Annotated in this window: 53 protein-coding genes and 3 tRNA genes (1 of these 56 cut by a window edge); 32 read left to right on the top strand and 24 right to left on the bottom strand. The window is 70.5% G+C overall.

Annotation, left to right across the window (positions count from 1 at the left end; translation table 11 throughout):
• From ACWGN5_RS05945 to rpmH, 7 genes are all read right to left on the bottom strand, one after another.
• Nucleotides 1-930, bottom strand: partial view of a ParA family protein gene (locus ACWGN5_RS05945; protein WP_453511616.1) — the 5' portion only. 147 nt of this gene lie to the left of the window's left edge; only the first 930 of its 1077 coding nucleotides appear in the window; the start codon lies at nucleotides 928-930; its stop codon lies beyond the left edge, outside the window.
• Nucleotides 931-1166: 236 nt separating this feature from the next.
• Nucleotides 1167-1883 carry a 16S rRNA (guanine(527)-N(7))-methyltransferase RsmG gene (gene rsmG, locus ACWGN5_RS05940; RefSeq protein WP_369145308.1) on the bottom strand — a complete coding sequence of 239 codons (717 nt, stop codon included), beginning with the start codon at nucleotides 1881-1883 and terminating at the stop codon, nucleotides 1167-1169.
• A 118-nt stretch (nucleotides 1884-2001) separates the two neighbouring features.
• Complete coding sequence (locus tag ACWGN5_RS05935) at nucleotides 2002-2514, bottom strand: Jag family protein (RefSeq protein ID WP_030685783.1); 513 nt, start codon at nucleotides 2512-2514, stop codon at nucleotides 2002-2004.
• A 30-nt stretch (nucleotides 2515-2544) separates the two neighbouring features.
• Nucleotides 2545-3852, bottom strand: a complete 1308-nt coding sequence (gene yidC, locus ACWGN5_RS05930) for a membrane protein insertase YidC (RefSeq protein ID WP_453511614.1) — start codon at nucleotides 3850-3852, stop codon at nucleotides 2545-2547.
• Nucleotides 3853-3855: 3 nt separating this feature from the next.
• Nucleotides 3856-4182, bottom strand: a complete 327-nt coding sequence (gene yidD / locus ACWGN5_RS05925; RefSeq protein ID WP_369145306.1) for a membrane protein insertion efficiency factor YidD — start codon at nucleotides 4180-4182, stop codon at nucleotides 3856-3858.
• Entirely contained in the window at nucleotides 4179-4550 is a 372-nt protein-coding gene (gene rnpA, locus ACWGN5_RS05920) for a ribonuclease P protein component (protein ID WP_078945981.1), read from the bottom strand. The genes yidD and rnpA overlap by 4 nt, the downstream gene beginning before the upstream one ends.
• A gap of 21 nt (nucleotides 4551-4571) precedes the next feature.
• Entirely contained in the window at nucleotides 4572-4709 is a 138-nt protein-coding gene (gene rpmH / locus ACWGN5_RS05915; protein WP_015659252.1) for a 50S ribosomal protein L34, read from the bottom strand.
• 397 nt (nucleotides 4710-5106) lie between these two features.
• On the opposite strand from rpmH, the gene dnaA reads away from it, so the two are divergent.
• From dnaA to ACWGN5_RS05855, 12 genes are all read left to right on the top strand, one after another.
• Nucleotides 5107-6900 carry a chromosomal replication initiator protein DnaA gene (gene dnaA / locus ACWGN5_RS05910; RefSeq protein ID WP_453511612.1) on the top strand — a complete coding sequence of 598 codons (1794 nt, stop codon included), beginning with the start codon at nucleotides 5107-5109 and terminating at the stop codon, nucleotides 6898-6900.
• Between the two features lie 828 nt (nucleotides 6901-7728).
• Entirely contained in the window at nucleotides 7729-8859 is a 1131-nt protein-coding gene (gene dnaN / locus ACWGN5_RS05905; RefSeq protein ID WP_041130169.1) for a DNA polymerase III subunit beta, read from the top strand.
• Nucleotides 8860-9045: 186 nt separating this feature from the next.
• Entirely contained in the window at nucleotides 9046-9924 is an 879-nt protein-coding gene (gene gnd, locus ACWGN5_RS05900) for a phosphogluconate dehydrogenase (NAD(+)-dependent, decarboxylating) (protein ID WP_453511611.1), read from the top strand.
• Nucleotides 9925-9983: 59 nt separating this feature from the next.
• Entirely contained in the window at nucleotides 9984-11105 is a 1122-nt protein-coding gene (gene recF / locus ACWGN5_RS05895) for a DNA replication/repair protein RecF (protein WP_453511610.1), read from the top strand.
• Nucleotides 11102-11656, top strand: a complete 555-nt coding sequence (locus ACWGN5_RS05890) for a DUF721 domain-containing protein (RefSeq protein ID WP_453511609.1) — start codon at nucleotides 11102-11104, stop codon at nucleotides 11654-11656. The genes recF and ACWGN5_RS05890 overlap by 4 nt, the downstream gene beginning before the upstream one ends.
• 402 nt (nucleotides 11657-12058) lie before the next feature.
• Nucleotides 12059-14089, top strand: coding sequence for a DNA topoisomerase (ATP-hydrolyzing) subunit B (gene gyrB / locus ACWGN5_RS05885; protein ID WP_453511607.1), 2031 nt, complete (start codon nucleotides 12059-12061; stop codon nucleotides 14087-14089).
• Nucleotides 14090-14130: 41 nt separating this feature from the next.
• Nucleotides 14131-16725 (top strand): DNA gyrase subunit A, encoded by a 2595-nt coding sequence (gene gyrA / locus ACWGN5_RS05880; RefSeq protein ID WP_453511606.1) that lies wholly within the window; start codon nucleotides 14131-14133, stop codon nucleotides 16723-16725.
• 106 nt (nucleotides 16726-16831) lie between these two features.
• Nucleotides 16832-17392 (top strand): DUF3566 domain-containing protein, encoded by a 561-nt coding sequence (locus tag ACWGN5_RS05875; protein WP_453511605.1) that lies wholly within the window; start codon nucleotides 16832-16834, stop codon nucleotides 17390-17392.
• 101 nt (nucleotides 17393-17493) lie between these two features.
• Nucleotides 17494-17567: transfer RNA gene (locus ACWGN5_RS05870), tRNA-Ile, on the top strand.
• 161 nt (nucleotides 17568-17728) lie between these two features.
• On the top strand, nucleotides 17729-17863 hold the full coding sequence (locus tag ACWGN5_RS05865; protein ID WP_003958712.1) for a DLW-39 family protein: 135 nt from the start codon (nucleotides 17729-17731) through the stop codon (nucleotides 17861-17863).
• Between the two features lie 155 nt (nucleotides 17864-18018).
• Entirely contained in the window at nucleotides 18019-19935 is a 1917-nt protein-coding gene (locus tag ACWGN5_RS05860) for a vWA domain-containing protein (RefSeq protein WP_453511603.1), read from the top strand.
• Nucleotides 19932-21242, top strand: coding sequence for a hypothetical protein (locus ACWGN5_RS05855; RefSeq protein WP_453511602.1), 1311 nt, complete (start codon nucleotides 19932-19934; stop codon nucleotides 21240-21242). Before ACWGN5_RS05860 ends, ACWGN5_RS05855 begins: the two co-directional genes overlap by 4 nt.
• Before the next feature lie 12 nt (nucleotides 21243-21254).
• Here the strand turns inward: ACWGN5_RS05855 and ACWGN5_RS05850 are convergent, their stop codons facing one another.
• Both ACWGN5_RS05850 and ACWGN5_RS05845 read right to left on the bottom strand, forming a co-directional pair.
• Nucleotides 21255-22613: a protein kinase domain-containing protein gene (locus ACWGN5_RS05850; protein ID WP_453511601.1), complete on the bottom strand. Its 1359-nt coding sequence runs from the start codon at nucleotides 22611-22613 to the stop codon at nucleotides 21255-21257.
• A 64-nt stretch (nucleotides 22614-22677) separates the two neighbouring features.
• A complete protein-coding gene (locus ACWGN5_RS05845; RefSeq protein WP_453511599.1) occupies nucleotides 22678-23226 on the bottom strand; it encodes a helix-turn-helix domain-containing protein in 549 nt (182 codons plus the stop codon).
• A 130-nt stretch (nucleotides 23227-23356) separates the two neighbouring features.
• Here ACWGN5_RS05845 and ACWGN5_RS05840 point away from each other — a divergent pair.
• A tRNA-Ala gene (locus ACWGN5_RS05840) sits at nucleotides 23357-23429 on the top strand.
• 276 nt (nucleotides 23430-23705) lie between these two features.
• Nucleotides 23706-24086: a DUF6344 domain-containing protein gene (locus ACWGN5_RS05835; protein WP_453511597.1), complete on the top strand. Its 381-nt coding sequence runs from the start codon at nucleotides 23706-23708 to the stop codon at nucleotides 24084-24086.
• A gap of 371 nt (nucleotides 24087-24457) precedes the next feature.
• Here the strand turns inward: ACWGN5_RS05835 and ACWGN5_RS05830 are convergent, their stop codons facing one another.
• Entirely contained in the window at nucleotides 24458-25153 is a 696-nt protein-coding gene (locus ACWGN5_RS05830; RefSeq protein WP_453511596.1) for a DUF5324 family protein, read from the bottom strand.
• A 183-nt stretch (nucleotides 25154-25336) separates the two neighbouring features.
• Between ACWGN5_RS05830 and ACWGN5_RS05825 the strand changes: the two genes are divergently transcribed.
• On the top strand, nucleotides 25337-25864 hold the full coding sequence (locus ACWGN5_RS05825) for a peptidylprolyl isomerase (protein ID WP_453511594.1): 528 nt from the start codon (nucleotides 25337-25339) through the stop codon (nucleotides 25862-25864).
• A 22-nt stretch (nucleotides 25865-25886) separates the two neighbouring features.
• Nucleotides 25887-26750 (top strand): rhomboid family intramembrane serine protease, encoded by an 864-nt coding sequence (locus ACWGN5_RS05820; protein ID WP_453511593.1) that lies wholly within the window; start codon nucleotides 25887-25889, stop codon nucleotides 26748-26750.
• Nucleotides 26751-27053: 303 nt separating this feature from the next.
• Here the strand turns inward: ACWGN5_RS05820 and crgA are convergent, their stop codons facing one another.
• On the bottom strand, nucleotides 27054-27308 hold the full coding sequence (crgA, locus tag ACWGN5_RS05815) for a cell division protein CrgA (protein ID WP_056565215.1): 255 nt from the start codon (nucleotides 27306-27308) through the stop codon (nucleotides 27054-27056).
• A 140-nt stretch (nucleotides 27309-27448) separates the two neighbouring features.
• On the opposite strand from crgA, the gene ACWGN5_RS05810 reads away from it, so the two are divergent.
• From ACWGN5_RS05810 to ACWGN5_RS05785, 6 genes are all read left to right on the top strand, one after another.
• A complete protein-coding gene (locus ACWGN5_RS05810) occupies nucleotides 27449-28216 on the top strand; it encodes a DUF881 domain-containing protein (protein WP_453511591.1) in 768 nt (255 codons plus the stop codon).
• Nucleotides 28217-28231: 15 nt separating this feature from the next.
• Nucleotides 28232-28903, top strand: coding sequence for a class E sortase (locus tag ACWGN5_RS05805; RefSeq protein WP_453511590.1), 672 nt, complete (start codon nucleotides 28232-28234; stop codon nucleotides 28901-28903).
• Nucleotides 28904-28967: 64 nt separating this feature from the next.
• The gene (locus ACWGN5_RS05800; RefSeq protein WP_015034837.1) at nucleotides 28968-29129 is read left to right on the top strand and encodes a hypothetical protein; all 162 of its coding nucleotides are present in this window, start codon (nucleotides 28968-28970) and stop codon (nucleotides 29127-29129) included.
• Nucleotides 29126-29764: an aminodeoxychorismate/anthranilate synthase component II gene (locus ACWGN5_RS05795; RefSeq protein WP_453511589.1), complete on the top strand. Its 639-nt coding sequence runs from the start codon at nucleotides 29126-29128 to the stop codon at nucleotides 29762-29764. The genes ACWGN5_RS05800 and ACWGN5_RS05795 overlap by 4 nt, the downstream gene beginning before the upstream one ends.
• On the top strand, nucleotides 29761-31038 hold the full coding sequence (locus tag ACWGN5_RS05790) for a class E sortase (protein WP_453511588.1): 1278 nt from the start codon (nucleotides 29761-29763) through the stop codon (nucleotides 31036-31038). Before ACWGN5_RS05795 ends, ACWGN5_RS05790 begins: the two co-directional genes overlap by 4 nt.
• Before the next feature lie 37 nt (nucleotides 31039-31075).
• On the top strand, nucleotides 31076-31753 hold the full coding sequence (locus tag ACWGN5_RS05785) for a class E sortase (RefSeq protein ID WP_453511587.1): 678 nt from the start codon (nucleotides 31076-31078) through the stop codon (nucleotides 31751-31753).
• A gap of 88 nt (nucleotides 31754-31841) precedes the next feature.
• Here ACWGN5_RS05785 and pknB read toward each other — a convergent pair whose 3' ends face one another.
• From pknB to ACWGN5_RS05755, 6 genes are all read right to left on the bottom strand, one after another.
• Nucleotides 31842-33851, bottom strand: coding sequence for a Stk1 family PASTA domain-containing Ser/Thr kinase (gene pknB / locus ACWGN5_RS05780; RefSeq protein WP_453511586.1), 2010 nt, complete (start codon nucleotides 33849-33851; stop codon nucleotides 31842-31844).
• Between the two features lie 156 nt (nucleotides 33852-34007).
• Nucleotides 34008-35474 carry a peptidoglycan D,D-transpeptidase FtsI family protein gene (locus ACWGN5_RS05775; RefSeq protein ID WP_453511585.1) on the bottom strand — a complete coding sequence of 489 codons (1467 nt, stop codon included), beginning with the start codon at nucleotides 35472-35474 and terminating at the stop codon, nucleotides 34008-34010.
• Complete coding sequence (locus tag ACWGN5_RS05770; protein WP_453511584.1) at nucleotides 35471-36910, bottom strand: FtsW/RodA/SpoVE family cell cycle protein; 1440 nt, start codon at nucleotides 36908-36910, stop codon at nucleotides 35471-35473. The genes ACWGN5_RS05775 and ACWGN5_RS05770 overlap by 4 nt, the downstream gene beginning before the upstream one ends.
• Before the next feature lie 26 nt (nucleotides 36911-36936).
• Nucleotides 36937-38427 (bottom strand): Stp1/IreP family PP2C-type Ser/Thr phosphatase, encoded by a 1491-nt coding sequence (locus ACWGN5_RS05765; protein ID WP_453511583.1) that lies wholly within the window; start codon nucleotides 38425-38427, stop codon nucleotides 36937-36939.
• A 179-nt stretch (nucleotides 38428-38606) separates the two neighbouring features.
• Nucleotides 38607-39128 carry an FHA domain-containing protein FhaB/FipA gene (locus tag ACWGN5_RS05760; protein WP_453511581.1) on the bottom strand — a complete coding sequence of 174 codons (522 nt, stop codon included), beginning with the start codon at nucleotides 39126-39128 and terminating at the stop codon, nucleotides 38607-38609.
• 10 nt (nucleotides 39129-39138) lie between these two features.
• On the bottom strand, nucleotides 39139-40005 hold the full coding sequence (locus ACWGN5_RS05755) for an FhaA domain-containing protein (protein WP_453511580.1): 867 nt from the start codon (nucleotides 40003-40005) through the stop codon (nucleotides 39139-39141).
• A 482-nt stretch (nucleotides 40006-40487) separates the two neighbouring features.
• On the opposite strand from ACWGN5_RS05755, the gene ACWGN5_RS05750 reads away from it, so the two are divergent.
• From ACWGN5_RS05750 to ACWGN5_RS05740, 3 genes are all read left to right on the top strand, one after another.
• Nucleotides 40488-40574: transfer RNA gene (locus tag ACWGN5_RS05750), tRNA-Leu, on the top strand.
• 278 nt (nucleotides 40575-40852) lie between these two features.
• Nucleotides 40853-42631 carry a sensor histidine kinase gene (locus tag ACWGN5_RS05745; protein WP_453511672.1) on the top strand — a complete coding sequence of 593 codons (1779 nt, stop codon included), beginning with the start codon at nucleotides 40853-40855 and terminating at the stop codon, nucleotides 42629-42631.
• 38 nt (nucleotides 42632-42669) lie between these two features.
• The gene (locus ACWGN5_RS05740) at nucleotides 42670-43329 is read left to right on the top strand and encodes a response regulator transcription factor (protein WP_453511579.1); all 660 of its coding nucleotides are present in this window, start codon (nucleotides 42670-42672) and stop codon (nucleotides 43327-43329) included.
• A 54-nt stretch (nucleotides 43330-43383) separates the two neighbouring features.
• Here ACWGN5_RS05740 and ACWGN5_RS05735 read toward each other — a convergent pair whose 3' ends face one another.
• Nucleotides 43384-43845 (bottom strand): MarR family winged helix-turn-helix transcriptional regulator, encoded by a 462-nt coding sequence (locus tag ACWGN5_RS05735; protein WP_453511577.1) that lies wholly within the window; start codon nucleotides 43843-43845, stop codon nucleotides 43384-43386.
• Between the two features lie 113 nt (nucleotides 43846-43958).
• Here ACWGN5_RS05735 and ACWGN5_RS05730 point away from each other — a divergent pair, with 113 nt between their 5' ends.
• The 4 genes from ACWGN5_RS05730 to ACWGN5_RS05715 all read left to right on the top strand — a co-directional run bounded on the left by ACWGN5_RS05730 (nucleotide 43959) and on the right by ACWGN5_RS05715 (nucleotide 48012).
• The gene (locus ACWGN5_RS05730; protein WP_453511575.1) at nucleotides 43959-45041 is read left to right on the top strand and encodes a hypothetical protein; all 1083 of its coding nucleotides are present in this window, start codon (nucleotides 43959-43961) and stop codon (nucleotides 45039-45041) included.
• A gap of 139 nt (nucleotides 45042-45180) precedes the next feature.
• Nucleotides 45181-46641 (top strand): DUF2252 domain-containing protein, encoded by a 1461-nt coding sequence (locus tag ACWGN5_RS05725; protein WP_453511573.1) that lies wholly within the window; start codon nucleotides 45181-45183, stop codon nucleotides 46639-46641.
• Nucleotides 46642-46794: 153 nt separating this feature from the next.
• Complete coding sequence (locus ACWGN5_RS05720; RefSeq protein ID WP_453511571.1) at nucleotides 46795-47613, top strand: hypothetical protein; 819 nt, start codon at nucleotides 46795-46797, stop codon at nucleotides 47611-47613.
• Nucleotides 47614-47667: 54 nt separating this feature from the next.
• Complete coding sequence (locus ACWGN5_RS05715; RefSeq protein ID WP_453511569.1) at nucleotides 47668-48012, top strand: rhodanese-like domain-containing protein; 345 nt, start codon at nucleotides 47668-47670, stop codon at nucleotides 48010-48012.
• Nucleotides 48013-48027: 15 nt separating this feature from the next.
• On the opposite strand, the gene ACWGN5_RS05710 is transcribed toward ACWGN5_RS05715, so the two are convergent.
• The 6 genes from ACWGN5_RS05710 to paaA all read right to left on the bottom strand — a co-directional run bounded on the left by ACWGN5_RS05710 (nucleotide 48028) and on the right by paaA (nucleotide 52948).
• Nucleotides 48028-49161 carry an acyl-CoA dehydrogenase family protein gene (locus ACWGN5_RS05710; protein ID WP_453511567.1) on the bottom strand — a complete coding sequence of 378 codons (1134 nt, stop codon included), beginning with the start codon at nucleotides 49159-49161 and terminating at the stop codon, nucleotides 48028-48030.
• A gap of 175 nt (nucleotides 49162-49336) precedes the next feature.
• Nucleotides 49337-50425 carry a 2Fe-2S iron-sulfur cluster-binding protein gene (locus ACWGN5_RS05705; protein ID WP_453511565.1) on the bottom strand — a complete coding sequence of 363 codons (1089 nt, stop codon included), beginning with the start codon at nucleotides 50423-50425 and terminating at the stop codon, nucleotides 49337-49339.
• The gene (paaD, locus tag ACWGN5_RS05700; RefSeq protein ID WP_453511563.1) at nucleotides 50426-50923 is read right to left on the bottom strand and encodes a 1,2-phenylacetyl-CoA epoxidase subunit PaaD; all 498 of its coding nucleotides are present in this window, start codon (nucleotides 50921-50923) and stop codon (nucleotides 50426-50428) included. It abuts the gene before it with no gap.
• Nucleotides 50917-51651, bottom strand: coding sequence for a 1,2-phenylacetyl-CoA epoxidase subunit PaaC (paaC, locus tag ACWGN5_RS05695; protein ID WP_453511561.1), 735 nt, complete (start codon nucleotides 51649-51651; stop codon nucleotides 50917-50919). The genes paaD and paaC overlap by 7 nt, the downstream gene beginning before the upstream one ends.
• Entirely contained in the window at nucleotides 51648-51935 is a 288-nt protein-coding gene (paaB, locus tag ACWGN5_RS05690) for a 1,2-phenylacetyl-CoA epoxidase subunit PaaB (protein ID WP_041130120.1), read from the bottom strand. Before paaB ends, paaC begins: the two co-directional genes overlap by 4 nt.
• The gene (gene paaA / locus ACWGN5_RS05685) at nucleotides 51932-52948 is read right to left on the bottom strand and encodes a 1,2-phenylacetyl-CoA epoxidase subunit PaaA (RefSeq protein WP_453511559.1); all 1017 of its coding nucleotides are present in this window, start codon (nucleotides 52946-52948) and stop codon (nucleotides 51932-51934) included. Before paaA ends, paaB begins: the two co-directional genes overlap by 4 nt.
• A 112-nt stretch (nucleotides 52949-53060) precedes the next feature.
• Between paaA and ACWGN5_RS05680 the strand changes: the two genes are divergently transcribed.
• Genes ACWGN5_RS05680 through ACWGN5_RS05670 form a run of 3 tightly spaced genes read left to right on the top strand, consistent with a single transcriptional unit; the run spans nucleotide 53061 to nucleotide 55863 of the window.
• The gene (locus tag ACWGN5_RS05680; RefSeq protein WP_453511558.1) at nucleotides 53061-53918 is read left to right on the top strand and encodes a DUF5819 family protein; all 858 of its coding nucleotides are present in this window, start codon (nucleotides 53061-53063) and stop codon (nucleotides 53916-53918) included.
• The gene (locus ACWGN5_RS05675; protein ID WP_453511557.1) at nucleotides 53915-55204 is read left to right on the top strand and encodes an HTTM domain-containing protein; all 1290 of its coding nucleotides are present in this window, start codon (nucleotides 53915-53917) and stop codon (nucleotides 55202-55204) included. The genes ACWGN5_RS05680 and ACWGN5_RS05675 overlap by 4 nt, the downstream gene beginning before the upstream one ends.
• Nucleotides 55201-55863, top strand: a complete 663-nt coding sequence (locus ACWGN5_RS05670; protein ID WP_453511555.1) for a TrmH family RNA methyltransferase — start codon at nucleotides 55201-55203, stop codon at nucleotides 55861-55863. Before ACWGN5_RS05675 ends, ACWGN5_RS05670 begins: the two co-directional genes overlap by 4 nt.
• Nucleotides 55864-55980: the final 117 nt, after the last annotated feature.

Raw genomic sequence — 55980 nt, 5'->3', positions numbered from 1 at the left:
GGTGAGGACGGTCTGTCCGTAGCTCGGCGCCTCCGAGATGCGGACGGACCTCGGAATGCTGGTCCGCAGCACCTCCTCTGCGAAGTGGCTGCGCACCTCGTCGGCGACCTGGGAGGCGAGCCTCGTCCTACCGTCGTACATGGTGAGCAGAATCGTCGAGACGTGGAGGGCCGGGTTGAGGTGGCCTCGGACCAGGTCGACGTTCCGCAGGAGCTGTCCGAGCCCCTCCAGCGCGTAGTACTCGCACTGGATCGGGATCAGTACCTCCGCGCCCGCCACCATGGCGTTGACCGTGAGGAGTCCGAGCGAGGGCGGGCAGTCGATCAGGATGTAGTCCAGCGGCTGCTCATAGGCCTGGATCGCCCGCTGCAGGCGGCTCTCACGGGCCACCAGCGACACCAGCTCGATCTCCGCGCCCGCCAGGTCGATGGTGGCGGGGGCGCAGAAGAGGCCCTCGACGTCCCTGACCGGCTGCACCACGTCCGAGAGCGGCTTGCTGTCCACCAGCACGTCGTAGATCGAGGGGACCTCGGCGTGATGGTCGATGCCCAGCGCCGTCGAGGCGTTGCCCTGCGGGTCCAGGTCGATGACGAGGACGCGGGCGCCGTGCAGCGCCAGGGACGCGGCAAGGTTGACCGTCGTGGTCGTCTTGCCCACGCCGCCCTTCTGATTGGCGACGACCATCACGCGGGTCTGGGCCGGGCGAGGAAGTCCCTCCCCGGCACGACCCAGCGCTTCTACTGCCAGCTGGGCAGCACGACCGATGGGGGTGTCGTCCATCGGGGGCAATGTTTCACGTGAAACATCCTCCCCCACCGATTCGGTTCGGGGACCGGGGACCGGATCGGTCATCGGTCCCGCGATGTTGGCGTCGGACCGCAAGGATTCACTCTCCTCGGCTTCAGGCTCGCGATGAGGAGAGCCTGCCATGCTTTCGGGGTCGTGAACCAGCGAGGCCGGTGGTTCTGTGGGTGAATCCACCTCTGTGGACAACTCCGTGACCCTCACGGGTGGCTTCACGCGGGGTCTACGGTCCCGGGGCGTGGCAGCCGCGCGACCGCGGCTGATGATCCCCTGCAGCAGTGAGCGACGTTTCACGTGAAACACCATGCCCCTGACGCCCGGCCGGGACCGTTCGACACTCCGAAATGGTACGTATGGGACGGTCAGCGGCGCCGACGGGTCTTGCTGGTACGGGCGGCCTTGGCCCGCTTGGCCGCGAACCGCACACCACCGGGGCTCTCGCCGACCTCCACGCGGACGACCGTGGTCATCGGATCGACGATCCCCTCGCCCACGTGCAACACCGAGGCCTCCACCACACCGAGCCGGGAGAGCGCGGCGCGAGCACCGTTGATCTCCTCCTCGGCGGTGTCGCCCTTGAGGGCCAGCATCTCTCCGTACGGGCGCAGCAGGGGAACGCCCCAGCCGGCGAGCCGGTCGAGCGGAGCCACCGCGCGGGCGGTCACCACGTGCACGGGCGTGATCTTGCCGAGCATCTCCTCCGCCCGTCCCCGGACCACGGTCACATGGTCGAGGCCGAGCAGCTCGACGACCTCCTGGAGGAAGTTCGTCCTGCGCAGGAGCGGCTCCAGGAGCGTGATCTTCAGGTCGGGCCGGACCAGAGCCAGGGGGATACCGGGAAGACCGGCGCCCGAGCCCACATCGCAGACGGTGACGCCCTCGGGGACGACCTCCGAGAGGACGGCACAGTTCAGCAGGTGGCGTTCCCAGAGACGCGGGACCTCGCGCGGGCCGATCAGACCGCGCTTCACACCCGCGTCCGCGAGCAGCTCCGCGTACCGCACGGCCTCCGGGAAGTACTCACCGAAGACTGTCCGCGCCTGCTCCGGCGCCTCGGGGAGCTCCGCTGCCTCCGTCACGGGAACCGTCCTTCCGTACCGCACGACTCGCGTGCGAGCGCACTGTGGTGGCTGACTATCAAGGCTGACAAAGATCGGCCCCGCCTGCGAACAGACGGGGCCGACACTACGTGAGGGTTCAGGCCGGGAGCACGACGACGAAGCGCTGCGGCTCCTCGCCCTCGGACTCGCTGCGCAGACCGGCGGCGGCGATCGCGTCGTGCACGACCTTGCGCTCGAACGGCGTCATCGGGTCCAGCTTGACCGGCTGGCCGGTGGACTTCACCTCGGCGGCGGCCTTGGCGCCCAGCTCGGCGAGCTCGGCGCGCTTCTTGGCCCGGAAGCCGGCGATGTCGAGCATCAGCCGGCTGCGGTCACCGGTCTCGCGGTGCACGGCCAGGCGCGTCAGCTCCTGGAGCGCCTCCAGGACCTCGCCGTCGCGGCCCACGAGCTTCTGCAGGTCGCGGCTGCTGGAGTCGCTGATGATCGAGACCGCGGCCCGGTCCGCCTCGACGTCCATGTCGATGTCGCCGTCGAGGTCGGCGATGTCGAGCAGGCCCTCGAGGTAGTCGGCCGCGATCTCACCCTCCTGCTCCAGGCGGGTCAGGGTGTCGCCACCCTCGGCGGCGGCGGAGGTGGTGCCTTCCGTCACGGATGGACTCCTTCTTGCTTCTGGGAGGGCTTACTTCTTGGAGGACGGGTGCTTGGGCCGCTGCTGGCCCTTGCGCTGACCGGACTTGCCCTGGCGGTTGCCGCCCGAGGTGGCGCGGCTGCGGCCGGAGGACTGACCCTGCGTGTCGCCCTTGCCGGGGGTCTCCGGCTTCTTCTCCAGCGAGGTCTTGGGCTCGGCGTCCGAGCCCGCCTCCTCGGTGGCCTCCGCTGCCTCGTCGGCCTCGGCGCCCTTGGCCTGCTGGGCGGCGGCCTGACGCTGGGCCTTGGTCTGGCGCTTGGGCTGCTGGCGCTTGGCGGCGGCACCGCCCTCGGCCTCGGCCACGATCGTGTCGCTCTTGATCACGGTGCCGTCCGCCTGGGCGGCGAAGCCGGCCTTGGAGAGGCCGACGAAGAAGCGGCGCTCGTTCTCGTTGCGGTCGCTGCCCTTCTCGACAATGACCTTGACGATGTTCTTCCGGCGGCGGCCCTTGACCTCACCACTGTGCGTGACGCTCTTCAGCAGGCGCTGGAGGTAGGCGTCCTGCGCCTTGCTGCCCGGGGTCGGGTTCTGGTTGATCACGTACATCTGCTGGCCCATGGTCCACACGTTCGTGGTCAGCCAGTAGACGAGGACGCCGACGGGGAAGTTGATGCCCATGCCGGCGAAGATCAGCGGGAAGATGTACATGAGCATCTTCTGCTGCTGCATGTACGGGGTCTTCACCGAGAGGTCGACGTTCTTCATCATCAGCTGGCGCTGGGTGAAGAACTGCGAGGCCGACATCAGGACGATCATGACCGCGGTGACGATGCGGACATCGGTGATCGAGGCACCGAGGGCCTCGACCTTCTCGGGGCTGTCCATGAACTTGGCGGCCAGCGGGGCGCCGAAGATGTGGGCCTGACGGGCGCTGTCGAGCAGCGACTGGTTGATGACGCCGATCGTCTTGCCCTCGGCGATGTGCGAGAGCACCGAGTACAGGGCGAAGAAGAACGGCGACTGCGCCAGGATGGGAAGGCACGAGGAGAGCGGGTTGGTACCCGTCTCCTTGTACAGCTTCATCATCTCTTCGGACTGACGCTGCTTGTCGCTCTTGTAGCGCTCCTGGATCGCCTTCATCTTCGGCTGGAGCGCCTGCATGTTCCGCGTCGACTTGATCTGCTTCACGAAGAGCGGGATCAGGCAGATGCGGATCAGCACCACGAGGGACACGATCGACAGTCCCCAGGCCCAGCCCGTGTCAGGGCCGAAGATCGCCCCGTACATCTTGTGGAACTGGACGATCACCCATGAGACAGGTGTGGTGATGAAGCTGAAGAAATTGGCAATCGTGTCCACTAATCAGGCTCCTTGAGCATTGGGCGAGGTCTCGGCGGCCGGGCTCGTCTCGGCGGTGGGCCCGCCCTTGTCGCCGCGCAGCGCGTTCCGCAGCATCTCGTGCCAGCGGGGGCGCTTGCGCGGGGGGACGTGATCCACACCGCCGGGCGACCACGGGTTGCACCGCAGGATCCGCCAGGCGGTCAGGGCCGTGCCCTTGATCGCGCCATGCCGGTCGATGGCCGTGAATCCGTAGTGGGAACACGACGGGTAGTACCGGCAGACGGGGCCCAGAAGAGGGCTGATCGTCCACTGGTACAGCTTGATGAGAGCCAGCAGCGGGTACTTCATCGCGTGCCCCCTCCCAGCAGCCGCTGGAGAGCGGCGTCCAGGTCTCGGGCCAGCTGTGCGTGATCGGCGTCGCCGGCTCCGGGCAACGCCCGTACGACCACCAGGCTACCGGGGGGCAGCTCGGAGAGGCGGTCGCGGACGAGATGGCGCAGGCGTCGCTTCACCTGGTTGCGTACGACCGCACCGCCCACGGCCTTGCTCACGACGAAACCCGCACGCGTCGGGGGAGCGCTCTCCCCAGGCGCGTGCGGGTCCGTTGCACCGCTGCGTAGGTGGACGACGAGAAGCGGGCGACCGGCCCGGCGTCCTCGGCGTACCGCGGTTGCGAAGTCCTCGCGCCGCCTCAGCCGATTCTCGGTAGGCAGCACGTCATGACCTGTTTAAGTGGATCAGGCGGACAGGCTCGCGCGACCCTTGGCACGGCGGTTCGCCAGGATGGCGCGGCCGGCACGGGTGCGCATGCGCAGGCGGAAGCCGTGGGTCTTCGCGCGACGACGGTTGTTCGGCTGGAAGGTGCGCTTGCTCACTCGGGGGCTCCAGAAATGATTCGTAGATGGCGGGACATCGCCTGGCTGTCACCGTGCGCCCACGAGTAGCTCGCAATACGCCCGAGTGCACCGCTACACGATCACTGACCGTGATCTTTGCCCATCGGAGGCAGGCGGCAGCAGCCATCGACAACTCGACCTGGTTACGGTACGCGCGGCTACGCCATCCGGTCAAACCGACCTGTCGCCACCCCCCATTGTGCACAGGCTGTGGACAACAACTTGAACCACGTCATCCGGCCCGACTACCGTGGACGGTCTCCACAATCTTCTTCCGTTCTGTCCTCACCTGTCCCGGGCGGACCCGTCCTCACGGACTTCGACCCACTGTCCCCGAGAACCACACCTTCGTGGGACCTGCGAGAAAGCGTGCCCTGTGGCTGACGTACCTGCCGATCTTGCCGCAGTGTGGCCACGCGTCCTCGAGCAGCTCCTCGCCGAGGGCCAGCAGGGAATCGAGCCCAAGGACAAGCAGTGGATCGAGCGCTGCCAGCCGCTCGCCCTGGTCGCGGACACCGCGCTGCTCGCCGTGCCCAACGAGTGGGGGAAGCGGGTCCTTGAGGGCCGGCTCGCCCCGCTGATCAGCGAGACCCTCAGCCGTGAGTGCGGCCGGCCGATCCGGATCGCGATCACCGTCGACGACTCCGTCGGCGAGCCGACGCCGCCGGCGCCCCCGGTGCAGCAGCAGCCCCGCTACGACGAGCGCGCCCAGCCCGAGCCGTACGAGAAGTACGACGGGTACGGCCACCGGCCGATGCCCGACGACGGGCTGCCCACCGCCCGCCCCGCCTACCCGGACTACCCGCAGCCGCAGCGGCCCGACCCCGGCGCCTGGCCGCGCACCCAGGAGGACCTCTCCTGGCAGCAGCCGCGGCTCGGCGGATACCAGGAGCGCGCCCCGTACACCGGTCCCAGCAGCCCGGCCGGTCCCGAGCAGTCCCGCGGGACCCGCTACGACGAGCCGGCCCGCGGCTACGAGACGCCGCGGCCCGAGCGCGCCGAGCTGCCCGACCCGCAGAACCACGGTCCTCGTCCCGGCCCCCGCCCCGGCGGTCCGGTCCCCGGCCCCGGCGGTGTGCCGGGCGGCGGTCCCGGCTCCTCGTCCTCCGGGCAGGGCGCCGGCGCTCCGGGCGAGCAGCACGCCCGGCTGAACCCCAAGTACCTCTTCGACACCTTCGTCATCGGTTCCTCGAACCGGTTCGCGCACGCGGCGGCCGTCGCGGTGGCCGAGGCGCCGGCGAAGGCGTACAACCCGCTCTTCATCTACGGGGAGTCGGGTCTCGGCAAGACCCACCTGCTGCACGCGATCGGGCACTACGCGCGGAGCCTCTACCCGGGCACGCGCGTGCGGTACGTGAGCTCCGAGGAGTTCACCAACGAGTTCATCAACTCGATCCGCGACGGCAAGGGCGACGCCTTCCGCAAGCGCTACCGCGATGTGGACATCCTGCTCGTCGACGACATCCAGTTCCTCGCGAGCAAGGAGTCGACGCAGGAGGAGTTCTTCCACACCTTCAATACGCTCCACAACGCGAACAAGCAGATCGTGCTCTCCTCGGACCGGCCGCCCAAGCAGCTGGTGACCCTGGAGGACCGGCTCCGCAACCGCTTCGAGTGGGGACTCACCACCGATGTGCAGCCGCCGGAGCTGGAGACGCGCATCGCGATCCTCCGCAAGAAGGCGGTGCAGGAGCAGCTCAACGCCCCGCCGGAGGTACTGGAGTTCATCGCCTCCCGGATCTCGCGGAACATCCGAGAGCTGGAGGGCGCGCTGATCCGGGTGACGGCCTTCGCGAGCCTCAACCGGCAGCCGGTGGACCTCGGTCTGACCGAGATCGTCCTCAAGGACCTGATCCCCGGGGGCGAGGACAGCTCGCCGGAGATCACCGCTCCCGCCATCATGGCGGCCACCGCCGACTACTTCGGTCTGACGGTGGAGGACCTCTGTGGATCCTCGCGCAGCCGGGTCCTGGTGACGGCACGGCAGATCGCCATGTACCTGTGCCGTGAGCTCACGGACCTGTCGCTGCCGAAGATCGGCGCGCAGTTCGGCGGCCGCGACCACACGACGGTGATGCACGCGGACCGGAAGATCCGTGCCCTGATGGCGGAGCGGCGCTCCATCTACAACCAGGTCACCGAACTCACCAACCGCATCAAGAACGGCTGACGCGGGCCTCCACGGCCGCTCCAGAAGCGCTCCGAGGGCGCTCCGGGACACCTCCCGGGGCGCCCTTCGTCGTTCCCGCGGCGCTCCGGGAGTCCCCAACCGCCCCTGCCGTGTTCGATTACTCCGTTCCGGTGGCGGGTTCTCCACAGATTGGGGGATGATCTCCCGTCCACAGGGTGGGGACTGTCGAGTTATCCGGATTGTGTCCACAGGCCGGCCTGGTGACAGACCATCACCCCAGGTCAGCCCCTTGTGGAATTGTTGGCAAACGATCTCCACAGGCTGTGGATGAATCTTTCGTCCACAGGGGGTCCCGAAGGTTGTCCACTGGCTGCCCACAGGCAGCGGCCCGTTGCCCACAGCTTCTCCACACCGCTGTCCACTGTTCGGCAACGAAACGCCCCCGCTCACTGGGCCGAGTGAAAGCGGTCACACCAAGGGAGACGTTTGGGCTGTGGGGAACCTGGGGAAAGCTGGGGACAGCGCTGGGGAGAACTCCCCATGGCCTGTGTACCGGCTGTGCAGAACTTTCGGGTGTCCACAGAAACCCCCGGTTGTCCACGGGCTCCACCCACAGCCTCGGTGGACAAAAAACCGCGCCTGACCTGCGAAAATGACGTTATCCACGGTTTCCACAGGCCCTACTACTACTCCCACATAGAGTTAGCCCGGAATTCGCTTCGAAGTGGGACCTGTGCACAACTCGGCGCCGGAGCTCCGGCTCGCTCTTGTCGCGACTTGACCCCGAGCAGCACCGAGTGTCGGTGGCGTACGTCAGACTGGTTCCCGCAGTCGACGAAGAGCCAGCAACAGCAGGAGGCGGTTCCGGTGAAGATCCGGGTGGAGCGCGATGTACTCGCGGAGGCGGTGGCCTGGGTGGCCCGCAGCCTCCCGGCCCGTCCGCCGGCGCCCGTGCTCGCGGGCCTTCTCCTGAAGGCCGAGGACGGCGCCCTGAGCTTCTCGAGCTTCGACTACGAGGTCTCCGCGCGGGTCTCCGTCGAGGCCGAGGTGGAGGAGGACGGCACCGTCCTCGTCTCCGGCCGGCTGCTCGCCGACATCTGCCGCGCCCTCCCCAACCGTCCCGTGGAGATCTCCACAGACGGTGTACGGGCGACCGTGGTCTGCGGCTCCTCCCGCTTCACCCTCCACACCCTGCCTGTGGAGGAGTACCCGGCGCTGCCGGAGATGCCCACCGCGACCGGCACCGTCCCCGGTGAGGTCTTCGCCTCCGCCGCCGCGCAGGTGGCCATCGCCGCCGGCCGTGACGACACGCTGCCCGTCCTCACCGGTGTGCGCATCGAGATCGAGGGCGACACGGTCACCCTGGCCTCCACCGACCGCTACCGCTTCGCGGTCCGCGAGTTCCTGTGGAAGCCGGAGTCCCCGGACGCCTCCGCGGTCGCCCTGGTGCCCGCGAAGACCCTCCTGGACACCGCCAAGGCGCTCACCAGCGGCGACACGGTGACCCTGGCGCTCTCGGGCTCCGGCAAGGGCGAGGGCCTCATCGGCTTCGAGGGCGCGGGCCGCCGCACCACCACCCGCCTCCTGGAGGGCGACCTCCCGAAGTACCGGACGCTCTTCCCCACCGAGTTCAACTCGGTCGCGGTGATCGAGACCGCCCCCTTCGTGGAGGCCGTCAAGCGTGTGGCCCTGGTGGCCGAGCGCAACACCCCGGTCCGGCTGAGCTTCGAGCAGGGCGTGCTCATCCTGGAGGCCGGCTCCAGCGACGACGCACAGGCTGTGGAACGTGTGGACGCGCAGCTGGACGGCGACGACATCTCGATCGCCTTCAACCCGACCTTCCTCCTGGACGGTCTGAGCGCGATCGACTCCCCGGTCGCCCAGCTCTCCTTCACGACCTCCACGAAGCCGGCGCTGCTGAGCGGCAAGCCCGCGCTCGACGCCGAGGCGGACGAGGCCTACAAGTACCTGATCATGCCGGTGCGGCTGTCCGGCTGATGCCTGGCAGTTCTTGCCGGGGGTCCGGGGGTCACCCCCGGGAAGGCGCAGTATGCCGGTGCGGCTGTCCGGTTGATCCCGGTTCTCCGGGGCATCGCCTGAGCGGCTGACCCCACAGGTGTGCACCCGGGTCCGGGCGTAGGCTCGGACCCGGGTAAACCGCACACGACGCTTAAGGAATCTCTGATGGAGCTCGGTCTCGTCGGTCTCGGCAAGATGGGCGGCAACATGCGTGAGCGCATCCGCCGCGCAGGTCACACCGTCGTCGGATACGACCGCAATCCTGACCTCGCCGATGTCCACAGCCTCGAAGAGCTTGTGGGCAAGCTCAAGGGTCCGCGCGTCGTGTGGGTCATGGTCCCGGCCGGTGCCGCGACCCAGTCCACCATCGACGAGCTGGCCGACCTGCTCTCCCCCGGCGACATCGTCGTGGACGGCGGAAACTCGCGCTGGACCGACGACGAGAAGCACGCCGAGGAGCTCGCCGCCAAGGGCATCGGCTTCGTCGACTGCGGCGTCTCCGGTGGCGTCTGGGGCCTGGAGAACGGCTACGCGCTGATGTACGGCGGCTCCGCCGAGGACGTGGCGAAGGTCCAGCCGATCTTCGACGCGCTCAAGCCCGAGGGCGAGTTCGGCTCGGTCCACGCGGGCAAGGTCGGCGCCGGCCACTTCGCGAAGATGGTCCACAACGGCATCGAGTACGCGATGATGCAGGCCTACGCCGAGGGCTGGGAGCTCCTGGAGAAGGTCGACTCCGTCACCGACGTGCGCGAGGTCTTCCGCTCCTGGCAGGAGGGCACGGTCATCCGTTCCTGGCTGCTCGACCTCGCGGTGAACGCACTGGACGAGGACGAGCACCTGGACAAGCTGCGGGGCTACGCGTCGGACTCCGGCGAGGGCCGGTGGACGGTCGAGGCCGCCATCGACAACGCCGTCCCGCTCCCGGCGATCACCGCCTCGCTGTTCGCGCGGTTCGCCTCCCGTCAGGACGACTCCCCGCAGATGAAGATGATCGCCGCGCTGCGCAACCAGTTCGGCGGCCACGCGGTCGAGACGAAGAAGTAATCCACAGGCTGTGCACCCCGCGGTGCACAGCCGCCGGGGGAAGAAGGTCGGCGCCCACCATGCACGTCACGCATCTCTCGCTGGCCGACTTCCGCTCGTACGCCCGGGTCGAGGTTCCGCTCGACCCGGGCGTCACCGCTTTCGTGGGCGCGAACGGCCAGGGAAAGACCAACCTGGTCGAGGCCGTCGGCTATCTCGCGACCCTCGGCAGCCACCGCGTCGCCTCCGACGCCCCCCTCGTCCGCATGGGGGCGGAGCGCGCGGTCATCCGGGCTGCCGTCACCCAGGGCGAGCGCTCCCAGCTGATCGAGCTGGAACTCAACCCGGGCCGCGCCAACCGCGCCCGTATCAACAGGTCCTCGCAGGTCAGACCGCGTGATGTGCTCGGGATCGTACGGACCGTGCTGTTCGCCCCCGAGGACCTGGCGCTGATCAAGGGCGACCCCGGCGAGCGCCGGCGCTTCCTCGACGAGCTCATCACGGCGCGCACGCCGCGCATGGCGGGCGTGCGCTCCGACTACGAGCGCGTGCTCAAGCAGCGCAACACGCTCCTGAAGTCGGCGGCGATGGCCCGGCGCCACGGCGGCCGCGGCATGGACCTGTCGACCCTGGACGTCTGGGACCAGCACCTGGCCAGGGCGGGCGCCGAGCTGCTCGCCCAGCGGCTCGACCTCATCGGCGTACTGCAGCCGCTCGCCGACAAGGCGTACGAGCAGCTCGCCCCCGGCGGCGGACCGATCCTGCTCGAGTACCGGCCGTCCGCGCCGGGCACCGGGCACACCCGCGAGGAGCTGTACGAGCAGCTGCTCGCCGCCCTCGCCGAGGTCCGCAAGCAGGAGATCGAGCGGGGCGTCACGCTCGTCGGACCCCACCGGGACGAGCTGCTCCTCAAGCTCGGCGACCTCCCCGCGAAGGGGTACGCGAGCCACGGCGAGTCCTGGTCGTACGCGCTGGCGCTGCGGCTCGCCTCGTACGACCTGCTGCGGGCCGAGGGCAACGAGCCGGTCCTCGTCCTCGACGACGTCTTCGCCGAGCTGGACGCCCGACGGCGCGAGCGGCTCGCGGAGCTGGTGGCGCCGGGCGAGCAGGTGCTCGTCACGGCGGCGGTGGACGACGACGTGCCGGGCGTGCTCGCGGGCACGCGGTACGCCGTGTCCGGCGGGACGGTGGAGCGGGTATGAGCGAGGAGAATTCCCCACAGCCTGTGGACAGGCCCGCCGCGCCCGAGCCGTCGGGTGTGGATCTCGCCCGGGTCGCGCTGCGCGCGGCCAAGGAGCAGGCCCGCGCGAAGGGCGCGGCCGCGCAGCAGAAGAAGCAGGCCCGGCGCGGGGGCGGGCTGCGCTCCGGCGCGCGCGCCGACGGACGCGACCCGATGGCGCTCGGCGCCGCGATCAACCGGCTGATCACCGAGCGCGGCTGGGAGACCCCGGCGGCGGTCGGCGGGGTCATGGGCCGCTGGCCGCAGATCGTCGGCGAGGACCTGGCGAAGCACTGCGTACCGCTGAAGTTCGACGACGAGCCGGATGCGCGGGTGTTGACGGTGCAGTGCGACTCGACGGCATGGGCCACGCAGCTGCGGCTGCTCGCGCCGACGCTGGTCGCGCGTCTCAACGAGGACCTGGGGCACGGGACCGTGCGGATGATCAAGGTGCTGGGGCCGGGGGCTCCGCGCAGGGGGTACGGGCCGCTGCGGGCGCCGGGGTCCGTGGGGCCGGGGGACACGTACGGCTAGAGCGCCGGGCGGAGCTGCGCCGGGTCCTGGGGGGCGCGGGTCCAGGCGGAGGGCGCCGCGCGGGTGGGTTGTGCCCACCCTCCCCCAGACTCCGTCCGGGGGGACCCCCACGCCCTGCGGAACGATTGCCCACAGGGTGGCGGAACGCATGCCCACAACGCGCGGCCGATCGATGCCCACTGGCCGTCACAGCTCGAAGCGCTGGGTGGCCGTCTGGGGGCTCTGGGGCCCCTCTCCGGATATGGGGAGTCGTCTCGCGCCCGCCCAGGGCGGCACATGCGCATTCAGGTACCGGCAAACCCCCATGAGTGTCCGTGGTACCGGTAGACTGGGAGACAATCCCGCCACCCTGCGGAACATGTCGAACGACGCAGCCGCTCCGGTATGCCCGGAGAACGGCTTGTGCTGTGCCAGAAAGGGCGCTTCGTGGCCGATTCCGGCGACCCCAACGAGAACTCCCAGTACACCGCCAGCAATATCCAGGTCCTCGAAGGCCTGGATGCCGTGCGCAAGCGCCCTGGCATGTACATCGGCTCGACCGGCGAGCGCGGTCTGCACCACATGGTGCAGGAGGTCGTCGACAACTCGGTCGACGAAGCCCTGGCCGGCCATGCCGACACCATCGACGTGACGATCCTGGCCGACGGCGCCGTGCGCGTCGTCGACAACGGCCGTGGCATCCCGGTGGGCATCGTGGCCTCCGAGGGCAAGCCGGCCGTCGAGGTCGTGCTGACCGTGCTGCACGCGGGCGGCAAGTTCGGCGGCGGCGGCTACGCCGTCTCCGGCGGTCTGCACGGTGTCGGTGTGTCCGTCGTGAACGCCCTGTCCACCAAGGTCTCCGTCGAGATCAGGACGGACGGCCACCGCTGGACGCAGGACTACAAGATGGGCGCCCCCACGGCGCCGCTCGCCCAGCACGAGGCGACCGACGAGACCGGCACCTCGGTCACCTTCTGGGCCGACCCGGACATCTTCGAGACCACCGAGTACTCCTTCGAGACGCTCTCGCGGCGCTTCCAGGAGATGGCCTTCCTCAACAAGGGCCTGACGATCACGCTCACCGACGAGCGCGAGTCCGCGAAGGCGACCGTCGGCGCCGACGACCCGGACGCCGAGGCGGCCGCCGAGCCGAGCGCGCGCACGGTCAGGTACCACTACGAGGGCGGCATCGTCGACTTCGTGAAGTACCTCAACTCGCGCAAGGGCGAGCTGATCCACCCCACCGTGATCGACCTCGACGCCGAGGACAAGGACAAGAACCTGTCCCTCGAGGTCGCGATGCAGTGGAACAGCGGCTACAGCGAGGGCGTGTACTCCTTCGCCAACATCATCCACACCCACGAGGGCGGCACGCACGAGGAGGGCTTCCGTGCGGCGCTGACCTCGCTGATCAACAAGTACGCGCGCGACAAGAAGCTGCTCCGCGAGAAGGACGACAACCTCACGGGTGACGACATCCGCGAGGGTCTGACGGCGATCATCTCGGTCAAGCTGAGCGAGCCGCAGTTCGAGGGCCAGACCAAGACCAAGCTGGGCAACACGGAGGTCAAGACCTTCGTGCAGAAGGCGGTCTACGAGCACCTCAACGACTGGCTGGACCGCAACCCGAACGAGGCCGCGGACATCGTCCGCAAGTCGATCCAGGCCGCCACCGCGCGCGTGGCCGCGCGCAAGGCGCGCGACCTGACCCGCCGCAAGGGCCTCCTGGAGTCGGCGTCCCTCCCGGGCAAGCTCTCCGACTGCCAGTCGAACGACCCGTCCAAGTGCGAGATCTTCATCGTCGAGGGTGACTCCGCCGGCGGCTCGGCCAAGTCCGGCCGCAACCCGATGTACCAGGCCATCCTGCCGATCCGCGGCAAGATCCTGAACGTCGAGAAGGCCCGCGTCGACAAGATCCTGCAGAACACCGAGGTCCAGGCGCTGATCTCCGCCTTCGGCACCGGTGTGCACGAGGACTTCGACATCGAGAAGCTCCGCTATCACAAGATCATCCTGATGGCGGACGCCGACGTCGACGGCCAGCACATCAACACCCTGCTGCTCACCTTCCTCTTCCGCTTCATGCGGCCGCTGGTCGAGGCCGGGCACGTCTACCTCTCCCGCCCGCCGCTCTACAAGATCAAGTGGGGCCGGGACGACTTCGAGTACGCGTACTCGGACCGGGAGCGGGACGCGCTCGTCGAGCTCGGCAAGCAGAACGGCAAGCGGATCAAGGAAGACTCGATCCAGCGCTTCAAGGGCCTCGGCGAGATGAACGCCGAGGAGCTGCGCGTCACCACCATGGACGTCGAGCACCGCGTGCTCGGCCAGGTCACCCTGGACGACGCCGCCCAGGCCGACGACCTGTTCTCGGTGCTCATGGGCGAGGACGTCGAGGCACGGCGCTCGTTCATCCAGCGCAACGCCAAGGACGTTCGCTTCCTCGACATCTGAGTCGGTCTCAGCTGACCGTACGAAAGGACTGACGACCAGCAATGGCCGACGAAACCACCCCGACCACCGAAGAGCAGGAACCCGTGCTGCGGATCGAGCCCGTCGGGCTCGAGACCGAGATGCAGCGCTCGTACCTCGACTACGCGATGTCCGTCATCGTGTCCCGCGCGCTGCCCGACGTACGGGACGGCCTCAAGCCCGTCCACCGGCGCGTGCTGTACGCGATGTACGACGGCGGGTACCGGCCCGAGAAGGGCTTCTACAAGTGCGCCCGCGTCGTCGGTGACGTCATGGGTACGTACCACCCGCACGGCGACTCCTCGATCTACGACGCGCTCGTCCGCCTCGCCCAGCCCTGGTCGATGCGCATGCCGCTCGTCGACTCCAACGGCAACTTCGGCTCCCCGGGCAACGACCCGGCCGCCGCCATGCGCTACACCGAGTGCAAGATGGCGCCGCTGTCGATGGAGATGCTCCGCGACATCGACGAGGAGACCGTCGACTTCACGGACAACTACGACGGCCGCAACCAGGAGCCGACGGTCCTCCCGGCCCGGTTCCCGAACCTGCTGGTCAACGGCTCGGCCGGTATCGCCGTCGGTATGGCCACCAACATCCCGCCGCACAACCTGCGCGAGGTCGCGGCCGGCGCCCAGTGGGCGCTGGAGCACCCCGAGGCCAGCCACGAGGAGCTCCTCGACGCGCTGATCGAGCGGATCAAGGGCCCCGACTTCCCCACCGGCGCGCTCGTCGTCGGCCGCAAGGGCATCGAGGAGGCGTACCGCACCGGCCGTGGCTCGATCACGATGCGCGCGGTCGTCGAGGTCGAGGAGATCCAGAACCGCCAGTGCCTGGTGGTCACGGAGCTGCCGTACCAGACCAACCCCGACAACCTCGCGCAGAAGATCGCCGACCTGGTGAAGGACGGCAAGATCGGCGGCATCGCCGACGTCCGCGACGAGACCTCGTCCCGGACCGGTCAGCGCCTGGTCATCGTGCTCAAGCGCGACGCCGTCGCCAAGGTCGTCCTCAACAACCTGTACAAGCACACCGATCTGCAGACGAACTTCGGCGCGAACATGCTGGCGCTCGTCGACGGCGTGCCGCGCACCCTCTCGCTCGACGCGTTCATCCGCCACTGGGTGACGCACCAGATCGAGGTCATCGTCCGCCGGACGAAGTTCCGGCTGCGCAAGGCCGAGGAGCGCGCCCACATCCTGCGCGGTCTGCTCAAGGCCCTCGACGCGATCGACGAGGTCATCGCGCTCATCCGCCGCAGCGACACGGTCGAGGTGGCCCGCACGGGCCTGATGGACCTCCTCGCCATCGACGAGATCCAGGCCAACGCGATCCTGGAGATGCAGCTCCGCCGGCTCGCCGCCCTGGAGCGCCAGAAGATCGTCGCCGAGCACGACGAGCTCCAGGCGAAGATCGACGAGTACAACGCGATCCTGGCCTCCCCGGAGAAGCAGCGGACCATCGTCAGCGAGGAACTGGCCGCGCTCGTCGAGAAGTTCGGCGACGACCGCCGCTCCAAGCTCGTGCCCTTCGACGGTGACATGTCCATCGAGGACCTGATCGCCGAGGAGGACATCGTCGTCACCATCACGCGCGGCGGCTATGTGAAGCGGACGAAGACCGAGGACTACCGCTCGCAGAAGCGCGGCGGCAAGGGTGTGCGCGGCACGAAGCTGAAGCAGGACGACATCGTCGACCACTTCTTCGTCTCCACCACCCACCACTGGCTGCTGTTCTTCACGAACAAGGGCCGGGTCTACCGGGCCAAGGCGTACGAGCTGCCGGACGCCGGCCGGGACGCGCGCGGCCAGCACGTGGCCAACCTGCTCGCCTTCCAGCCGGACGAGCAGATCGCCCAGATCCTGGCGATCCGCGACTACGAGGCCGCGCCGTACCTGGTGCTCGCCACCAAGGCCGGCCTCGTGAAGAAGACCGCGCTGAAGGACTACGACTCGCCCCGCTCCGGCGGTGTCATCGCGATCAACCTCCGGGAGACGGCGGACGGCGGCGACGACGAGCTGATCGGCGCCGAGCTGGTCTCCTCCGAGGACGACCTGCTCCTCGTCTCCAAGAAGGCGCAGTCGATCCGCTTCACCGCCACCGACGACGCGCTGCGTCCGATGGGACGTGCCACCTCGGGCGTCAAGGGGATGAGTTTCCGCGAGGACGACGAGCTGCTCTCGATGAATGTCGTCCGGCCCGGTACGTTCGTCTTCACCGCGACCGACGGCGGGTACGCGAAGCGCACCCCCGTCGACGAGTACCGCGTCCAGGGCCGCGGCGGCCTCGGTATCAAGGCCGCCAAGATCGTGGAGGACCGTGGTTCGCTCGTGGGCGCGCTGGTGGTCGAGGAGACCGATGAGATCCTCGCCATCACGCTGTCCGGCGGTGTGATTCGTACGCGAGTCAACGAAGTCAGGGAGACCGGCCGTGACACCATGGGCGTCCAGCTGATCAACCTGGGCAAGCGCGATGCCGTCGTCGGCATCGCACGGAACGCCGAGGCGGGCAGCGAGGACGAGGATCTCGACGACGCCGAGGGCGTGGTCGAGTCGGTCGAGGTCGACGCCGAGGCGGTCGAGGGCACGGAGCCTTCGGCCGGGGAGCACGAGGAGTAAGAGCGTGAGTGGAGCCACGGGCGCCGGATCGGCGGCTGCCGGAGCTTCTGCTGGTGCTGGAGCGAACGGCGCCCGTGGCCCCGCCACGGACTCCCAGGGGGTTGCGGTGACGGACACTCGGGGGCAGCAGCCCTCGTACGAGACGTACAACGGGCCGCTGCCCGGCGAGCGCCCCCAGGGGCAGCCGAGCGGGCCCTACCATCCGCCGCAGGCGTACGGCACGCCTGCGGGCGGTACGCAGGGCGGGCAGAGCGGCGCCGTGCGCCGGCCGCGCACCGGGGCGCGCACGACGCCCAGGACGCGCAAGGCGCGGCTGCGGGTGGCCAAGGCCGATCCGTGGTCGGTGATGAAGGTGAGCTTCCTGCTCTCCATCGCGCTGGGCATCTGCACGGTCGTGGCCGCGGCGGTGCTGTGGATGGTCATGGACGCCATGGGCGTCTTCTCGACGGTCGGCGGCACGATCAGCGAGGCCACGGGCTCGAACGAGTCCAACGGCTTCGATCTGCAGTCCTTCCTGTCGCTGCCGCGGGTCCTGATGTTCACCTCGGTGATCGCCGTGATCGACGTGGTCCTGATGACCGCCCTCGCGACGCTGGGCGCCTTCATCTACAACCTCTCGGCGGGCTTCGTGGGCGGTGTCGAGCTGACGCTGGCCGAGGACGAGTAGCCCGCGTGGGGCCGGCCCCAGGTATCGATTTTGGGACTGGCCCCCACGTGCGCTAATGTTCAGGAGTCAGCGCGGCGGACACGAAAACCGCAAAGCGCGGCGGGGCTATAGCTCAGTTGGTTAGAGCGCATCCCTGATAAGGATGAGGCCACAGGTTCAAATCCTGTTAGCCCCACAGTGCAGATCGACCCGGATGGTTCCTCCATCCGGGTCGTTCTCGTTTGTGCGAGGTTTGAAGCAGGGGTGCGAAGCCCGTACAGGTCACCGATCGGTATCGGTCGATGTGTAGAGTGGGCGTCAGAAGTCTCCTACGTCAACGAAAGACGAGGTCGCGCGGTGAAGAAGCTTCTCCTGGTCGCACTGGCCGCCATCGGCGGGCTCCTCGTGTACCGCCAGATCCAGGCGGATCGCGCCGAGCAGGATCTGTGGACGGAGGCGACCGACTCCGTGCCCGCAGGTTCCGGTGTCTGAGAGACACACATTCTGTGGGTGAGGCCCCGGCAGCGCGTGAGCGCCGCCGGGGTTTCGCTGTTCCAGGACCGTGACACGGGTTCCCTTGAGTTCGCCAGCGCAAATCACTAGCTTGCTAAAGCAAAGTTGATCGAGCGCGAACAAGGGGGACGACCATGGGACCGAGACTTCGACGAGGCACGGCGGGGGGCGTGGCCGCCGGACTGTTCGCCCTGCTGCTCGTACCCGCCCCGGCGGCGGCGGCCGAGACCGCACAGGAACCCGGCGGGGGCAGCCTCGTCATGGTGCTCGACTCCTCCGGATCCATGGCCGACCCGGTGGGCGGCGGCGGGGACCCCGGGCGTACGAGGATGGCGGCGGCCCGCGACGCGGTCGGGACCGTCGTCGACGGCCTCCCCGACGGCCACCCCACCGGACTGCGCGTGTACGGCGCCGACCGGGCGAGCGGCTGCACCGACACCCGGCTCGTGAAGCCGGTCGCCCCGCTCGACCGGGCCGGCCTCAAGGCGGCCGTGGCCGCCCTCACGCCCAAGGGGGACACCCCCATCGGGTTCTCGCTGCGCAAGGCCGCGGAAGACCTCCCCGCGCCGGCTCCCGGGGCCATCACCACCCGCACGATCCTGCTGATCTCGGACGGCGAGGACACCTGCGGCACCCCGCGGCCCTGCGAGGTCGCCGCCGAGCTCGCCCGCCAGGGCATCGGGCTGCGCATCGACACCGTCGGCTTCCAGGTGAAGGGCAAGGCCCGCGAGCAGCTGGAGTGCGTCGCCGAGGCCGGGAACGGCCGCTACTACGACGCGCCCGACGCCGACGCGCTCGCCCGCCAGCTCCAGCGCGCCGCCCGCCTCTCCGCGGACGGCTACCGGCTGCGCGGCACCCGGATCGAGGGCACGCCCACCAGGGACGGCGCGCCCGCGCTGCCGCCCGGCCAGTACCTCGACACCATCGGGCCCGGCGAGAAGCGGTACTACGCGGTCGACCTGGACTCCGTCTCCACCGTGGACTTCGCCGCCACCGCCGTGCCGCAGCCCGGCGCCGCCGTGGACACCGTCGACAAGCTGACCACCACCCTCGTCTGGGTCTCCGGCATCGGCGACGAGGGCGGCTGCGCGACCAAGAGCGTGATCTTCCAACAGGACGAGGGCGCCACCCCGCTGACCTCGGCCGTCTCCCGCATCCCCACCGAGACGCGGTACTCCACCTGCGACAACGCAGGCCGCTACTGGCTGGCCGTCGAACGGGAGAGCAAGCCGCGGTCCGATGCGGCCCGCTGGCCCCTGGAGCTCGTCCACGGTGTCGAGAGGCCGCTGCCCGCCGGGACCGTCCCGGCCCAGTCGGAGTCCGAGTACGGGGCCGGTGGCCCGAAGGCCGTCCTGCCCGTCGGCGACCCGAAGGACGTCCGCGGCGGCACCGGCTTCAACGACGCCCAGGAGCTCGGCCCCGGCGTCTGGCGCGACCGGCTGCTGCCCGCCCAGACCCTCTGGTTCAAGGTGCCGGTCGGCTGGGGCCAGCAGCTCCGCTACGACGTCGAGTTCGCGAACGAGCCGACCGTCGGGCAGTTCGGCTCCTCGGTCATGTCGTACGCCGGCACCGAGGTCTACACCCCGGCCCGGCAGCCGGTCGGCTTCGGCACGGGCGTCTTCGACTCCCAGCGCACCTATAACGGGGAACCGACCGCGCTGAAGATGGGCACCGTCCCGGTCGCCTGGAGCAACCGCTACGAGGCGAACCCGAACGTCATCCCCGTGCACACGCCCGGCGGCCACTACATCGCCGTCACCCTCGGCGCCGACGCGGCCAGGATCGCCCGCAACCCCGAGATCGCCGTCGTCCTGCGGATCGCCGTCCTCGGCGAGGAAAAGGCCGGACCCGAGCACCACGCGCGCGTGAAGGCGCCCACGAAGCAGGACGAATCCACCGCGCGGGCGGACACCGGAGGTGCGGGCGGGGCAGGATGGACCGGCACCACGGCCGTCGCGGTGGGCGGCGGGGCGCTGGTGCTGCTCGCCGGGGTGCTGATCGCCCTCGGGCGGGCGCGGCGCAGGGCGGGAAGGAACGGGAGAGACGCGTGAGCACGCAGGCCGGCAGGCGGACCGGGATCGGCCGGAGGGCGGGAGCCCTGATCGCGGCGGCCGCGGCCGTGGGCGCGGTGACGGGACTGCCCGTCCAGGCCCGGGCGGCCGAAGGGACCCCGGTACCGCCGTACGCCTTCGACGGCTCGGCCCAGCGGATCCAGGGCGCCGCCTCCAGCCTCGACGCGAAGGCCCTGAAGACGGGCCAGACGTACCGGGACACCGTCAAGAAGGACGGCAAGCTCTACTACCGGGTCGACCTCGACGCCAGGCTGAGCTCGTACGTCTCCGTGGTCGCCGTGCCGAAGCCCGGCGGGACGGTCGAGTACGGCGACGGCTTCAAGGTGAGCATGCAGGACGGCTCCGGCGCCGAATGCAGCTACCAGCAGGTCAACTTCGGGACGTCCGACTACCCGCGGCCCCTCGCCGCGTACGCCCGCCGGATCGTCAACGCGGACATCTCCAGCTGCCAGCAGGCGGGGGCCTTCTACGTGCTCGTCGAGCGCACCTCGAAGGCGACCTCCACCCCGGACGACTGGGAGCTCGAGATCCGGCACCTGTCCGAGCCGCCGCTGAAGAAGGCCGGGCCGACCGAGCTGCCGTCCGCCTGGCCCTCCGCCCCGCCCGCGCCGCCGACGGGCGGCCCCAAGCCGCGGCAGGGCGGCTCCGGCATCCACGACGCCGCCTCCCTGACGCAGGGCGAGTGGCGTTCCGACATCCGGCCCGGCCAGACGCTCTTCTACCGGGTGCCCGTCGACTGGGGACAGCAGCTCTTCACCACCGCCGAGCTCGGCAGCAGTTCCGCCGCCGACACGTACATCTCGAACGCGCTCGTGCTCTCCCTGGAGAACCCGGCGCTCGGCCACGTCGACGAGAACACCGTCACCTACGACGGGAAGCCCGCGACGGTCGAGCTCGGCCCGCAGCGGCCGGTGGCCCACGAGAACCGCACCGCGTACGACGACGCCACCAACGGCATGCGGTTCGCCGGCTGGTACTACCTGTCGGCCACCCTCAGCCCGGCCGTCGCAAAGGACTACGGCGACAAGCCGGTCCCGCTGACGCTGCGGGTGAACCTCATGAACAAGGCCGTGCCCGGCCCCGGGTACGACGGGGACCCCGGGGCGTTCACCGTGACCGCCGACGACAAGGAGGCGGCCGCGAGCGGGTCCAGCGGCGCGCAGGTGGAGCAGGCCGCCGAGCGGAGCGACACCATGACGGTCGTCGCGGCGGCCGGCCTCGGCACCGGGACCGTGCTGCTGCTCGGGCTCGGGGCGTGGACCCTGCTGGTCCGGCGCAGGGCCTAGAACCCCGCGGGCTCAGATCTGCGCCAGGGCCCAGAAACCGACCGCGAGCGACACCAGCGCGAGCAGGAGCACCGGGACCGTCACCTTCGGGGGCGGTCCCGGTCGGCGTACGGGGGCGAGCGGCGTGGGGGCCGTGTGCGGGGCGGGAACCTGATCGGGTCGAGCGGTGTATGGATGAGTAGGGGCTTGTCCGTACGGCGTCGTGGAGCTGGGCGCCTGCTCGAAGGAGGGGGTCGGGTGCGTGACCGGGGGAGGCAGGTGGAAGCTGCCCGTCTCGGAGGGCCCGGGCAGCGTGGGAGCCGCCGGGGCCGCCGGGGCGTGAGCGGTGGGCTGGTACGGCTGGTGCTGGGGCTGTACGGGGTGCTGTGCGGGCTGCTGTGCGGGGGGAGTAGCGGGCTGGGCCGGCTGTGCGGGCTGCTCCTGGGGCGGTACGGGGGCGGGTGCCGGCGCGGCGAGGTCCGTGGTGGCGGTGCCTGCCGGGGCTGCGGAGGTCGTGGGGCCTTCGGGGCCGAAGCCGGTCGGAAGCGGGCCGAGTTGGTCGAAGATCTCGACCGGCTCCTCGCCGGGGCCCGTCTCGGGCAGCATCTCGACGGCGGCGCTCAGCGCCTTGCGCGCTCCCGTGGCCGTCCGGAACCGGGCCTGCGGGTCGGGCTGGAGCAGACCCGCCAGGACCTGCCACAGGGGCTCGGGAATGCCCCCGGGGGCGCCGGGGGTGCCGTGCGCGAGGAAGTGCTCCACCAGGGCCTGGGAGTCCGGCTTGCGGCCCTGGAGCAGATAGAGCGCGACCAGGCCGACCGCGAAGAGGTCGGCGGTGAAGTCCGGCTCGGCGCCGAGGAGCTGCTCGGGCGCGAAATAACCGGGCGTCCCCACCACGTAGTTGGTCTCGGTGAGGCGGGGCTCGCCCTTGCGCATGGAGATGCCGAAGTCGGAGAGCCGCAGATGCGGCCGCCCGGTGCCGGTGACCTCCATCAGGATGTTGGCGGGCTTGATGTCACGGTGCACGACCCCCTCGGCGTGCACCGTGGCCAGGCCCGACAGCAGCTGGTCGAGCAGCGTGCAGACGAAGCGGGGCGGCAGCGGGCCGTAGTCCCCGATGACGTGGGCCAGCGAGCCGCCGGCCACCAGGTCCATGGTGAAGAGGACCTTGTCGTCGTCGGCGGCCCAGCTGGCCGGGGCGAGGACGTGCGGATGATCGATCCGCAGCGCCTGCTCACGGACGAAGCGGAGCAGCGTGTGCGCGTCGCTCTGCAGGAGCACCTTGGCCGCCACATAGCGGCGGCGCCGGTGGTCCCAGGCACGCCACACCGCGCCCGCCCCGCCGCGTCCGATCGGGTCGATCAGCTCGTACCGACCAGCGAAGACCTCACCCATCGCGCTGCGCCCGCTCCCCGTGTGCGTCGTCTCTCCGCGGTGCCGGCCGGCTGCCGGGCCCGCGTCAGTTCTGGTGCGACTCGTAGTGGGCGACCGCGTCGGCGGTGCGCCCGGCGCCGTACACCCGGAGGAACTCTGCCAGTTCCGGGTGCGCCGGGGCGAGCGAGTCGGCGGCGTCGATGATGTCGCCGGCGGCCGCCACGGAGCGCAGCAGCGACTGGATCTCGCGGACCACACGGCGCACGGTCGGCGCGCCGGATCCGGTGGCGGTCTGGCCCGTGCCGGTGAGGACGGAGCCGCCCTGCGACTTCTTGATCTCGTCCATGCGGTCGGTGGCCTCGGCGGCGCTGACGCTGCCGTCGGCGACCTGGACGGCGAGCTCCTGGAGGGCCTGGACGCGCTGGACGACGGCCGGGTTGCCGATCTTGGCCCGCTGGCCGCTCATCAGCTGGGACAGCATGGGCGCAGACAGCCCGAGCACGGCCGCGAGCCTGGCCTGGTTGAGCCCGAGATCGTCGATCAGGCGACGGAAGAGCGCCCCCAGCGGCTCTCCGTACCAACTGCGCTGAAGCTCTCTGGCTCTTGCCGTGGCTTCCTGCTGCGCTGCGTCCATTACTTACTCCCCATCCCTTAGGTTCGCCACTGCGAACCTCGGTCAGCATCTTACGGAGAGTGGTCGCCGACCGGGAGTCCCAATCCTTTTGCCGGACATGGGGGGTGACCCGGTACGCTGTCCTCGTTCCGGGGCCTTAGCTCAGTTGGTAGAGCGCTGTCTTTGCATGGCAGATGTCAGGGGTTCGACTCCCCTAGGCTCCACTCGGACAGACCCCCCTGACCTGCGGAAGCGCAGGACAGGGGGGTCTTTCGCGTTCCGTGCGGGGCGCGTGCGCGGGCGTACGGGGCCGGGTTCGGGCGCCGTGGCGCTGGGTGACCGGGGGCGGCGCTGGTCCGTCCGGGTGGTGTTCATCGGAAGAACTGCGCGACGGCGGCGTCGGTCCGCGGAAATCGGGTCCGCATCCACATCATGAGAAAAGTACGTAAAGCGCGCAACCCGAAATGAACCATCCGAGAACGTCACGAAAGTGAGGGGCCATGGCCACCGCCAAGGTCAAGCAGTTCTGGACCGCCTTCATCTCCGTCCTCTTCGCCCTCCTCGCCCCCGTCGGCCTGGCGAACACCGCCGCCGCGGCCGGGCAGCCCGCCGTCCAGCAGCCCGAGGAGCCGGCCGCGCCCGCCGCCGCCCGCGCCGCCGTCCCGACCGGGGAGCGCGCGCTCGCCTCCGTACCGGCACCGCGGACGCATCGCTGGCCGCTGGCCGGGGACCGCTCCCTGCCGCCCACCATCAAGCAGCGCATCGCCGCCGAGGCCCACGGTTCCTCCCCCTCCGCGCGTCAGCGGTCCTCGTCGACCGCCGGCGTCGAGAGCGACCCGGCCGCGCTGACGGACCTGGCGCTCGCCGCCGCGGCGGCGTAGGGCGTGGGGAGCCGACGACGCGTACTCCCCACACCCCACTCGCAGGACCTCAGCGGCCCTGGCAGGGCCGCAGCAGAACAAGGACAGCACCCAGCAGGATCCGGTGAGACCTGGCAGAACCCGGTAAGACCCGGCAGGACCCTGTGAGACCCAGCAGGACCCGGCAGAACTCCAGCAGGACCCTGTAAGGCCAGGCAGAACCCCAGCAGGACTCAGCAAGACCAAGCAGAACCCCAGCAGAACCCCAGCAGGACTCGGCAAGACCAAGCAGAACCCCAGCAGAACCCCAGCAGAACCCCAGCAGGACTCAGCAGAACCCAGCAGGACCCAGCAGGACCCGGTAGGACCTCGGTAGGAGGAGTGGCGGTCGGTCAGCGGCGTTCGTCGCGGTCGGCGGCTTCCGCGGCATCGGCATCGGCCTCGGTCTCCACCTCCGCGTCACGAGGAGTCGCACTGCCGTCGACGGACGACAGCGGTGAGCCCTCGTCCATCTCGGTGGGAGCGGGAGGTTCGACCAGCCAGTCGGGATTGGCCTGCTTGTCCCACCACTTCCAGGCGACGAACGCGCCGCCGAGCAGTACGCCGAGGACGACGAGTCCCTTGGCGAGGCGTCCGGCCCTGGCCCGACGCTCGTGCTTCTTCACGATCTTCTGGATTTCCTTCGGCGTCACCTGACCGCGCAGCGCGGCCCAGGCGGCGGTGGAACGCGACCCGGCCTCCTCGAGGACGGGACCGGTCGCGGCGACCGCGCTCTCGACGCGCGGAACGGTGTAGTCGGCCGCCTGACGGGCGGCCCGGCGGGTCTTGACCGCCGCACGGTGTGCGGCCGCGTCGACCCGCGGTGGTACGTGCGGTGCGACATACGAGTCGTACTGCGCGCGAGCCTGCGTACGGGCCGCGGACGCGGCCTTCGAGACCTTCGGCGCGATCACCACGCGCGCCTCGTGTGCGTAGTGCGCGGCCTGGTCCTTGGCCGAGTCGGCGTACGGCGCCACCACTTCCGCGGCGTGCAGGACGCTCTCCTTCGCCGAACCTGTCGCGGCGCGCACGCTGTCCATGCGGGTCACGGGATTCCTCCTCCTCGGTGGCGATGTCGGTTTTTCACCTTTCCATCCTTTTCGGAATCATGCCCGCCGGAGCGGCGTCCGGCATGTGGGGCTGGCATCCGGGGCATGCGAGGATCGGACACGCCAGAGACAGACGTGACATGACGCGACACGACGCGACACGACGTGGGACGGAAGGCGACCGTGGCCGAGCAGCTGTACGCGACCCTCAGGACGAGCCTGGGCGACATCGAGGTGCGGCTGATGCCGTTCCACGCCCCGAAGACGGTCCGGAACTTCGTCGAGCTCGCCTCCGGCGAGCGTGAGTGGACGCACCCCGCCACCGGCACGGTCTCCTCGGACCCGCTCTACGACGGAACGGTCTTCCACCGGGTCATCAAGGGCTTCATGATCCAGGGCGGCGACCCGCTGGGGAACGGCACGGGCGGCCCCGGGTACGAGTTCGCCGACGAGTTCCACCCGGAGCTCTTCTTCGACCGCCCGTACCTGCTGGCCATGGCCAACGCCGGCCCGGGCACCAACGGCTCGCAGTTCTTCATCACCGTCGGCCCCGCGACCTGGCTGAACCGCAAGCACACCATCTTCGGCGAGGTCGCCGACAAGGAGAGCCGGAAGGTCGTGGACGCGATCGCGACCACCGCGACCGACCCCCACACCGAGCGTCCGCTCCAGGACGTCGTCGTCGAGTCCGTGGTGATCGAGAAGCGCTGAGGCGGAAGGGACGGGACCCGCCATGGACACGCAGCCCGGTCTGCTGCGCTGCTACCGCCACCCGGAGGCCGAGACCGGCATCCGCTGCGCCCGCTGCGACAGACCCATCTGCACGCAGTGCATGATCTCCGCGTCCGTCGGCTTCCAGTGCCCGGAGTGCGTACGGGGCGGCTCGGGCACCGGGCACGCCCCCACCGCCAACCAGCCCCGGACGCTGGCGGGAGGACGGGTGGCGGCGGACGGACGCCTGGTCACCAAGATCCTCATGGCGATCAACCTGGCGCTGTTCATCGCCGTCCAGGTGGTCGGCGAGCGGCTCCTGGACGACCTCGCGCTGATCGGCGGCGCCTACCTGCCGACCGGTGAGCTCGTCGGGGTCGCGGACGGCGAGTGGTACCGCCTGCTGACCTCCGCCTTCCTCCATCAGGAGCTCCCGCACTTCCTCTTCAACATGCTGGGCCTGTGGATGATCGGCGGGATCGTCGAGCCCGAGCTGGGGCGGATCCGGTACACGGCGCTCTGCCTGCTCTCCGGGCTGTCCGGCTCCGCGCTCGCCTATCTGCTCTCCCCGCAGAACCAGTTCTCGCTCGGTGCCTCGGGCATCGTGTACGGCCTGCTCGGAGCGTGGATCGTGCTGGCCCGGCGCCGGCGGCAGGACATGCGGCCCGCGCTCCTGTTCGTGGCGTTGAACCTGCTCATCACGTTCACCCGTCCGGGGATCTCCTGGCAGGCGCACGTCGGCGGTCTGGTGGCCGGCGTCCTGCTGACGTACGCGATGGTGCACGCGCCCAGGGCCCGGCGGGACCTGGTGCAGTACGGGGCCTGTGCCCTGGTGCTCCTGATCGACCTGGGGATCGTGCTCGCCCGATCGGCCGCGCTCACCTGAGCGCAGGGACCTGTGGACGAGCTCTGCAGTGAGCTTTCCCCAGAGTTATCCACAGTGCGTGGCGGATCCTCCCCAGACGGTGGGGAAAGACGACACCCCTCGCCTCTGACCTGGTATTTCTCCAGGGAGGCGAGGGGCGTCGCACGTTCTGCCGAGGGTGATTCCGGTCATACCGCCGTCAACCTCGTGCGAGTTATCCACAGATCTTCGTAAGTTATCCAGTGCTGTGCACAACGCTGTGGATAAGCTCGGGGGAGAGCTTGACGAGCGGCCGCTGCGACCGCTACATCGACCGGTCCGCCGCTACTTCCACTGCGTGGAGACGCCGAAGCCGGCCGCGATGAAGCCGAAGCCCACCACGATGTTCCAGTTCCGGATCGACTCGACCGGCATCGAGCCGTCGGTGACGTAGAAGACCACGATCCACACCAGACCGATGGCGAACAGCGCCAGCATCACCGGCGCCACCCAGCTGCGGTTGGTCAGCTTGATGTTGGTGGCCTGCTTGGCGGGCGGAGGCGTGAAGTCGGCCTTCTTGCGGATCCGTGACTTCGGCACGAGGGACTCTCCTGTCGATGCGCTGCGTGACCGCGCAGGGAACTGTGGCTGGCGCCGGGATGTGACGAAGGAGGACGACTGCGTCCCCCAGGCGTCCGTTAGCGTAGTGGTTCCGCGGCACCGAAGGGGATCAGGGTACGTTGAGCAATTCCGCCGACACTCCCGAAGGGCCGGGCCGCACCACCAGGTGGCGCCCCGTCCGAGTGCTCACCCTTGCCGTCTTCGCCCTCGCCGGACTGATCTTCGTCACGAGCTTCAACACCGCCAAGGGCACCAACATCCGCACGGACGCCTCGCTCCTGAGGCTCTCCGACCTCATCGAGGAACGCAGCCACAAGAACGCCGGCCTCGACGAGTCCACCGCCGCCCTCCGCGGCCAGGTCGACTCCCTCGCCGCCCGCGACGACGGCTCCACGCGCGCGGAGGACGAGAAACTCGACGCGCTCGAAGCGACCGCGGGGACCACCGAGGTCTCCGGCTCCGGCCTCACCGTCACCCTCGACGACGCCCCGCCCAACGCCCAGGCCGCCCCCGGCTACCCCGAACCGCAGGCCAACGACCTGGTCATCCACCAGCAGGACCTCCAGGCCGTCGTCAACGCCCTGTGGCAGGGCGGCGCCGAAGGCATCCGGGTCATGGACCAGCGGCTCATCTCCACCAGCGCCGTCCGCTGCGTCGGCAACACCCTGATCCTCCAGGGCCGCGTCTACTCGCCGCCGTACAAGATCACCGCCGTCGGCGACCGGTCCAAGCTGACCAGGGCGCTGGCCGGCTCCCCCGCGCTCCAGAACTACCAGCTGTACGTCAAGGCGTACGGGCTCGGCTGGAAAGTCGACGAGCACAGGGCGGTGACTCTTCCCGGGTACTCGGGCACAGTGGACCTCCACTACGCGAAGCCGGTGAGCTGACAGCGGGAGGGCCGCTTGCGTCTCCTCGTGAGGACCCTCAGCGAGCTGTGCATCACCGCCGGCGCCCTCATCGTCCTCTTCGTCGCCTACCTCCTGTACTGGACCGGCGTCCAGGCCGCCGACGCCAGCGCCGCCCAGATCGACACCCTCCAGCGCGCCTGGGCCGACACCCCCGTCGCCGCCGCACCCGCACCCGCGCGCGTACCGGCGCCGTACGCCACCGGCAAGGGCATCGCCGTGATGTACGTCCCCCGGCTCGGCCGCGACTGGAAATGGCCCGTCCTCGAAGGCACGGGACCCGACGTCCTGAAGAAGGGCCTCGGGCACTACACCCGCACCACCACGCTCGGCGGCACCGGGAACTTCGCCGTCGCCGGGCACCGCCGCACCCACGGCGACCCCTTCAAGGACTTCCCGCGGCTGCGCCCCGGCGACGCGATCGTCCTCACCGACGGCACCACCTGGTTCACCTACCGGATCGACCGCGGCCCCTACCGGACCGTCCCCGGGGACACCGCCGTCGTCGACCCCGTCCCCAGGAAGTCCGGCTTCGACGGGCCCGGCCGCTACCTCACCCTCACCACCTGCGACCCCGAGTGGGGCAGCAGCCACCGGCTGATCGTCTGGGCGCACCTCGACGCCACCCGCCCCGTGACCGACGGCCGTCCACAGGCTTTGGGCAGCTGACCCCTCACGGCCCGCTCGCCCCGTACTCTGGTCCCCGTAACGAACGGAAGGGGCGGTCCACGTCATGTACGGCTGGATCTGGCGGCATCTGCCGGGCAACGCGTGGGTACGGGCGCTGATCTCGATCGTGCTGGTCCTCGCGGTCGTCTATGTCCTCTTCCAGTACGTGTTCCCCTGGGCGGAGCCTCTGCTTCCGTTCAACGATGTGACGGTGGACGGCCAGTGAGCGCGCGAATTCTCGTCGTCGACAACTACGACAGCTTCGTCTTCAACCTCGTTCAGTACCTCTACCAGCTCGGCGCCGAGTGCGAAGTCCTCCGCAACGACGAGGTCGAGCTGAGCCACGCACAGGACGGCTTCGACGGCGTCCTGCTGTCCCCCGGGCCCGGCGCGCCCGAACAGGCCGGGGTCTGCATCGACATGGTCCGGCACTGCGCCGACACCGGCGTGCCCGTCTTCGGCGTCTGCCTCGGCATGCAGTCGATGGCCGTGGCGTACGGCGGAGTCGTCGACCGCGCGCCCGAGCTGCTGCACGGCAAGACCTCGCTCGTCACGCACGGGGGCAAGGGTGTCTTCGCCGGTCTCCCCTCGCCGTTCACCGCGACCCGCTACCACTCCCTCGCCGCCGAGCCGGCCACCCTGCCGGCCGAGCTCGAGGTCACGGCACGGACCGACGACGGCATCATCATGGGGCTGCGCCACCGTGAACTCCCCGTCGAGGGCGTGCAGTTCCACCCCGAGTCGGTCCTCACCGAGCACGGGCACCTGATGCTCGCCAACTGGCTGGAGCAGTGCGGCGACAAGGGGGCGGTCGGCCGGTCGGCGGGGCTCGCTCCGGTGGTGGGCAAGGCCGTCGCGTGACGACGGGCTCGCCGTGGTTCCGGGCGACCAACCTGCCGGGGCCGGACGAGGAGCCGATACCCGGGGATCCGTACGCGCCCGCCGAACCGTACGTACATGCGGACCAGCACGTACCGGCTGAGCAGTACGCGCCGCAGGCCGAGCAGCACGTACAGGCTGAGCAGTACGCGCCGCAGGCCGAGCAGTACGGCGCCGGCGCCGCGTACGCGCCCGCGGAGCCTTCGTACGGGGCCGCCGCCGAGTCGTACGCGCCGCCCGCCGAGCCCTACGCCCCCGCGCAGTCCTACGCCCCCGCCGAGCCGTACGCCCCCGAGGCCCCCTACGAGCCCTCGTACGGGGCGTACGAGGCGGAGGAGGCCCCGGAGGCCCCGCGGGACGAGACGATGCCCCTGCGGGCCGTGGAAGAGCCCTCCGGGGCGCCGTCCGACGCGCCTGCCGAGCCGGGGCCCGGCCCCGGGCGGGCCGAGCGCCGTCGCGCCGCCAAGGGCGGCCGCGGCCGCAACCGCGCCGCCGCACCCACGACCCCCGCGCCGTCCGCCGCCGAAGGACGTCCCCTCTCCCGCGTCGAGGCCCGGCGCGCCGCCCGCGCCGCCAAGGACAGCGTCGGCGTCGTCGCCAGCCGGGTCGTCGGAGAACTCTTCATCACCCTCGGCGTCGTCATGCTCCTCTTCGTCACCTACCAGCTGTGGTGGACGAACGTCCTCGCCGGCCAGGAGACCGACCGGGCCAAGGAGCAGATCGAGGACACCTGGAACCAGGGCGGCGGCGAGGACAAGCCCGAGGCCTTCGAGCCCGGCAAGGGCTTCGCCATCATGTACATCCCCAAGCTGGACGTCGTCGCCCCCATCGCCGAGGGCATCAGCAAGCCCAAGGTCCTCGACAAGGGCATGGTCGGCCACTACGGCGAGGGCAAGCTCAAGACGGCCATGCCGGCCGACAAGCAGGGCAACTTCGCGGTGGCCGGCCACCGCAACACCCACGGCGAACCGTTCCGGTATATCAACCAGTTGAAGCCCGGCGACCCGATCGTCGTCGAGACCAAGACCGCGTACTACACGTACGAGATGGCCAGCATCCTGCCGCAGACCTCGCCCTCCAACGTCTCGGTGATCGACCCCGTACCGAAGCAGTCCGGCTTCAAGGGCCCCGGCCGGTACATCACACTGACCACCTGCACGCCGGAGTTCACCAGCACGTACCGCATGATCGTGTGGGGCAAGCTGGTCGAGGAACGCCCGCGCAGCAAGGGAAAGCCGGCAGCGCTCGTAGGCTGAGACCCCACACCTCCGGACGGGACGACGGGACGACCTAGTGGCACGCGCGCGCAACCGGATCGCCGGGATCATCAGCCTCTTCGGCGAACTCCTCATCACGGCGGGCCTGGTACTCGGCCTCTTCGTCGTCTACTCGCTGTGGTGGACGAACGTCCTCGCCGACCGCGCCGCCGACAAGGACGGCGCACAGGTCCGCGACCAGTGGGCCGACCAGGGCCCCGGGGCGCTCGACACCAAGGACGGCATCGGCTTCCTCCACGTACCCGCCATGAAGAACGGCGAGGTCCTGGTGAAGCAGGGCACCGGCACCGCCGTCCTCAACCACGGCGTGGCCGGCTACTACACCGACCCGATCAAGTCCGCGCTGCCGCAGGACAAGCAGGGCAACTTCACGCTCGCCGCGCACCGGGACGGGCACGGCGCCAAATTCCACAACATCCACAAGTTGAAGACCGGGGACGCGATCGTCTTCGAGACGAAGGACACCTGGTACGTCTACAAGGTCTACAAGACCCTGCCCGAGACGACGAAGTTCAACGTGGACGTCCTCCAGCCCGTCCCGAAGGAATCCGGCAGGTCCAAGCCCGGCCGCTACATCACGCTGACCACCTGCACCCCCCTGTACACCTCGGACTACCGCTACATCGTCTGGGGCGAACTGGAACGCACGGAGAAGGTCGACCGCGACCGCACCCCGCCGGCGGAGCTGCGCTGAGCATCGGCGGACGAGACAAACGGGAGAGCCCCGGCATCCGTACTGGATGCCGGGGCTCTCCCGTGTGCGTACCGGGTGCGTGCGGGGCTCAGCCGAAGAAGCCGCCGCCGGGGTTCCCGCCGTTGTTGCCCCCGCCTCCGCCGCCGATCGTGTTCACGGTGATCGGCTGGGTGGTGGGAACCTGGGTGCCCTCCGGCGGGTTCGTGTTGATGACCATGGCGTCCTCCTTGTCGGAGCCCGCCTGGGAGACCTGCAGACCCAGGCTCTGCAGCAGGTCCCGGACCTCCTTGTACGTCTTGCCGGTCAGACCCGAGGGAATCGTGACCATGGTCTGCTGCGGGCCCTTGGAGACCTTCAGCGTGATCTGGACGTCCTTCGGCTGGTTCGACGGGCCCTGCGGGGTCTGGTCGACGACCGTGCCCGCGGGCTCGGGCGAGTCGACGTCCTCCTTGGTCACGCTCGTGAAGCCGAGCGAGTTCAGCTGCTGGACGGCCTGGTCGTAGGTCCGGCCCTTGACGCTGGGAAGCTCCGTCAGCTGCTTCTTCGCGACGGTGATCGTGATCTCGGAGTTCTTCTCGGCCTTGGTGCCGCCGTCCGGGTTCTGCTTCAGAACCGTGCCCGGCTCCTCCTCGGACTCCTCCTGCTCGACCTTGACCTTGAAGCCCTTGTCCTTGAGGGTCTGCTCGGCCCGCTCCTGGGACTGCTCCATGACGTCCGGGACCTCGATGAGCGGGGCGCCCTCGGAGACGACCACCTGGATCGTGCCGTCCCTGTCCATCGTCGCGGAGCCGTCCGCGGCCGGGTCCTGGCGGCAGATGGTGTCCTTGGGCTGGTCGCAGCGCTCGGTGCCGGTCTGCTGGACCTTCACCTGGGCGTTCGTCGCGCGGTCCTGCGCCACGGCCATCGTCTGGCCGACCAGCTGCGGGATCGTGACCTTCTGCGGCGCGTCCTTCTTGTCGAAGAGCGAGACACCGATGAAGATCGCGCCGACGAGCACCAGGACGCCCGCCAGAGCCAGCAGGATCGTCGAGGTGTTCGACTTCTTCTGGCCACCGCCGCGACGGCGGTCCGGACGGTCGTCATAGCCGTAGCCGCCGTCGTCCGGGTTGACCGGCGGCAGCATCGACGTCTGGCCGGCCGGGTCGGCCTGGCGCAGCGCGGTGGTCGGCTGGTCCTCCGGCGGATAGCCGCCGTAGCCCCCGCCGTACCCGGGTGCGCCCGCCATGCCCATCCCCATCGCGGCGGCGGCCGCGACCGGCTGACCGTCGAGGCAGGCCTCGATGTCCGCGCGCATCTCGTCGGCGGACTGGTACCGGTAGTCGGGGTCCTTGACCAGCGCCTTCAGGACGATGGCGTCCATCTCGGGTGTGATCTCGGGGTCGAAGTTGCTCGGCGGCTGCGGCTCCTCGCGGACGTGCTGGTACGCGACCGCGACCGGGGAGTCGCCGATGAACGGGGGCCGGACGGTGAGCAGCTCGTAGAGCAGGCAGCCGGTGGAGTACAGGTCGGACCGGGCGTCGACCTGCTCGCCCTTGGCCTGCTCCGGGGAGAGGTACTGGGCCGTGCCGATGACCGCGGCGGTCTGCGTCATGGTCATGCCCGCGTCGCCCATGGCGCGCGCGATGCCGAAGTCCATGACCTTGACCTGGCCGGTGCGCGTCAGCATGACGTTCGCCGGCTTGATGTCACGGTGCACGATGCCGGCGCGGTGCGAGTACTCCAGCGCCTGGAGGATGCCGACCGTCATCTCGAGCGTGCGCTCGGGCAGCAGCTTGCGCCCGGAGTGAAGCAGCTCACGCAGGGTCGACCCGTCGACGTACTCCATCACGATGTACGGGATGGAGACCTGGTCGACGTAGTCCTCACCGGTGTCGTAGACCGCGACGATCGCCGGGTGGTTGAGCGAGGCGGCGGACTGTGCCTCACGGCGGAACCGGGCCTGGAAGGACGGGTCGCGGGCCAGGTCGGCCCGCAGCGTCTTCACGGCGACGGTGCGGCCGAGCCGGGTGTCCTGGGCGAGGTACACCTCGGCCATGCCACCACGGCCGAGCACCGGGCCCAGCTCGTACCGGCCGCCGAGGCGACGCGGCTCTTCCATAGCTAATCCAGCCCTCTCCGTCTGTCCCGACCGCACCCATGGGTGGTCCGGCGGTGTGTGCTGTTCGCGCATACGCTACCGGCCCCGGGAAGGCGTTCCGCCCGGGGCCGGTAGCTGATACCTGACCGGTACCTGGCTCGTACGGGGTCCGGGGGGTCAGCCCCGGGTCTTCAGGACCGCCTTCATAACGGCCTTCGCGATCGGGGCGGCGAGGCCACCACCGGTGATGTCCTCACGGTCGGTGCCGGCCGAGTCCTCGACGACGACGGCGACCGCGACCGGGGAGCCCTCGGACGTCTTCGCGTACGAGATGAACCAGGCGTACGGACGCTTGGCGTTCTTCTCGCCGTGCTGGGCCGTACCCGTCTTGCCGCCGACCTTCACGCCGTCCATGTTCAGGTCGGCCTTGCCGCCGGTGCCGTTGGAGACGACGTTCTCCATCATCTGCTGGAGCTTCTGCGCGGTCTCCGGCGAGACCGGGCGGCTCAGCTCCTCCGGCTCGTTCTGCTTGATGATGTCGACGTTCGGGGCGCGCAGCTGGTCGATCATGTACGGCTTCATCAGCTTGCCGTCGTTCGCGATCGCCGCTGTGACCATCGCCATCTGCAGCGGGGTGGTCGCGGTGTTGAACTGGCCGATCGACGAGAGCGCGTTACCGGGGCGGTCGGCCTTCTTGTCGTAGACGGAGGCCGAGGAGCGGACCGGGGTGAACTGCTCGGCGTTGAAGCCGAACTTCTCCGCCATCTCGACCATCTTGTCGCGGCCGATGTCGTCGCCGAGCTTCGCGAAGACCGAGTTGCAGGAGATCTCCAGGGCGCGGTTCAGGCTGGCGTTGGCACAGCCCTTGGCGTGGTTGACCATCTCCTTGGTGGAGAGCGGGAGCTTCCAGCCCTCCGGAGTGTCGGTCGGCGCGTTGATGTCGCTGACCTTGCCGTTCTCCAGCGCCGCGGCGGCGGTGACCACCTTGAAGACGGAGCCGGGCGGGTAGATCTCGCGGATCGCGCGGTTCAGCTTCGGCTTGTTCTTGTCCTTCTCCAGCGCGACCCAGGCCTTCTCGTCCTTGGCGGAGTAGCCGGCGAAGGAGGAGGGGTCGTACGAGGGCGTGGACGCCATCGCGAGGATCTTGCCGGTCTTCGGCTCGATGGCGACGACGGCGCCGGTCTTGCTGCCGAGGCCCTCGAAGGCGGCCTTCTGCGCGGCGCCGTTGAGGGTGGTGATGACATCGCCACCCTTCTTCTTCTCACCGGTGAACATCGCCATGGTGCGGTCGAAGAAGAGGCGGTCGTCGTTGCCCGTGAGGATGCCGTCCTCGATCTTCTCGATCTGGTTGGCGTCGTAGGCCTGCGAGGCGTACCCGGTGACGGGGGCCCACATGGGGCCGTCCAGATAGGTCCGCTTGTACTTGTAGAACTTGTCGCCCGAGTCGATGGAGCCCGTGATGGGCTTGCCGTCGACGACGATGTTGCCGCGCTCGTTCGAGTACCGCTCGATCTGGACGCGCCGGTTCTTGGGGTGGGCGTTCAGTTCGTCGGCGCGGACGAGCTGGAGCCAGTTGTCCCGCAGGAGCAGGGCGAGGACCAGCAGGCCGCAGAAGATCGCGACCCGCCGCAGCGGCTTGTTCACGGACGGACCACCTGGGTCATCTCGGCGTCGGGGGACGGGGCGGGCGCGGGCGCGGGACGGCGCGCGGTGTCGCTGATCCGGATGAGGATGCCGATCAGGGCCCAGTTGGCGATCACGGAGGAACCGCCGTACGCGAGGAACGGCATGGTCATACCGGTGAGGGGGATGAGCCCCATCACACCGCCGGCGACGACGAAGATCTGGAGCGCGAAGGCACCGGAGAGGCCCATCGCGAGCAGCTTGCCGAAGGGGTCGCGGGCGGCGAGGGAGGTGCGGATGCCGCGCTCGATGATCAGGCCGTACAGCAGCAGGAAGACCATGACGCCGGTCAGACCGAGCTCCTCGCCGACGGTGGCGAAGATGAAGTCGGAGTTGGCGGCGAACTGGATCAGGTCGGAGTTGCCCTGGCCGAGACCGGTGCCGAGGATGCCGCCCGAACCGAACGACATGAGCACCTGCGTCATCTGGTCACAGGCGTTCAGCATGTTCTGGTCGGTGGCGGTCTCCAGGCAGCCGAAGGGGTCGAGCCACGCGGCCACACGCGACTGCACGTGGCTGGCGGTGGAGCCGACGACCACGGCGCCCGCCACGGCCATCAGCAGACCCATGACGATCCAGCTGGTCCGCTCCGTCGCCACGTACAGCATGATCACGAACATGCCGAAGAAGAGGAGCGAGGTACCGAGGTCGTTCTCGAAGACCAGGATGAGGAGGCTGACCGCCCAGATCGTCAGGATCGGGCCGAGGTCACGGCCGCGCGGCAGGTAGAGCCCCATGAAACGGCGGCTGGCCAGCGCCAGCGCGTCCCGCTTCACCATCAGGTAGCCGGAGAAGAACACGGCGAGGACCAGCTTGGCGAACTCACCGGGCTGGATCGAGAAGCCGCCGATACGGATCCAGATCTTGGCGCCGAAGACGTCCGCGCCGAGGCCCGGGACGAGCGGCAACAGCAGCAGGACGAGGGCCGCGACCATGGAGATGTACGTGTAGCGCTGGAGGACGCGGTGGTCCTTGAGCAGCAGCAGCACGCCCACGAACATGGCGACGCCGACCGCCGAGTACATCATCTGGCTGGGTGCGTCGGGGCTGAAGCTCTTGTACAGCCGCATCGAGGTCGCGATCAGCCGCGGCGACTGGTCGAGACGCCAGATCAGCACCAGGCCCAGACCGTTGAGCAGGGTCGCGAGGGGAAGCAGCAGCGGGTCCGCGTACGGGGCCCACTTGCGCACCACGAGATGGGCGACGGTCGCGAGCAGCGCGAGCCCGAGGCCGTACCCGGCCATGCCGGCCGGGACCTTGCCGTCGATGGCCAGGCCCACGTTGAGGTACGCGAACACCGGGATGACGACGGCGAACGCGAGCAGCGCCAGCTCGGTGTTGCGGCGGCTCGGCGCCTCGATCGCGCCGATGGTGGTCGTGTTGGTGACAACGCTCATGGTGGTGAAAGGCCCCCTACGGGTGCTTACTGCTTGCCGCAGTTCGAGGCCAGCTTCTGCTCCTCCGCGGTGAGGGTGGGACCCGGGGACGGAGCGGCTGTGGTGGGCTTGGAGTCAGGGGTGGCGGTGCCCGGCTTCTGGGTGGCCGGCGGCTTGCTCGCCTGGTCGGCGGCCTTCTCGGCGGCGGCGTGCCGCTGCTCGGCCTTCTTGCAGGCCGAGGCCTGCACGGCCAGCTCGGAGATCTTCGTCTCGGCCTTGCCGAGGCTGCCGCCCGCGATCGTGTCCTCGACCTGCTTCCGCTGGTAGGCGGGGAGGTACTTGAGTTCGATCTCGGGGTGGTCCTTCTCGACCTTCGACAGCGACACCCACGCCAGGTCCTGGCTGATGCCCTGGTACAGCGCCACGTGCTGGTCCTTGGCACCCACGAAGTACTGCGTCTGCGTCCAGCGCCAGGCGCCGTAGAGGCCGCCGCCGACGACGGCGAGGACGAGGACGATGAAGAAGGAGCGCTTGAGCCACTTGCGGCCGGTGCGCGGCTTGACGAAGTCGTCGTCCGTGTACGAGTCGAAGGAGCCCTGCGGGGGCATGCCGCCGTAGCCGTGGTCGTCGCCGCTGCCGGGCGGACCGAAGCCGCCGGCGGGCGGCTGCTGGTGCGGCGCGGGGCGGCCGAGGCCCGAGGCGCGGCCGGCCGGGGTCTGCATCGCCCCGCCGTCGTTCAGCTGTGCCTGGTTCTCCGCGACCGCGCCCACGATGACCGGGGTGTCGCTGAGGTGACCGGCGAGGGTGTCGCCGCCGTCGACGTCGAGGACGTCGGCGACGATCACCGTGATGTTGTCGGGGCCGCCGCCGCGCAGCGCGAGCTGGATCAGCTCCTGCACGGTCTCCTGCGGGCCCTGGTAGCTGGCGAGGGTGTCCTCGAGGGTCTGGTGCGAGACCACGCCGGACAGGCCGTCGGAGCAGATCAGATAGCGGTCGCCGGCCCGGACCTCACGGATGGAGAGGTCGGGTTCGACGTGGTCGCCGCTGCCGAGCGCGCGCATCAGGAGCGAGCGCTGCGGGTGCGTGGTGGCCTCTTCCTCGGTGATCCGGCCCTCGTCGACGAGGCGCTGGACCCAGGTGTGGTCCTGGGTGATCTGGGTGAGGACACCGTCGCGGAGCAGATAGGCGCGGGAGTCTCCGACGTGCACGAGACCGAGCCGCTGGCCGGTCCACAGCAGGGCGGTGAGCGTGGTGCCCATGCCCTCCAGCTGCGGGTCCTCCTCGACCATCATCCGCAGCTGGTCGTTGGCGCGCTGCACCGCCGTACCGAGCGAGGTGAGGATGTCGGAGCCGGGGACGTCGTCGTCGAGCGTGACGAGCGTGGAGATCACCTCGGAGGAGGCGACCTCACCGGCGGCCTGGCCGCCCATGCCGTCCGCGATCGCGAGCAGCCGGGGACCGGCGTAGCCCGAGTCCTCGTTGCCCTCCCGGATCATGCCCTTGTGCGAGCCCGCGGCGAATCGCAGGGACAGAGTCATGCCCACCTGCCCTGTCGACGCTGCATCGGGGTACAGCCGGTCTCGACCCACACTGCCCACCCTCCGGTCGCTCCGGTCACGCCGGTCGCTTCAGTCGCTCCGGTCGGGAGCGCGGCACGTCCCGTGGTGGGGACCGTCCCGGCTCGCTCGCTCCACTCGCGCCTATTCATGATGTAGCACTACTTCCGCAGCTCGATGACGGTCTTGCCGATCCGGATCGGCGCGCCCAGCGGAATGGGTGTGGCGGTGGTGAGGCGGGTCCGGTCGAGATACGTGCCGTTGGTGGACCCGAGGTCCTCGACGATCCACTGGCCGTCCCGGTCCGGGTAGATCCGGGCGTGGCGGCTGGACGCGTAGTCGTCGTCGAGGACGATCGTCGAGTCGTGCGCCCGGCCCAGCGTGATCGTCTGGCCCTGGAGGGCGACGGTCGTGCCGGTGAGGGTGCCCTCGGAGACGACCAGCTTGGTCGGGGCGCCGCGGCGCTGGCGGCCGCCCCCCGCGTTCTGCTGGCCGCGCTGCTGCGGAGGCGCGGCGGCCTGGCGCGCGTTCTGCTGGGGCCGCGCCTCCTGGCGGCGCGAACCGCGCTGGGTGACCCGCGTACCGAACAGGTCGCTGCGGATGACCTGGACGGCCACGATGACGAACAGCCACAGAACGGCCAGGAAACCCAACCGCATGACCGTCAGGGTCAGCTCTGACATTGCCCCCGCTTCACCCTTCGGCTTGCCGGTAAACGATGGTGGTGCTGCCCACGACGATCCGCGAGCCGTCGCGGAGCGTAGCGCGGGTGGTGTGCTGCCCGTCCACCACGATGCCGTTGGTGGATCCCAGATCCTGGATCGTCGAGGGCGTTCCGGTCCGGATCTCGCAGTGCCGGCGGGAGACGCCGGGATCGTCGATCCTCACGTCCGCGTCGGTGCTGCGGCCGAGGACCAGGGTCGGGCGGGAGATCTGATGGCGCGTGCCGTTGATCTCGATCCAGCGGCGCACCGGAGCGCCCGCTCCGCCGTGGGTGGCGGGGCCGGGCATGGATCCGGGGCCGCCCGCCGGGCGTCCCGCGGGCGCCGTCGGCCGGTGGCCGGGCGCGCCGGGAGGCGGGGAGGCGGGCATGGGCGGGGCGCCGGCCGGGGGGTACCCGTAGCCGCCGCGGCCCTGCTGCTGGTGGTGCTGCGGCGCCCCGGAGGGCGGCTGCGGCTGTGACGTACTCGACGCGAGCGTGCGGCTGCGGACGCGGTACAGGCCGGTGTCGAGATCCTCGGCCTTCTCCAGGTGGACCTTGATGGGGCCCATGAAGGTGTACCGCTGCTGCTTCGCGTAGTCCCTGACCAGGCCGGCGAGCTCGTCGCCGAGCTGGCCCGAGTAGGGGCTGAGACGCTCGTAGTCCGAGGTGCTCAGTTCCACGATGAAGTCGTTGGGGACGACGGTCCGCTCGCGGTTCCAGATCGTCGCGTTGTTGTCGCACTCGCGCTGGAGCGCGCCGGCGATCTCGACGGGCTGGACCTCGGACTTGAAGACCTTGGCGAAGGTGCCGTTGACCAGACCTTCGAGACGCTGCTCGAAACGCTTCAGGACTCCCATGGGGCACCTCCTCCGTCGTTGTCGCCCTGGTACTGCTTACTGATCGTATCCACGCGTCGGGAAATCGGCTGGTTCCCCTTCTCTGCCCTGTGGACGAGTGTCACCTCTCACAGGCTTCCCCCACGGATCGTAGAGGCGGCCTGTGGACAGTGTCCCGCACCCGGCTGTGGGAGCGGAGGCTCGGTCCGCGGTTGGACCCGGGTTCCGGGGCGGTCCGTCCCCTTCCGCCCTCCTTCTCCCTTCCTTCTCCCTTCCTACTCCCCTGCATCTCCTCCCTCCTCCTTCTCACTCCTCCCCGCTCGCATGCTTCGCGGTCCCGTGCCTCTCGACTCCGCGCCTCGTCGCCGCGCCCCACCCTCTCCCTTGTTCTCCGGGAGCGGGGGCGAAACAACGGATGTGAATCCACGGTCTGCGACGTGCTAATCTTCAGATGTCGCCAGGCGCTCCCACTGAAAAGTGAGAGGGCAGGGAGATCACCCAATGCGCGGGTGGCGGAATAGGCAGACGCGCTGGATTCAGGTTCCAGTGCCCGCAAGGGCGTGGGGGTTCAACTCCCCCCTCGCGCACCAGACGGAAGCCCCGTAGGTCATCGACCTACGGGGCTTTCGCGTATGTGTCCACAGGTGTGACCCTTCCCACGCGGGAGGGTGACGGGGCGTCGGCCGGCTTCGGGGCGTCGGGTGGCTCGGGCGTCGGGTGGACGTGGGCCGGGCGCGCGGCTTTCGTCGCGGGCCGGGCCGCGCGCCTTTCGTCACGGGCCGGGCGCGCGACTTTCGTCGTCCGACGGCGAGACGAAAGAGGGACGTCCGGGGCACCGCTCGCTGCCTAGGGTTCGAGCGTGGACGAAATGTCGAAGTCGGGGAGCCGGACCGCGCCGGGGATCGGGTCCGGGGCCGCCGCCTGGTGGCGCTGGTTCGCCGTGCCCGGACAGTGGTCGCGGCGCAGGATCACCGGCGAGGTGGCCCTCGCGGTGGTCCTCGCGCTGCTCGCCGCGGGCGCCGAGGAACTCATGGGCGGCGAGGGCTGGCCCCTCGCCGGGGTCGCCGTCGGCACCGCCCTGCTGTCGCTGCTGCGGCGCAGACTTCCCGCGAGCGTGCTCGTCGTCACCGCCGGGATCGCGCCCTTCCTGCCCGGCCTCGCGCCCCTGCTCATCGTGCTCGGCTGGTCGTCCGGCCGGTACGTCGCCAGTGCCGGGCGGGCGCTGGCCGCGTTCATCGCCGCCTTCGTCCTGAACGTCGGCGGGACGCTCCTGGAGACCTGGGACCGGCAGCGACTGCTCTCCGTCGCCTTCCTGGCGGCCCTCTACTACCTGGGCACCACCCTGGCCCCCGGGCTCGCCCACCGGTACTGGACGCAGCGGCGGACCCTGCTGCACGCCCTCCAGGAGAGCAACGCGCAGCTGGTGCGGGAGCGGAGCATGCTGGTCTGGCATGCCCGGCTGCGCGAGCGGCAGCGGATCGCCCAGGACATGCACGACAGCCTCGGGCACCAGCTGGCGCTGATCGCCGTGCACACCGGGGCCCTCGAAGTGGACCGGGAGCTGGGCGAGCGACAGCGCGAGGTCGTCGGCGTCCTGCGGAACGCGTCGGTGACCGCCATGCACGAGCTGCGGGAGGTCGTCGGGATACTCCGCGACGGCGTCGCGGCCGAGGACGGGACGGCGACGGCACCCGCACCGGCCGGGGACGAGACGGGACGGGCCGCCCGCGGGATCGCCGGCATCGAGGGGCTCGTCGCGGCGGCCCGGGCGGCCGGCACCTCGGTCGGACTGCGGCGGCTGGGGGACGAGAGACCGCTGGCGCCGGCCGCCGACCACGCCGCGTACAGGATCGTGCAGGAGGCCCTGACCAACGCCTACAAGTACGCGCCGGGGACGCCGATCGGCGTCGAGCTGCGGTACGAGCCGGACACCTTCGTCGTCGAGGTCGTCAACGGGGAGCCGGTGGACGGACCGGCGAAGGACGTCGTGAGCGGCAGACAGGGCCTGGCCGGGCTCGCCGAGCGGGCCCGTCTCGTGGGCGGCATGTGTCACGCGGGCCCGGCCGACGGCGGCGGGTTCCGGGTGGCCGGGATGCTGCCGTACGGGGCGGCGCCGGTCGTCGAGGCAGCGCCTTTGGTCGATGAGGCCGACGACTTCCGGCAGCAGACCACGAAACCGCTGGTGGGCCATGGTCGTCCGGTCACGGTCGGACCGGCCGACTGGACGTTCACGGAGCGGGAGCTGGCGATGGCGGTGCGTGGGGGCAGGACCAGGAGCACGGGCGGGGCGATCGCGCTGGGCTGCGGGATCGCGTTCGCGGCGCTCGTCCTGCTGGTGGTGGCCGGGGGCTTCGGCCTCTACTTCCTGATGGGCTCGCTGAAGGAAGGGATGATCGACCCCGCCCAGTACGAGGCGGTGAAGGTCGGGATGACCGAGAAGGAGGTCCGTGACCAGCTGCCCTCGGGCGACACCATCGCCACGGCGGGCCTCGGCGGGACGGGTCCCGCCCGGCCGGAGGGCTCCAGCTGCCTGGTCCTGATGTCCTCCGAGATGGGCGAGACCTATGAGGAGGAGCCCGTTTTCCGGTTCTGCTTCAAGGACGGCAAGCTGATCGAGAAGAAGTCGTACGTGGTCGAGCAGCGGTAGCGCTGCACCGCCCGTACCGGAGGCGTGGGGGAGAAGCTGTGGCAGGGCAGCCCATCAGGGTCGTGATCGCCGACGACGAGCCTCTGATCAGGGCCGGGATCCGGATGATCCTCATCTCGGACCCGGGGATCGAGGTCGTCGGGGAGGCGGCCGACGGACGGGCGGCCGTCGAGGCCGCGCGGGCGCACGCCGCCGACGTGGTGCTGCTCGACATCCAGATGCCGGTGCTCGACGGCCTCTCGGCCCTGCCGGAGATGCGCCGGGCGGCGCCCGCGGCCCGGGTGATCATCCTGACGACCTTCGGGGAGCGGGAGAACGTGCTGCGGGCCCTGGAGCACGGCGGCGCCGGGTTCCTGCTCAAGGACACGGCGCCCGCCGAGCTGATCGGAGCGGTGCGGGCGGCCGCGGCGGGAGACGCGTATCTGTCGCCGGCCGCCACCCGGCACGTGGTGGAGCGGCTGGCCACAGGCCGGGAGACGGCACGCGCCGAGGAGGCGCGGGCACGGGTGGCGGCGCTCGGCGAGAAGGAGCGGGACGTCCTGGCGTTGCTCGGGGAAGGACTCTCCAACGCCGACGCCGGAAGACGGCTGCACATGAGCGAGGCCACGGTGAAGACGTACGTGAGCCGGATCCTGTCCAAGCTGCACTGCGAGAACCGCGTCCAGGCGGCGCTGCTCGCGCGGGACGCGGGGCTGTAGGAGGGTCCGGGGCGCGGCTCGGTTCGGCGGGGTGGCGGTGCTTGTGGCTGGGGTTCAGTTCGGCGGGATGGCCGTGCTCGTGGCCGCGGCGTTGTAGCGCAGCAGGTACGCGGCGAACTGGGCGAGGTCCTCGGCCGGCCAGTCCTCCAGGCGCTCCTGGAACGCGGCCATGCGGCTCGTCTGGGCCGAGGTAAGGACCCTGGTGCCGGCCTCCGTGGGGTGCAGGACGTGCACCCGGTGGTCGTCGGGGGCCGGGCGGCGCTCGACGAAACCTAGCTTCTCCAGGCCCGCGATCTGACGGCTCACCGTCGACTTGTCCAGGAAGTAGTGGGCCGCGAGGTCGGTGGCCCGGCAGCCGCGCTGCTCCTCGATATGGGCGAGGAGCGTGTACGAGACGAGCGGGAGCTCGGGGTGGACCCGGGCCGCCGCGGCGCGCGCCCGGCGGGCGAAGGCCGTCAGTTCGCGCTGGATGACGTCCACGGACGCCTCGCGGGGTGGCTGTGCGCCGCCGGTCATCGTGCGCTCCCTGTTGTCGTTCGGGGGTGCCCGGACGCCGGTCGCCCCCTGCGGGCTTTCGGTTGTATAGTACAACGGTTCTTTAGTTGTAAAAGCCAACCATGGAGGTCTCGGTGACCGCAGGACCGAACACCAGCGGTGCGTTGCGGCATGTCCTCGGACATCTGCTCACCCCCCTGTTGATGTGCGTCGGCATGGGGCTCGCCTACCTCGGTGCCTTCCACGCGCCCGAACCCCACGACCTCCGCGTCGACGTCGTCGGCTCCGGCCCCACCACGCAGGTCCTCGCGCAGACCCTCCAGAACAAGGGCGACGGCGCCCTCGACGTCCGTACCGTCGTGGACCGGGACACGGCCGTCTCCGCACTCCGCGAGCAGCGAAGCTTCGGCGCCTACGTCCCCGGGAAGCACCCCGAGCTGCTCGTCGCCTCGGGCTCCTCCGACACCAGCGCCATGGCGGTCGAGAAGGTGTTCACCAAGGTCGCCGCCGCCCAGGACGCGCCGCTCAAGGTCACCGACATCGCCCCCACCGCCTCCGGCGACCCCACGGGCCAGGGCATCTTCTTCCTGCTCGTCGCCCTCAGCATCGGCGCGTACGCCTCCGTCGCCGTCATCGGCGGAGCCGGCGCCGCCCTGCCCATGCGGATCAGGGCCCTCCTCGCCGCCGCCATGTCGCTCGTCGTCAGCCTCGTCGGCACCCTCTTCGCCGGGCCGGTCTTCCACCTGGTCGACCAGGGCCTCGGCGGCGTATGGGCGATGTCCTGGCTGTACGCGGCGGGCATCCTCGCCGTCGGCGTCGGCCTGCACACCTTCCTGCGCCGCTGGACCACGCTCGGCGTGATGGTGCTCTTCGTCATGCTCAACTTCACCAGCTCCGGCGGCATCTACCGGCCCGAGCTCCAGCCCGGCTTCTTCGGCGCGCTGCACGCCTTCTGGAACGGCGCCGGCTTCGTCGAGGGCGTACGCGGCCACGTCTACTTCGACGGCCACGGGCTCGGCCGCAACCTCCTCGTCCTCGTCCTCTGGCTCCTCGCCGGTGCGGCGCTCGTCGTCGTCGCCGGGCTCACGGAGCGCCGGCGCCGGACACCGGTGGAAGCCGGGACGGGTGCCGATGCCCGAACCGCGACCGAGGCCGAGGCGGAGAAGGCGGCCGAGAGGGAGATCGAGGAGGAGATCGAGGAGGCCGTCGCCGTCTGAGCACCCGCTCCGAGCGGGGGTTCAGGAGGTTGTCCACAGGCTCCCGGGTGCGTTGTCCACAGGGGGAGACGGCCGATCGCGAACGGCGGTACGGTCGGGGCCGGATGATGTTGGACATCGCATCGGGGGAGGGCGTCCCATGGACGAGATCCGGGCCGTCGTGCCAGGACAGCGCGGTACGGACGGAGCACAGGACGGGGCGCGCGTCCCGCACGTGCAGGGGTTCGCGCGCCGCGTCGCCCCCGGCACCGGGGTCTCCCCCAAGGACCGCGGCAGGCAGCTGCGCGAGCGGGTGCCCCGCTCCTCGCACGACCGGCCGGCCCTCGCCGCCGACCGCCCGGACGCCGTGCGCGCCGTCGAGGAATCGAGCCGCGGCAGGGTCCCCGAGCTCACCCCGATACGGGTCGGCAGGATGGCGGCGAGCCCCTTCGCCTTCCTGCGCGGTTCCGCCGGGCTGATGGCCCAGGACCTCGTCGGGACGCCCGTCACCGGGATAGCCGCCCAGATATGCGGCGACGCGCACGCCGCCAACTTCGGCCTCTACGGCGACGCCCGCGGCCGGCTCGTCATGGACCTCAACGACTTCGACGAGACCGTCGTCGGCCCCTGGGAATGGGACCTCAAGCGGCTCGCCACCTCCCTCGTCCTCGCCGGCCGTGAGGTGGGAGCGAGCGAGGACGTGTGCCGGGCCGCCGCCTTCGACACCGTCGGCGCGTACCGCCGGACCATGCGCCTCCTCGCCCGACTGCCCGCGCTCGACGCCTGGAACGCGATCGCCGACGAGGAACTCGTCTCGCACACCGACGCCCGCGACCTCCTCGGCACCCTCGAACGGGTCTCCGCCAAGGCCCGCAACAACACCAGCGCCCGGTTCGCCGCCCGGTCGACCGAGGCCGTCGCGGACACCGACGGCGGCGGCCGCAGATTCGTGGCCGCTCCCCCGGTGCTGCGCGGGATCCCGGACGGCGAAGCGGCCGAGGTCGCCGAATCCCTCGGCGCCTACCTGGAGACCGTGTCCGAGGACAGACTGCCGCTCCTCGCCCGGTACGCCGTCCACGACGTGGCCTTCCGGGTCGTCGGCACCGGGAGCGTCGGCACCCGCTCCTATGTGGTCCTGCTGCTCGACCACCGGGGCGAGCCGCTCGTGCTCCAGGTGAAGGAGGCCCGGCCGTCGGCTCTCCTGCCGCATCTGCCGGCCGCCGGCTTCACCGTGCCGGACGCCGGTCACGAGGGGAGGCGCGTGGTGCTCGGGCAGAAGCGGATGCAGGTCGTCAGCGACATCCTGCTCGGCTGGACCACGGTCGACGGGCGTCCGTTCCAGGTGCGGCAGTTCCGCAACCGCAAGGGCAGCGTCGATCCCGCCGCCCTCACCGCGGACCAGCTCGACGACTACGGGCGGATGACCGGGGCCCTGCTCGCCCGTGCGCACGCCCACAGCGCCGACCCGCGCCTGATATCCGGCTACTGCGGCAAGAACGAGGAGCTCGACGAGGCCGTCGCCTCCTTCGCCGTCAGCTACGCGGACCGCACCACGGCCGACCACGCCGACCTGCTCTCGGCCGTCCGCACGGGCCGCATCGCGGCGGAGCTCGGCGTCTGACGCCCGGCACGGGCGGGGAGCAAGGGGGCCCGGGGCGTCGCCTCCGGCACCAGGGCAGCCGAGGGGGGAGGGGAGGGAGGGGGAGGGAGGGGGAGGCCCCCCCGAGAGGACCGTAGGCTGGGTGGGACGAGGCGGAACGAGGACGTGGGCGGCGTGGACGTGAGCGAGGACCAGGGTGTGAACGAAGGACCCGGGGACGAGCGGCCCGAGGCTCGGTTGGAGCGGGCTGTTCGGGTGGCCGAGCAGGCGTTGATCGAGTTCGAGATCGCCGTCGAGACCTTCCGGGTCGAGGTGGAGAACTTCTCGCGGCTGCACCACCAGAAGCTCGGGCCCATGTACGCGCGGCTCGACGAGCTCGACGCGCGGATCGCCGAGGCCCGGGCGGCCCGTACCGGGGACCCCGAGGATCTGCGGCGGGCGCGGGACGCGCGGGCCGCGGTGCTGCCGATGCCCGGGGTGGACGAGCTGTTCCACGACTGGATCGACGGCGACGGCCTCTCCCCCGAGGCCGCCGCGATGCTCACCGACCGGCCGGTGCAGCCGCCGAAGCGGGTCCGGCCCGCTGAGGAGGCCCGCAGGCTCTACCGCGAGCTGGCCCGCAAGGCCCACCCCGACCTGGCGCGCGAGGAGGACGAGCGGAAGCGGCGCGAGGAGTTCATCACGCGCGTGAACGCCGCCTACGCCCGCGGCGACGAGGCCCTGCTGCGGGAGCTCTCCGCGGAGTGGGAGGCCGGACCGGTGCCGGTCGAGGAGCGGCTCAGCGAGAGCGAGGAGCTGTACGCGCGCCTGGAGTGGCTGGCCGAGCGCAAGGACATGCTGTCGGCGCTGGCGCGTGAGCTGGAGGAGAGTGCGATCGGCGCGATGCTGCGGATGGCGCCCGACGACCCTGACCAGCTCCTGGAGGAGATCGCCGAGCAGCTGCTCGCGCAGGTCTCCGAGCGGGAGAGCGAGCTGGCGGAGCTGGTGCAGTAGGTTTTCCGTGCGCCCGAGCCCTTCGGGCGGTACCGACGAGAGAAGGCTTGTCCCATGAATTTCTCCCCGCTGCCCTCGGTTGACGCGGCTTCCGTGCCGGCCGATGCCCTGGTGCTGGACGTCAGGGAGGACGACGAGTGGACGGCCGGTCATGTCGAGGGTGCGCTGCACGTGCCGATGAGCGACTTCGTGGCCCGTTTCGGTGAGGTGACGGAGGCCGTGGCCGAGCGCGGTCGCGCGTATGTGATGTGCCGGGTGGGTGGCCGTTCGGCGCAGGTCACGCAGTACCTGGTGCAGCAGGGTTTCGACGCCGTGAACGTGGACGGCGGGATGCTGGCGTGGGACGGTGCCGGGCGTCCGATGGTCGCGGAGGGCGGCAGCCCGGCGTTCGTCCTCTGAGGCTCGGCTGAGGCCTCAGCCGAGGGGGTGGGCGGCCAGCAGGTCGCCGAGGGCCTCCTCGTGGGCCGCGGCGGGGCCGAGGGACAGTTCGAGGTGCTTGGCCCAGGCGTGGTAGCGGTGCAGCGGGTAGTCGGTGTCGGCGCCGAAGCCGCCGTGCAGGTGCTGGGCGGTCTGGACGACGCGTCGTACGCCTTCGGAGGCCCAGATCTTCGCGACGGCGATGTCCCCCGCGGCGGGGAGGGCTCCGTCCGCGTCGCTGGAGAGGCGCCAGGCGGCCTGCCAGAGGGTGGCCTCCATGGCGCGCAGGTCGATGTAGCGGTCGGCGGTCTGGACGGCGACGGCCTGGAAGGTGGCCACGGGGTGGCCGAACTGTTCGCGTTTTCCGGTGTATTGGCTCGTCATGGCGAGGACGGCCTCGCCGAGGCCGAGGGCGAGCGCGCAGGTGCCGGTGGTGAGGAGGCCGCGCAGTCGTTCCCAGGCGCCGTCGGCGTCGATGACGTTCGTGTCGTCGAGGCGTACGGCGTCGAGGCGTAGCTCGGCGAGGAGTTCGCCGCTGGTCGAGTACTGGGCGGTGAGGGTGAGGCCCTCGTGGGTGCGGGGCACCAGGGCGAGGACCGTGCGGTCCTCGGTGGTGTGTGCCGGTACGGCGATGAGGTCGGCCGTGTGGGCCCAGGGGACGGCGGTCTGGAGGCCGTCGAGGATCCAGTCGGCTCCGTCGCGGCGTGCGGTGACGGCGCGGTCGGCGGGTTCGTGGCCGGTGCGTCCCTGTGAGGCGGCGGTGAGGACGAGTTCGCCGCGGGCGACCCGGGGGAGCAGCTCGGCGGCCGTACGGGGGTGGGCGTGGCGCTCGACGGTGAGGGCGACGGCGCTGGTTTCCAGGAGTGGGACGCGGGCCAGGACGCGGGCCGACTCGCGCAGGACGAGGCAGAGGGCGACGGGGTCGAGTCCGGCGCCGTCGTGTTCGGGGGCCAGGGTGAGGCCGAGGAGGTCGGCGGCGGCGAGGCGGGACCAGAGCGGCCGGTCGTGGTCCTCGGCCACGGCGCCGGGGGTGAGGGCGGGGCTCGGGACGGCGTCGGGCGTGACGTCCTTGAAGACCGCCTTGGCCGTCTCGACGGCCGCCTGCTGTTCTTCGGTGAAGGTGAAGTCCACGGTGCTGCCTTCCCGTTGCCGTCGCCTGTCTCTGTCTGACGGATCGTCAAGATAGAACAGGTTCTAGGGGAAGGGAATGGTGGCGCCCGCACTTCGTCGGGCGCCACCGCCGCGTCAGCGGCTCGTCAGCGGTTCTCGGCGGTTGTCGGCGGTTCTCTGCCGTTCTCAGCCGTTCTCAGCGGTCGAAGTCCAGCTCCACGTCCGGCGTGGCCGGGTGGGACTGGCAGGCCAGGACGTATCCGGCTTCGGTCTCCTCCGGCTCCAGGGCGAAGTTGCGGTCCATCCGCACCTCTCCGCCGACGAGGAAGGCGCGGCAGGTGCCGCACACCCCGCCCTTGCAGGCGTACGGGGCGTCCGCGCGGGCGCGGAGCACCGTGTCGAGGAGCGTCTCGCCGCGCTCCACGGGCCAGGTGCCGGAGCGGCCGTGGAGGGTCGCGGTCAGGGTGGCGTGCGCCGGGGCGTCGGCCGCGGGGGCCGGCGCGGGTGCGGAGCCGTCGTCGACGTGGAAGATCTCCTGGTGGATCCGGGCGCGGTCGACGCCCAGGCCGCGCAGCGCCTTCTCGGCGCCCTGGACCAGTCCGAAGGGGCCGCAGAGGAACCAGCCGTCGATCGTGTCGACGGGCAGCAGCGCGGGCAGCAGTCCGGCGAGCCGCTCGCGGTCGAGGCGGCCGGACGGCAGACCGGCCTGCTGCTCCTCCCGGGAGAGCACGGTGACCAGCTGGAAGCGGTCCGGGTAGCGGTCCTTGAGGTCGGCGACCTCGTCGAGGAACATCGTGGACGCGGCGGTGCGGTCGCTGCGGATCAGGCAGAACCGGGCCTCCGGCTCGCGGGCGAGCAGGGTGGCCGCCATCGACAGGACCGGGGTGATGCCGCTGCCGCCGACGACCGCGGCGAAGTGGCCGGGGCGCGGGGTGAGCGCGAAGCGGCCCATCGGCTCCATGACCTCGACGAGGTCGCCGACGGCCAGTTCCTTGAGGGCGTACGTGGAGAACGAGCCGCCGTCGACGAGGCGGATGCCGACGCGCAGGACGGGGGGCTCGCCGGCCGGGGAGGCGGGGGCGCAGATGGAGTAGGTGCGCCGGATCTCCTCTCCCTGTTCGCCGGTGCGGCGCAGGGCGAGGTGCTGGCCGGGGAGGTGGCGGTAGGCCTCGTGGAGTTCGGGCGGGACCGCGAAGGTGACGGCCACGGAGTCGTCCGTGAGCCGGTCGACCTCGCTCACCCTGAGGGGATGGAATCCGGCCCGTCCGGCGGCTGAGGACTCCATCTACAACTCCTTGAAGTGGTCGAACGGTTCGCGGCAGGCGGTGCAGCGGCGCAGTGCCTTGCACGCGGTGGAGGAGAAGCGGCTCAGGAGCTCGGTGTCGGTGGATCCGCAGTGCGGGCAGCGGATCGCCAGGGTGAGCGGTACGGGGCCGCCGGCGGGTCCCTGGGGGCGGGGCGGGGCGATGCCGAACTCGGTGAGCTTGCGCCGTCCTTCCTCGCTGATGTCGTCGGTGGACCAGGCCGGGGCGAGGACGGTGACGACGGTGACGTCGGGTACGCCGTGCTGGTGGAGGGCGTGCTCGATGTCGGAGGCCATCGCCTCGATGGCGGGGCAGCCGGTGTAGGTGGGGGTGAGGGAGACCTCGACCCGGCCGGGGCCGAGGACGTGCACGCCCCGCATGACGCCGAGTTCCTCCAGGGTGAGGACGGGCAGCTCCGGATCGGGGACGGAGCCGGCGATGCGGCTCAGTTCCTCTTCCAGGGCCGTCATGGTCACCATGTCGCCCCCGGGTGGCTGCGGTGCAGGTGCTGCATCTCGGCGAGCATCCGTCCGAAGGATTCGGTGTGCAGGCCCTGTCGGCCGGCGCCCGCGGCCCAGGCGCCGGTGCGCGGTCCGGAGGGGACGGTGAGCGTGGCCCGGCCGAGGATGTCGGTGACGGAGTCCAGCCAGGCGGTCTCCAGGGCGGGGAGGTCCAGGTCGAGGCCGTCGACGGGCTGGAACAGTTCGCCGGTGTAGCGCCAGAGGGCGTCGCAGGCGCGCTGCATCCGCTGGTGGCTCTCGGGGGTGCCGTCGCCGAGGCGGAGGGTCCAGTGCTCGGCGTGGTCCTGGTGGTAGGCGACCTCCTTGACGGCCTTGGCGGCGAGGCCGGCGAAGGGGCCGTCGCCGGTGGCCAGCTGCCCGTACAGGAGGTGCTGGTAGGTGGAGAAGTAGAGCTGCCGGGCGATGGTGTGGGCGAAGTCGCCGTTCGGCTGCTCGACCAGCTGGCTGTTCCGGAAGGAGCGCTCCTCGCGGAGGTAGGCCAGTTCGTCCTCGTCCCCGGCGAGGGAGAGCAGGATCCGGGCCTGGCCGAGGAGGTCGAGGGCGATGTTGGCCAGGGCGACCTCCTCCTCCAGGACGGGGGCGGAGCCGGCCCACTCGCCCAGGCGGTGGGAGAGGACGAGGGCGTCGTCGCCGAGGGCGAGCGCCGCGGCGGCGGTGACGGCGTCGGTGTCGGTGGTGCCGGTCACAGGTGCTTCACCCCCTCCGGGATCTCGTAGAAGGTCGGGTGGCGGTAGGGCTTGTCCGCGGCCGGCTCGAAGAAGGGGTCCTTCTCGTCGGGCGAGGAGGCGGTGATCGCCGCCGAGGGGACGACCCAGATCGACACGCCTTCGGACCGGCGGGTGTACAGGTCGCGGGCGTTCCGCAGGGCCATCTCCGCGTCGGGTGCGTGGAGACTGCCCGCGTGGGTGTGGGACAGTCCGCGGCGGGAGCGCACGAACACCTCCCACAGCGGCCAACCGTCGGTCGTCATGCCTGTGCCTCCCCGTGCTTTCCGGTGTGCTTCTCCGCGTAGGCCGCCGCGGCTTCTCTGACCCAGGCGCCGTCCTCGTGGGCCTGGCGCCGCTTGCTCAGCCGCTGGTCGTTGCAGGGGCCGTTCCCCTTGAGGACGTCCCAGAACTCGGTCCAGTCGATCGGGCCGAAGTCGTAGTGCCCGCGCTCCTCGTTCCACCGGATGTCGGGGTCGGGGAGGGTGAGGCCGAGGGCCTCGGCCTGCGGGACGGCGATGTCGACGAAGCGCTGGCGCAGTTCGTCGTTGGAGTGGCGCTTGATCTTCCAGGCCATCGCCTGGGCGGTGTGGGTCGACTCGTCGTCCGGCGGGCCGAACATCATCAGCGAGGGCCACCACCAGCGGTTCACCGCGTCCTGCGCCATGGCGTGCTGGGCCTCGGTGCCGTTCGACAGGGCGAGCAGTGCCTCGTACCCCTGGCGCTGGTGGAAGGACTCCTCCTTGCAGACCCTGACCATCGCGCGGGCGTACGGGCCGTAGGAGCAGCGGCAGAGGGGGACCTGGTTGGTGATGGCGGCGCCGTCGACGAGCCAGCCGATCGCGCCGACGTCGGCCCAGGTCAGCGTGGGGTAGTTGAAGATCGAGGAGTACTTCTGGCGGCCGGAGTGCAGCTTGTCGAGCAGCTCGTCGCGGCTGGTGCCGAGGGTCTCGGCCGCGCTGTACAGGTACAGGCCGTGGCCGGCCTCGTCCTGCACCTTGGCCATGAGGATCGCCTTGCGCCGCAGGGAGGGCGCGCGGGTGATCCAGTTCGCCTCGGGCTGCATGCCGATGATCTCGGAGTGGGCGTGCTGCGCGATCTGGCGGACGAGCGAGGCCCGGTAGGCCTCGGGCATCCAGTCGCGCGGCTCGATCCGCTCGTCGGCGGCGACGGCGGCGTCGAACACGGCCTCGTAGGCGGCCTGCTCCGCCGCCGCGGCCGTGTCCGACACGCCGGGCACGCCCGTGGTCCCTGCCGTCCCTGCCGTCACTGCGGTCATCAGACCCCCTACCGACCGATCGTTCGGTTGAATGACTTCAATGGTGGGTCGGCGGCCCGTATGGTGTCAACCCTGTGGATAACCGAGGTGGGCCGATCGGGATCGGGGCGGGATGGACGCGTACGTCGAAAAGGACGCGGTCGAGGTGAGTGACGACGGGCGGAGACCCCCGGAGGACCCGCCGATCAGCCCTCCTGAGACCCCGGGCGCCCCTGCCGGCACCCAGGGCGAAAGCAAGGGCACCGGGAGCAGCGGCACCGGGAACGGGACCGCCGGCACCGGGAGCACCGGCACCGGGATCATGGCCCTCTCGCTGCCGTACCAGGTCGTCGTCGCCGTCGCGCTCGCCGTCGTCGCGGTGTTCACCTGCGTGCACCTGGCGATGGTCTTCCTGCACGTGGCGCCGTCCAACACGCTGACCAAGCGGCACGGCGAGGCCGTCGACGACTGGATCTACCCCGAGTTCGAGCAGAACTGGAAGCTCTTCGCGCCCAATCCGCTCCAGACGAACGTCTCCGTCGAGGTCCGTGCCGAGCTCGTCGACGCCGACGGCGGCCGCGGCACGACCGGCTGGATCGACCTCACCGCGCAGGACGCCGAGGCCATCCGCCACAACCCGCTGCCCAGCCACTCCCAGCAGAACCAGCTCCGCAGGGCCGTGGACTTCTACCTCAACACGCACAACGACGCCAACCGCCCCAACGGGCTGCGCGGCACCCTCTCGGAGCAGTACATGCGCCGGCTCGCGATGCTCAGGCTCGACGCCATCGAACGCCGTGACGGGCGCCCCGTCGGCCCCGACGTGCGGCGCATCCAGCTCCGCACCGTCTCCCGGGCCGTGCCCGCCCCGCAGTGGAGCACCGAGAAGTCGCGGTCCACCCCCTCCTACCGCGAGCTCCCGTGGTGGAGGATCACCGATGCCGACCGGTCCGCCGGTGCCGCCGCGAGCCGCACGGAGGCGGGCCGATGAGTACCTCCCACGCCACGCGCGCGCGTGCCCGCGAGCCCTTCGACCGCCGGCTCGCCCGCGGCGTGCAGGCCGTCACGGGCCGTGCACTCGCCCCGTACCAGAGCGCGATCGTACGGATCGGCTTCTCGCTGACCTGGCTGGTCTTCCTGCTGCGCGAGCTGCCCCACCGGCACCTGCTGTACGGTCCCGACTCCCCCTGGTCGTGGGAGATGGCGCACCGCCTGATCGACGACAACAAGGCCTTCACCGCGCTCATGTGGTCGGACGGCGGGCTCTGGTTCGAGATCGTCTACGGTCTCGCGGTGCTGTCCGCCGCGCTGCTCCTGGTGGGCTGGCGCACCCGGGCCGTGTCCGTGGTCTTCATGGTCGGCGTGCTCTCGCTGCAGAACCGGTCCGTCTTCGTGGGCGACGGCGGCGACAACGTCCTGCACCTCGTCTCGATCTACCTGGTGTTCACCCGCTGTGGCCGGGTGTGGTCGCTCGATGCCCGCCGGGCGGCCCGTGAGGCCCGCGCGGCCGAGGCCGGGGAGGCTCCGCGCCGGGATGTCGTCGGACCGCTGCTGTGGGTCGTGCTCGGCGGGTTCCTGCTGGCCGCCACGTGGTTCAGCGATGTCACCGGCGAGTGGTGGGTGCCGGTGCTGCTGTGGGTGCTGTGGCTCGGGAACGGCCTGTGGTGGCTGGTCCGCCGGGTGGCGCCCGGGGAGCCGCGGATCATGCTGGACGCCCTGGCCAACCTCGCGCACAACGCCGTCCTCGCCGTGCTCATGGTGGAGGTCTGCCTGATCTACGCCACGGCCGGCTGGTACAAGATCCAGGGCTCGCGCTGGCAGGAGGGGACGGCGCTGTTCTACCCGCTCCACCTGGACTACTTCTCGCCCTGGCCCGCGCTGTCCGATCTGCTCGGGTCCAGCGGGATCATGGTGATGCTGCTGACCTACGGCACGGTGATCGTCCAGGTCGCGTTCCCGTTCACGCTCTTCAACCGCAAGGTCAAGAACGTCCTGCTCGTCGTCATGATGATGGAGCACGCCGGGATCGCGGTCCTTCTCGGACTGCCGGTCTTCTCGCTCGCGATGATCTCCGCCGACGCGGTGTTCCTGCCGACGGCGTTCCTGGTCTGGCTGGGCGCCCGGGTGGTGAAGGGCAGGGACCGGCTGCTGAAGCGGACCCCCGCCGAGGCCGAGGCCGAGACCTCCGCCGGCGCCTCGGCCGAGGGCCCCGCCGAGGCGCTGCCCGAGCAGCGCCGTACGGGTGAGGAGCCGGGTCCCCGTACCCTCGTCGGGTGAGCACCACGGAAGAGCAGCCCGAGCCGGTCCAGTACGACGAGGGGTTCGGCCCCGAGATCGGCGTCGGGCCGCACCCGGAGCCGTGGCCGCGGGACGAGCGGTACGACCCCGAGCTGCTGGCCGGCGGCGACCGGCGCAATGTCGTGGACCGCTACCGGTACTGGACGCGCGAGGCGGTCGTCGCCGACCTGGACACCCGCCGCCACGACTTCCACGTGGCGGTGGAGAACTGGGGCCACGACTTCAACATCGGCTCGGTGGTGCGGACCGCCAACGCGTTCCTGGCGAAGGAGGTCCACATCGTGGGCCGGCGCCGCTGGAACCGGCGGGGCGCCATGGTCACCGACCGCTACCAGCACGTGCGGCACCACTCGGACACCGAGTCGCTGACCTCGTGGGCGGCGGCCGAGGGCATCCCGGTCATCGGCATCGACAACCTGCCGGGCGCCGTCCCGCTGGAGCGGACCGTGCTGCCCCGCCGCTGTGTGCTGCTCTTCGGGCAGGAGGGGCCGGGGCTCACGGAGGAGGCCCGCGCCCATGTGGAGATGGTCTGCTCGATCGCCCAGTTCGGCTCGACCCGGTCGATCAACGCGGGCGCCGCGGCCGCGATCGCCATGCACGCGTGGGTGCAGCGGTACGCGGAGATCGACGCCCCGTAGCGGTCGTGGGGGGGGGGGGGGGGGGGGCCCCCGCACGACGCACGCGCCGGCGGGAAGCAGGCGGCGCGGCACCAACCACCCCCACCCCACGGAGAAAAACAGACGACCAACACACAA

This window comes from Streptomyces sp. NPDC055815 (assembly GCF_053616475.1).
This window is presented reverse-complemented; position numbering and strand designations above follow the sequence as displayed.

What these genes read in the sequence shown, in the direction of transcription:
- ACWGN5_RS05860 (WP_453511603.1), top strand. Translation starts at nt 18,019, where the DNA reads ATGGGACCGAGACTTCGACGAGGCACGGCGGGGGGCGTGGCCGCCGGA.
- ACWGN5_RS05675 (WP_453511557.1), top strand. Translation starts at nt 53,915, where the DNA reads ATGAGTACCTCCCACGCCACGCGCGCGCGTGCCCGCGAGCCCTTCGAC.
- ACWGN5_RS05680 (WP_453511558.1), top strand. Translation starts at nt 53,061, where the DNA reads ATGGACGCGTACGTCGAAAAGGACGCGGTCGAGGTGAGTGACGACGGG.
- ACWGN5_RS05835 (WP_453511597.1), top strand. Translation starts at nt 23,706, where the DNA reads ATGGCCACCGCCAAGGTCAAGCAGTTCTGGACCGCCTTCATCTCCGTC.
- recF (WP_453511610.1), top strand. Translation starts at nt 9,984, where the DNA reads ATGCACGTCACGCATCTCTCGCTGGCCGACTTCCGCTCGTACGCCCGG.
- ACWGN5_RS05715 (WP_453511569.1), top strand. Translation starts at nt 47,668, where the DNA reads ATGAATTTCTCCCCGCTGCCCTCGGTTGACGCGGCTTCCGTGCCGGCC.
- paaD (WP_453511563.1), bottom strand. Translation starts at nt 50,923, where the DNA reads ATGGTGACCATGACGGCCCTGGAAGAGGAACTGAGCCGCATCGCCGGC.
- ACWGN5_RS05725 (WP_453511573.1), top strand. Translation starts at nt 45,181, where the DNA reads ATGGACGAGATCCGGGCCGTCGTGCCAGGACAGCGCGGTACGGACGGA.
- paaA (WP_453511559.1), bottom strand. Translation starts at nt 52,948, where the DNA reads ATGACCGCAGTGACGGCAGGGACGGCAGGGACCACGGGCGTGCCCGGC.
- paaB (WP_041130120.1), bottom strand. Translation starts at nt 51,935, where the DNA reads ATGACGACCGACGGTTGGCCGCTGTGGGAGGTGTTCGTGCGCTCCCGC.
- ACWGN5_RS05745 (WP_453511672.1), top strand. Translation starts at nt 40,853, where the DNA reads ATGTCGAAGTCGGGGAGCCGGACCGCGCCGGGGATCGGGTCCGGGGCC.
- ACWGN5_RS05765 (WP_453511583.1), bottom strand. Translation starts at nt 38,427, where the DNA reads ATGACTCTGTCCCTGCGATTCGCCGCGGGCTCGCACAAGGGCATGATC.
- ACWGN5_RS05820 (WP_453511593.1), top strand. Translation starts at nt 25,887, where the DNA reads ATGGACACGCAGCCCGGTCTGCTGCGCTGCTACCGCCACCCGGAGGCC.
- gyrA (WP_453511606.1), top strand. Translation starts at nt 14,131, where the DNA reads ATGGCCGACGAAACCACCCCGACCACCGAAGAGCAGGAACCCGTGCTG.
- pknB (WP_453511586.1), bottom strand. Translation starts at nt 33,851, where the DNA reads ATGGAAGAGCCGCGTCGCCTCGGCGGCCGGTACGAGCTGGGCCCGGTG.
- ACWGN5_RS05705 (WP_453511565.1), bottom strand. Translation starts at nt 50,425, where the DNA reads ATGGAGTCCTCAGCCGCCGGACGGGCCGGATTCCATCCCCTCAGGGTG.
- ACWGN5_RS05850 (WP_453511601.1), bottom strand. Translation starts at nt 22,613, where the DNA reads ATGGGTGAGGTCTTCGCTGGTCGGTACGAGCTGATCGACCCGATCGGA.
- yidD (WP_369145306.1), bottom strand. Translation starts at nt 4,182, where the DNA reads ATGAAGTACCCGCTGCTGGCTCTCATCAAGCTGTACCAGTGGACGATC.
- ACWGN5_RS05890 (WP_453511609.1), top strand. Translation starts at nt 11,102, where the DNA reads ATGAGCGAGGAGAATTCCCCACAGCCTGTGGACAGGCCCGCCGCGCCC.
- ACWGN5_RS05770 (WP_453511584.1), bottom strand. Translation starts at nt 36,910, where the DNA reads ATGAGCGTTGTCACCAACACGACCACCATCGGCGCGATCGAGGCGCCG.
- ACWGN5_RS05800 (WP_015034837.1), top strand. Translation starts at nt 28,968, where the DNA reads ATGTACGGCTGGATCTGGCGGCATCTGCCGGGCAACGCGTGGGTACGG.
- ACWGN5_RS05735 (WP_453511577.1), bottom strand. Translation starts at nt 43,845, where the DNA reads ATGACCGGCGGCGCACAGCCACCCCGCGAGGCGTCCGTGGACGTCATC.
- ACWGN5_RS05755 (WP_453511580.1), bottom strand. Translation starts at nt 40,005, where the DNA reads ATGGGAGTCCTGAAGCGTTTCGAGCAGCGTCTCGAAGGTCTGGTCAAC.
- gnd (WP_453511611.1), top strand. Translation starts at nt 9,046, where the DNA reads ATGGAGCTCGGTCTCGTCGGTCTCGGCAAGATGGGCGGCAACATGCGT.
- ACWGN5_RS05845 (WP_453511599.1), bottom strand. Translation starts at nt 23,226, where the DNA reads ATGGACGCAGCGCAGCAGGAAGCCACGGCAAGAGCCAGAGAGCTTCAG.
- ACWGN5_RS05760 (WP_453511581.1), bottom strand. Translation starts at nt 39,128, where the DNA reads ATGTCAGAGCTGACCCTGACGGTCATGCGGTTGGGTTTCCTGGCCGTT.